Raw genomic sequence first — 56603 nt, 5'->3', positions numbered from 1 at the left:
CGCTGTCATCCTCTGGGGCTGGATCTGGCTGCCGCTGGGCATCCTGTTCATCCTGCTCGCGGTGCTGATCGTGCTCAACCTGCGGTCCAACAAGGCGATGATGAACGCCGCCGAGGGGCAACCCGGCGCGGCGGCGCAGATCATGGAGAACATGCGCGGCGACTGGCGGGTGACCCCGGCGGTCAGCTCGACCACCCAGATGGACATGGTCCACCTGGTGATCGGTCGCCCGGGCGTGATCCTGCTGGCCGAGGGCAACCCGCAGCGGGTGCGCGGCCTGCTCGGCCAGGAGAAGCGGCGGCTGTCGAAGGTGATCGGCTCCGCTCCCCTGCACGACTACGTGATCGGGCAGGAGGAGGGCGAGTTGCCGATCCGCAAGCTGCGGACGACGCTGCTGCGCCTGCCCCGCGCCCTCTCCGGCAAGGACGTCAACTCGCTGGACAAGCGACTCAAGGCGCTCACCGCCCGGCCACAGATGCCCAAGGGCGCGATCCCGAAGAACATGCGGCCGCCAGGCGCCTTCCGCCAGTCGCGGGGCCGCTGACCCCTCAGGTGTACGTATGGAAGGAGCCGGGCCCGCGCGGGCCCGGCTCCTTCTACGCGTACGCCCTCAGGCGCCCACCCCCGACGCGCCGCCCGCCCCAAGCCACCTCTCGTCCCCGCCCCCACCACGCCATGATCGTGCTCGCCCCCACCACGCCATGATCGTGCTCCGCCCACGCCACGCGTGATCGTCCTCGCCCCCACCACGCCATGATCGTGCTCGATCCTGGATGTAGGGGCCTCGCTCGGGGCGGATGCCACTGGATCCTGGATCGAGTGCGATCTTGCGGTTCGCGCGATGCCGGAGGGGTTGGCTCAGCCGCGGGGGGCGTCGACGATGACCGAGCCGGCGACGCGGTCGTGCAGGCCGCGCCGGTGCTCGTCCATGATCAGTGCGGGGACGACGAGGGCCAGCAGCAGGCCACGGATCAGCCCCCGGAGCACGCCGATCCGGCCACCGTCGAGCCAGTTCACACAGCGGATCTTGGTGATGTACATGCCCGGGGTCTGGGCGAACAGGCCCAGGAAGATGCCGTACTCCAGGACGAGCACCAGCACCGGGGCCCAGCCGTCGCGTACCGGGTCGGCGAAGAAGTTGGACACCAGCAGGCAGAGGACCCAGTCGATGATCAACGCCCCGAACCGCCGACCGAGGCTCGGCGCGGCGAAGGTGGGGTCGGTGGCCGGCGCTGCCGGGAGGTGCGGATTGGTCACAGCGGTCAAGGGTATCCGCGCCGGGATGAGAGGTTGCCGGGTGCCGCCGCCGCTGTGTGCCGATTCAGGCCAAAGGCATCAGATGTCATTACACTGGCACAGTCGGTACGGCGTTCCTGGCGGGCCGGAGGCGCGGACCGGGGCGTCGCTGACGCTCCGCGAGGGACGTAACACGGCAGAAACAACGGAGACACGGCCGGGCAACCCCCCGGCCCTAGCGTCGCCAGAAGCCTAGCCACCCCGTGGACGTGCCAGGAGGATGTGTGTTCGCCAACCCCGAGGAACTGCTGCGATACCTCAAGAACGAGGACGTGAAGTTCGTCGACGTTCGTTTCTGCGACCTGCCCGGCGTGATGCAGCACTTCAACCTGCCGGTCGAGTCCGTCAACGACGACCTCTTCACCGACGGCCTCGCGTTCGACGGTTCGTCGATCCGCGGTTTCCAGGCGATCCACGAGTCGGACATGCTCCTGCTCCCGGATGTCGCCACCGCGTTCATCGATCCGTTCCGCGCGCAGAAGACGCTCGCGCTCAACTTCTTCATCCACGACCCGTTCACCCGTGAGGCCTACAGCCGCGACCCGCGCAACGTGGCGAAGAAGGCCGAGGCGTACCTGGCGGCGAGCGGTATCGCCGACACCGCCTACTTCGGGGCCGAGGCGGAGTTCTACATCTTCGACTCGATCCGCCACGAGACCTCGGCGCACCAGTCGTTCTACTACATCGACTCGATCGAGGGCGCCTGGAACACCGGCCGCGAAGAGCCGGGCGGCAACCGCGGCTACAAGACCGCGTACAAGGGCGGCTACTTCCCCGTCCCGCCGGTCGACCACTACGCCGACCTGCGTGACTCGATCGTGCGCCGCCTGGTCGACACCGGCTTCAACGTGGAGCGCTCGCACCACGAGGTGGGCACCGCCGGCCAGTCCGAGATCAACTATCGGTTCTCCACCCTGCTGCACGCCGGTGACCAGCTCCAGCTCTTCAAGTACATCGTGAAGAACGAGGCCTGGGCCAACGGCAAGACCGCGACGTTCATGCCCAAGCCGCTGTTCGGCGACAACGGTTCCGGCATGCACACCCACCAGAGCCTCTGGCTCAACGGTGAGCCGCTGTTCTACGACGAGACCGGCTACGCCGGCCTGTCCGACATGGCCCGCTGGTACATCGGTGGTCTGCTGCACCACGCGCCGTCGCTGTTGGCCTTCACCAACCCGACGATCAACTCGTACCGCCGCCTGGTGCCGGGCTTCGAGGCGCCGGTCAACCTGGTCTACTCGCAGCGCAACCGGTCCGCCTGCACCCGCATCCCGGTGACCGGCGCGAACCCGAAGGCCAAGCGCGTCGAGTTCCGCGTCCCGGACCCGTCGGCCAACGTCTACCTGGCCTTCTCGGCCATGATGATGGCCGGCCTCGACGGCATCAAGAGCAAGATCGAGCCGCCGACGCCGATCGACAAGGACCTCTACGACCTCCCGCCGGAGGAGTGGGGCGACGTCAAGCAGGTGCCGGGCTCGCTGTCGGCGGTGCTCGACTCGCTGGAGGCCGACCACGACTACCTGCTCGACGGCGGCGTCTTCACCCCCGACCTGATCTCCACCTGGGTCGACTGGAAGCGCGCCAACGAGGTCGACCCGGTGCGTCTGCGCCCGACCCCGCACGAGTTCGCCATGTACTACGACTGCTGAGCAGTCGCTAGAACACCGGCCGGGCCGGCTCCGCGATCGCGGAGCCGGCCCGGCCCGTTTCGTAACGCCCCGGGGATACCGCTCTGCCGCCGGCCGTACGCGCCAGCTGGCCCGGCCTTCCACCCTCGGCCCGACCTGGAACACGCACCGCTGACCGCCCACGCCCGGCATGTCACCGGCCCCTGACCTGCTCCCAAGATCGTGCTCGATTCAGGATGTAGTGGCGTCGGCGTCCGGCGATGCCACTACAACCATGTTCGGGCGCGATCTTGAGCATCGGATCGTCGATGTGACGAGCGGTTCGGCCCGTTCTGCCGGACCCGAAGGAGCAGGAACAGGAGCAGGGCGGTCATCGCCACCGCGCCGGGTGCCTTCGTGAAGCGGGCCAGGTTGGTGCCGTCGGGCAGGGCCAGAAAGGTCGCTGCCCCGGCCGGCAGCACGAACCAGGTGGTCCGGGTGGCGGTGAGCGCGAGCAGCGCCAGCGGCCAGGTCGCGTACCAGGGGTGGAAGACCGGGGACAGGACGACGGTGGCGACCAGCGCCAACGCCGCGCCGTGCAGCGCCACCCGGGAGCGCGCCGCCGGAGGACACCCAACCTCAGGACCAGCGAACTCCGAAGACGCGACCAGGGAACTCCCCGCCCCCGAACCCCTCGCCTCGGGAGCCGCGGCCTCGTTCAGCCCGCGCAGCACATGCCAGGCCCGCCACCAGAGCACCAGCAGCACCCCGACGAGCAGCAGCAGCGCCACCGTCCGGACCACCGGCACCGCCTGCGGGTCCCGGCCGAACAGCGCGCCGGCGTAGTCGACCACGAAGCCCACGGCGGTGGGCGGTGACGTCCACTGCTCCGAGTCGCCACTGTGGGTCAGCCCGCCCACCCAGCCGAAGCCGAGGCCGGACAGCGCCGAGGTGATCAGCAGCGCGGCGAGCAGCCCTCCGGCCAGCCAACCACAGTGGCGCAGCAACGCCCGAACGGTGTACCGGCCGTGCACCGCGGCCAACACGGCGAACGGCACCACCACCACGGCGCTGGCCTTCACAGTGACCGCCAGCCCGAGCAGCGCGCCGGCCAGCAGCAGCGCCGCCGGGCGACCTGGTCGACGGACCACGACCAGCAGCCCGCACAGCAGCAGCCCGAGCATCACGGCGTCGTTGTGCGCCCCGCCCACCAGGTGCACGCCGACCAGCGGGCAGGCCAGCAGCAGCCAGACCGCCCGACGGGCCGGCACCCCGGCCGCCCGCGCCAGAGCGGGCACGCAGAGCGCGGCGAGCAGCAGCCCCGCCACGGCGATGATCCGCAGCGTCACGAGCGTGCCGGTGAGCCCGCCGCCGACACTCACCGCGAGCGCCGCGAGCAGGACGAACACCGGCCCGTACGGTGCCGGGGTGTCCCGCCAGATCGGCGCCACAGTGTCCAGCCAGGGGCAGCCCGCCGCCGCCACCCCCACGGCGTACGGGTCGACGCCGTGCGCGTACGTCCAGCCCTGGCAGGCGTACGAGTAGACGTCGCGGCTGCCCAGCGGTGGCGCGACCAGCAGCGGTAGCGCCCACAGCCCGGCGGTGACGTACGCCCAACGGGTCGACGGCGCACCCTCGCGCAGTGACCACCACGCCCCGACCAGCAGCACGGTGCCGATCAGCCAGCAGGTCAGCGTCGCCGGGCCGTCCGGGGTTCGCCAGATCGACGCGGGTGTCACGCCCAGCGGGGCGTCGGGCAGTGCCCCGCCGAGGTATCCGGCCACGGCGAGCAGGACAGCGCCGGCCAGGCCGACGTACCGGGCGACGCGGGCAACCGGTGGGCCAGCGGGCGGGCCGGGAGCGGTCACCGGCGCACCTTCCCTCAGTCGGCGGCGACCGGCTGACGGGCCGCCCGAGCCGACCGTACCAACCGGATGACCAGCACGATCACCAACAGCGTCATCAGCGGCGCCCCGACCGTCTTGGTGTAGCGGGGCAGCCCGGTGCCGTCGGGCAGCACCAGGAACGACGCGACCAGGGCGACCACGATGAACCATCTGGTCCGCTGGGCGGTGGCGGCCAGCACGAACAGCGGCCAGGTCCAGTACCAGGGGTGCACCACGGGGGCGAGCGCGACGGTGAGGGCGAGCGCGAGGCCGGCGTGGTACAGCGGGTCGCGGGTGCGGGCCCGCCACCAGAGCCAGACGAGCAGGACGGCCAGGACGACCACGGCGATCCCGCGGGTGACCGGCAGCGCGTCGATGTGACCACCGAACAGCGCCGCGACGTACCCGGCCGTCTGCCCCACGGCCGTCGACGGGGACGTCCAGGCGATGGCGGCGCCACCCTGGGACAGCCCGCCGATCCAACCGAAGTCCAGCCCACCGACGACTGTCACGCCGACCACGGCGGCGATGGTGCCGCCGACCACCCAGCCGCCGTCGCGGATCAGCGTGCGGATCCGGTACGGCCCTGCGGTGGCCGCCAGTGCGGCGAACGGCACCACCACCACGGCGGTCACCTTGATCGCCACCGCGATGCCGAGGATCAGCCCGCCGACCAGCAGCATGCTGCGCCGGCCCGGGTGCGCTGCCACCACTGCCAGCCCGCCGACGAGCGCGGCGAGCATCAGCACGTCGTTGTGGGGGCCACCGATCAGGTGCGCGGCGACCAGCGGGGAACCCAACGCCAGCCACACCGCCCGCTTGGCCGGCACACCGGCCCGACGCGCCAGCGTCGGCAGGGCCCACGCGGTGAGGACGACGCCGACCAGCGACAGCGCACGGAACAGCACGATGCTGGCGGTCAGCGAACCGGTGGCCTTCACCACGGCGCCCGCGATGAGCACGAACAGCGGCCCGTACGGCGCCGGGGTGTCGCGCCAGATGACCGAGACCGAGTCCAGCCAGGGGCAGGGCAGTGCGGAGACGCCCTGCTCGTACGGGCTGATGCCGCCGACGAAGCTGGCGCCCTGGCAGGCGTACGCGTACACGTCCCGGCTGCCGAAGGGCGGTGCGATCAGCAACGGCAGCAGCCAGAGCCCGACTGTGACAAGCGCCCAGCGCGTCGAGGGTCCTCCGTCACGTAGCGCCCACCAGGCGTACGCCATCAGGCCGGTGCCGACCAACCAGGCGGCGAGGATCAGCGGACCGTCGGGCCCCTGCCAGATGCTGACCGGGGTGCTGCGCAGGGGGCCGCTGGGAAACGCGCCGCCGAGGAAAGCGGCGAGCGCGAGCAGCATCGAGCCGGCCAGGCCGGTCCAGCGCGCGAGGTGGGAAGGCACGCCGGACATGCTGCCAGCCCGTCGCTGGGAGGCCGACGGCAGGCACTGTCAGCAGTGGCGCGCCGGTGCCAACCCACTGGAGATCGAGTAGTCGCCGGCGGCGCGGACCCGCACCTCGGTCCACCCGTCCGCGCCCTGTCGCAGACACCCGTCCGGGCCGTTCAAGGTGAGCCAGCGCGACCAGCGCACCCGGACCAGCACGTCCCCGGGTGTGGCGGTCAGCCGGACCGCGCCGCGGTCGGCGGCGACGAGTTGACCCGGGGCACCGACCAGCGGGCTCGGATCGACCACGGCGTACATCTGCCAGGTGGAGTCACGCCAGACCTCCCGCAGGTACGGCAGGCCGCCGCGGATCAGCGCTGCCTCGTCGCGGCCCCACCTGTCGGCCGGCGCGTCCGGGGCGAGCACCACGTAGCTCACCGCCTCGTGCCGTAACCACTGCTCGTACGTCTGCGCGCTCAGGTTTCCGTCGTAGAACAGCGCGTTGCGGTCGCTGTCGACCTGGCGTTCCCAGCCCCGGGCCAGTGGCACTGTCGGCGGCAGGTACGCGGACTCCCAGTGGTCGCGTAGCGGCACCACCTCGACCCGCCCGGCCGGTTGCCGCCTGTCGAGTTCGGCGACGAGCGGTCGGTAGAAGCTCGCGGCGCTCTCCGGGGCACCGGCCCGGGTCACGTCGCTCACCATCACCGGGGACTGCCACCAGACTGTCGCGGCGAGCAGCGCGGCCAGCCACGGCCCCGGCAACGCGGCGTACCCGGCCAGCACGGGCAGCGCGAACAGCATCGGCAGTCGTAGCGCGTTGGAACCGATCGGGCTGGGCACGTAGTACGCGGCGATCAGGAGCAGCACGGTGAGCGCCGCGCCGACGCGCAGCACCCGGCGGCGACGCGGCAGCACGACCGCCACCAGCACCGCGAGCGCGACGTTGATGCGCATCGACTCGGCGGAGTACGGCTGGGTGCCGCCGTTGCCGAAGACGAACGCCATCGGGGCGAGCGTGACGGCGGGCGCCACGGCCAGGACGAACCCCTCGGCCAGTGGTCGCTCCGCTCGCCAGCCTCCGGGCAGCGGGCGGCCCGGCCCGTCACCGGTGCGCAGGGCGCCCAGCAGCAGCGCCGCGCCGGCCAGCCCGGTGAACAGCCCGGCGACCGGGCTGGCCGCCGTCGCCAGGGCGGCGCAGACGGCGGCGAGCGTCAACCGGAGCCAGCGCGGCGGGCGTTCCGCGCTGACCGCGCAGAGCGCCAGCAGCCCCAACGCCAACCCGACCGCGAAGGTGATCCGCCCGCTCGCCAGGTTGCCGACCAGCACCACAGCGCCGAGAACACCGGCCAGCAGCGGTCGGCGGGCCCGGTTGCGGGTGAACAGCCAACCCAGCGCTGCCGCGCCAACCACGGCGGCGACCGCCCCCAGCGGACGCACCCCGATCAGCGCGCCCAACCGGGCTGTGAAGAGGCTGTAGCCGTACTGGTTGATGCCGCCGTACCAGCCGAAGTCGACCGGCGCGGCCCCGTACCGCTCGGTGAACCCGGCACGGGCCACCTGGGCGGCGAGGTCGGTGCCCATCGGCGGCGCGAGGAGGAACGCGACGGCGAGCAGCACCGCCACAGCGGTCGCCGCCGCCCAACCCGCGACGCTCCGCCCGGTCGGACGCGGCGACGCGTCAGGCATCGAGGACCCGTTCGGCAGCGGCCCGGGAGCGGCGGCCGGTGCGCAGGTACTCGTCCAGGAACTCCCCCGGGTCGTCGCGGCCGAGCAGCCGGGCCACCCCGGCCAACTCCACCCCGTGCCGGGGCAGTTGGTCGCCGGCCCGACCCCGGACCAGCATCAACGCGTTGCGGACCTGCGCGGCCAGGGACCAACCGGCGGCCATCTCCGCGGCGTCCGCCGGGTCGATCAGGCCGGCCCGCTCGGCCGCCGCGAGGGCGTCGAGGGTACGTGTGCCGCGCAGCGCCGGTATCGCGCCGGCGTGCCGGAGCTGAACGAGTTGCACCGCCCACTCCACGTCGGCGAGCCCACCGCGCCCCAACTTGGTGTGGGTGGCCGGGTCGGCGCCACGGGGCAGCCGTTCGGTCTCCACCCGGGCCTTGATTCGCCGGATCTCGACGACCTGCTCGCGGGTCAGCCCGTCGGCCGGGTAGCGCACCGGCTCGATCATCGCCTCGAACTCGGCGCCCAGGTCGGCGTCACCGCAGACGAACCGGGCGCGCAGCAGTGCCTGCGCCTCCCACACCCGCGACCAGCGCGCGTAGTACTGCGCGTACGCGGCGAGGCTGCGTACCAGCGGACCCTGGCGGCCCTCCGGCCGCAGGTCGGCGTCGACGCCCAGCGGCGGGTCGGGGGCGGGTACGCCGAGCAGCCGGCGTAGTTCCTCGGCGACGGCGTGCGCGGCGGCGCTGGCAGCGCTCTCGCTGGTGCCCGGCGGCGGGTCGTAGACGAAGAGCACGTCGGCGTCGGAGAGGTAGTTCGACTCGTACCCGCCGAGCCGGCCCATGCCGATCACCGCGAACCGCAGCCCTTCCGGTGCCGGTTGGCTGGCCTGGGCGGCCCGCAGCGCGGCGGCCAGAGTGGCGTCGGTGACGTCGGCGAGCGCCGTACCGACAGCGGTGATGTCGGACAGCTTGGGGGCCGACCGGTTCGCGCCGTCCGCCCGGGTGGGGCTGGGCGCGAGCGCGCCGGCCCGGCAGAGCACGTCGGCGCAGGCCACCCGGACCAGCTCGCGACGTCGCAGCGCGCGCACCGCGCTGGTGGCCTCGACCGGGTCGGTGTGCCGGGCCGCCGCCGCCAGGAACCCCTCCCGCAGCACCTCGGGCGCGCGTGGCGCCAGCTCGTTCTCCTCGGCCAGCAGCCGCAGCGCCTCCGGGTCGCGGGCGAGCAGGTCGGCGACGTACCGGGACAACGCGAGGACCCGGGCCAGCCGGCGGGCGACCGGGCCGCCGTCGCGCAGCAGCCGCAGGTACCAGGGGGTGCTGCCCAGCTTGTCGGAGACCTTGCGGTAGTTGAGCAGCCCCCGGTCCGGCTCCGGCGCGTCGGCGAACTCGCTGAGCAGCACCGGCAGCAATGTGCGCTGGATGGCCGCCGTGCGGCTCACCCCGCCGGTGAGCGCCTGGAGGTGGCGCAACGCCCCCGCCGGGTCGGCGAAGCCGAGGATCTCCAGGCGGTTCCTGGCCGCCTCCGGGGTGAGCCGCAACCCGTCGGCCGGTACCCGGGCCACCGACTCCAACAGCGGCCGGTAGAGCAGTTTGGCGTGCAGTCGGCGTACCTCGGTGGCGTGCGTGACCCACTCGGCCCGGAAACTCTCCACGGCGCTGCGCCCCGGCGCGGCGGTGAAACCCAGCGCGGCGGCGAGCCAGCGCAGCGCGCCCGGCTCGGCGGGCACCGTGTGCGTACGACGCAGGCCCTGGAGTTGCAGCCGGTGCTCGACGCTGCGCAGGAAACGGTAGCCGCGCAGCAGGGCCTCGCCGTCGGCCCGCCCGACGTAACCGCCGGCGACGAGCGCGCGCAACGCCGGGATGGTGCCGGGCGGACGCAGCGTCTCGTCGCCGCGACCGTGTACGAGTTGCAGCAACTGGACGGCGAACTCGATGTCACGCAGCCCACCGGGACCGCGCTTGATCTCGCGTTCCAGCTCCTTCGGCGGAATGTGGTCGATGATCCGGCGGCGCATGGCGCGGACGTCCTCGACCGCTTCGGGCCGCTCGGCCGCCCGCCAGACCAGCGGCGCGAGCTGATCGATCCACTCCTGGGCCAGCGGCAGGTCACCGGCGGCCGGGCGGGCCTTGAGCAACGCCTGGAACTCCCAGGTGCGCGCCCACCGCCGGTAGTAGGCCAGGTGGCTGGCGAGGGTCCGCACCAGCGGGCCGCGGCTGCCCTCGGGGCGCAGCGCGGCGTCCACCGGCCAGGCGACCAGCCCGCAGATGTAGATCAACCGGGTCGCCACCTGGGTCGCGGCGGACAGGTCGGCGTCCTCGGCGGCCACGAAGATGACGTCCACGTCGGAGACGTAGTTCAACTCACCGCCACCGCACTTGCCCATCGCCACGACCGCCAGGCGGGGCCGCTCGGTCCCCTCCGCCAGCTCCGCGACAGCGATCTCGTACGCCGCGGAGAGCGTCGCGTCGGCCAGCGCGGAGAGCGCTGCCATCGTCTGCTCCAGGCCGCGACCGCCGGTCAGGTCGGCCGCCGCGATCCGCAGCAACGCCAGGCGGTACGCGATCCGCAGCGCCGCCACCGCGTTGCCGCCGTCGGTCGGCTCCAACCGCCCCTCGGCGGTCGGGGCGAGCCCGTCCGGTGCGGTCCGCAGCGCCTGGTAGTGCTCGGGGTGGGCCACCAGGTGATCGCCGAGCGCCGCCGACGCGCCGAGCACAGCGATCAGCCGCCGCCGTAACCCGGGATCGGCGTGCACGTCCGCGAGAAGCGGCGATTCGGTGCCGCCTTCGGTGGCGCGGATTCCGGCGCTGCCGCCCGTGCCGCGGCTTCCGGCGCTGCCGCCCGTGCCGCGGCTTCCGGCGCTGCCGTCCGTGCCGCTGTTGTCCGTGGCGCGGCTTCCGGCGCCGCCGCCCGTGGCGCGGCTCTCGGCCTCCACGATGCGGTGCAGTTGGCGCAGCGCCAGGTCCGGGTCGGCGGCCCGGGACAGCGCGGCGAGCAGCTCCGCGGCGGCCTCGTCGACCGGCTCCTGCTCGGCCGGCTGCCACAGCCGCAGCCCCTCCGGGCCGAGCAGGTCCGCGGCGCGCGCGCCGCCATCGCCTTCGGCGGTGCCGAAGCCGTACCGGGCGAGCCGGCCCGGTGCCCTGGTCGGCCGGCTCATCAGTGCCCGAGCAACGGCAGGCCGCGCCGCGTCGTACTGTCGTCCAGCTCGCCGAGGGCCAGCGCGGCGAACCGGGCGGCGAACGGTTGCCAGACCTCCTCCACGTCGGCCAGCACCGAGGCGCAGGCCGCGACCACAAGCTCCGGGTCGTAGCCCAGCTCGGCGAGTTGGGTCGAGTCGGTGGCCCAGTCGGCGATCATCGCGGCGTCGCACTCGATGTGGAACTGCAACCCCCAGGCCCGGTCACCGAGGCGGAACGCCTGATGCGGGTAGCGGGTGGAGGCGGCCAGCAGAGTCGCGCCCCGAGGCAGCTCCGTGATCTCGTCGGCGTGCCACTGGAGCACGTCCGGGATCAACGGCACGTACCGGAACAACGGGTCGTTCTCCGCGGCGTCGCGCCGGCCGACCACGCCGGGGCCGATCTCCGGCCCGGACGGGCTGCGCTCCACCAGCCCCGCGTGCGCGGTGGCGAGCAACTGCGCGCCCAGGCAGACCGCCAGGGTCGGCACCCGGTACCGGACCGCCTTGCGCAGCAGGCCCTCCACGGCCGGAAACCACTGTGCTCCGGGCGAGCCGTCCGGCAACGGGTACGCCTGTTGGTCGCCGCCGAGCACCACCAGCGCCGCGTACCCCTCCAGGTCGGCGGGGAGTTCGTCGCCGGCGTGCGGGCGTACCACCCACAGCTCCAGCCCAGCCTCGGTCAGCCACTCACCCAGCCGGCGCGCGTCGTCCGTCGGGTCGTTCTCGATCACCAGCGCGGTTGCCACCCGTCGAGGCTAGCCGGTACGCCGCACGGCACCACGCCCCGGCACGGGCTGCGCGGCCTCCCGCCGCCCGTGCACGGGTCCCGACCACGCCGGGGTGATTAGGCTCTGCGGTTGTGATCAGCGAGGACACCGCCGCCGTACGCCCGCCCGTGCTGCGCCCGGGTGACACGGTGCTGCTGGTGTCGCCGTCCGGGCCGACCTCGCCGGAGCGGGTGGCCCGGGGCATGGAACTGCTCACCGGCTGGGGTCTGCGCCCGGTGCCGGCGCCCAACGCGTACGCCCGTCACGGCTACCTCGCCGGCACCGACGACCTGCGCGCCGCCGACCTGAACGCGGCCTTCGCCGACCCGGACGTGCGTGGGGTGATCTGCACCCGTGGTGGTTACGGCGCCCAGCGGATCGTGGACGCCATCGACATGGCCGCCGTCCGCCGCGACCCGAAGGTGGTGGCCGGTTTCTCGGACATCACCGCTTTGCAGTTCGCACTCTGGCGGGGCGCCCGCCTGGCCGGGGTGCACGGCCCCGGGGCGGCCTGGCGCGACGAGCGGACGCCACTGCGTTCCGCCGAATCCCTGCACGCGGCACTGATGACCACCGAACCGGTGTCGATCACCGCGGTCCCCTCCGAGGAGACCTTCGGCGTACGCGTACCGGGTCGCGCCACCGGCACCCTGCTCGGCGGCAACCTGTGCATGATCGCCGCGTCGATCGGCACGCCGGACCTGCCCGACCTGACCGGGGCGGTGCTGTTGATCGAGGACGTACAGGAGCCCCCGTACAAGGTCGACCGAATGCTCACCCACCTGCGCCGGGCCGGCGCACTGGACGGACTGGCCGGGGTGGCGGTCGGGCAGTTCACCGACTGCGGCGACGGCTGGGACACCACAATCGTCGACGTGCTCACCGAACGTCTGGGCGACCTGGACGTACCGGTCCTCGGCGGCCTCCCCATCGGCCACGGCCCCAACCAGCTCACAGTCCCGGTGGGCACCACCGCCACCCTCGACACCACCACCGCCACCCTCACCGCAACCCCCGCAGTCCACTAACCGGGCTCCGCTCCCCCGCCCGCCCCCGGGCGCCCACCTCCGGCACCGTTGATCATGAAGTTGTTGTCACTCGCCACGGCGTGTCGCGGCAATAACTTCATGATCGCCGCCGGGTGGGTGGGTCAGGTGGGCTATGGCGCCGATTTCCAGGGCGGCCCAGATGCCCGTGGGGGTGCGGGTGATGCCGTGGGGTTCGGCGTTCGGGGTGGGTAGGGCGTAGCCCTCGATTCGCCCGGCGGGGTCGAGGTGACCGATCCGGTTGGCACCCCACTCGGTGAACCACACGCCGCCATCCGGGTCGGCCACTATCGCGTGCGGGCGGGCCGCCCGGTCCGGCAGCGGGATCTCGACGATCTCTCCATCCCTGTCGATCCGACCGAGCTGACCGGCGGCGATCTCCACGAACCAGATGACGCCGTCATCGCCCAAGGTGATGCCGACCGGGCCCGCCTTCGCTGTGGGTAACGGGTGCAGCGTGACAGTGCCGTCGAGGTCGATCCGACCGATCGCGTTCGCCTGGTTGAGTGTGAACCAGAGAGCCTGGTCCGCCCCGGCAGTGATCATCGAGGCGAACCCGCCGGTCACCGGCAGCGGGAACGCGGTGTGGGTGCCGTCGGTCTCCACCCGGCCGATGGTGTCGGAGGTCATCCCGGCGTACCAGAGCGCGCCATCAGGCCCAGCCGCGATGCCGCCTGGCCCGGTGCCGGCCGGTAGGGCGACGGTGCGCTGCTCACCGTCGACGGTGATCCGACCGATCCGGTCGTCTCCCGAGCGGGTGAACCAGAGCGCCCCGTCCGGCCCGGCCGTGATGATCAACGGGCGACCGCCGGCCGGATCCAGCGGGTAGGTCCGGACCTCGCCGTCAGGCGACAACCGGGCGATCCCGCCGGCATGGGCCAACGTCAGCCACAGCGCGCCGTCCGGGCCAGGGGTGATGCCGTACGGTCCGGAGCCCGGCTCGACGAGTGGAATCTCCCGAATCTCGACGGTCATGCCGCAGTGTCCTTCCGTCGGTGAATCGTCCACCCTGACCCCCCGGCCAGCGACGACACAACCGATTTCGCCCACCGCCCGGCCCTGATTGTCAGCTCGCTGACAGGGTCGCCACGGCTTCCGCCCAGACTGCCCGGTCACAGTCGGTCACGACAGCGCAGGATGACCGAACCTCTGGAGGACAGCATGTCCCGCACCATCCGCAGGAAGCACCTGCTGGCCGGCCTGGCCACCGCCGGCGTCCTCGGCGTCGGGATCGCGGCCCCGACGATCGCGTTCGCCGCCGACACTCCCACGCCGACACCGAGCGCCAACACCGCCCTCGCGCCCGACGCGGCGCCCGGCGGGGCCCCGGGTGCGAAGGCCGACCGGCAGGGCGAATTCGCCGAGGCGCTCGCCAAGGAGCTGGGCGTTCCCACCGACAAGGTGACCGCCGCACTGGAGAAGGTCCGCGAGCAGCACCGCCCGGCCGACCGACCGCAGCGCCCGTCCGCCGAGGACCGGCAGGCCGCGCTCAAGCAGCGCCTGGACCAGGCGGTCAAGGACGGCAAGCTCACCCAGGAGCAGGCCGACGCCATCACCACCGCCGTTGAGGCCGGCGTCTTCCCCGGCCCCGGCGGCCACCGCGGCCCGGGCGGCCACCACGGCGCTGGTACGCCCGGCAAGTAGTCCGACGAGCCCGGCCCCGGCAGGCGCCAGCAGGCCGGGGCCGACCTCGGTACCCCCAGGACAGGCCCGGTCCGCCCTCGGCACACCCCACAGCAGGCCCGGTCCGACTCCGACACACTCCCCGGGCAGGCCCGGTCCGCCCTCGGCACGCCCCGCAAAAGGCCCGGTCCGCCCTCGACACGCCCCACAGCAGACCCGGGCCACCCCCGACACACCCCCGGGCAGGCCCGGTCGGCCCACGCCCGCAGCAGGCCCGTTCCGACCTGTCGGGCCCGGGCCGGCCCGGGCCTGTACCGGCTTGATCGACTCGGTTTCCGTGAAGTCGCGGTGTCCTGCGCGCTCGGACACCCCGACATCATGAAAACCGAGTCGATCACGCGCGGCCCGGGAAGGAGCGCGGCCCGGGAAGGAGCGCGGCCCGGAAAGGGGTCAGGGCTGCGGGGGCGGGGGCGTGAACACGCCCAGGTGGTTGCCGGCCGGGTCGAGGAGGTGGGCCAACGTGAGACCGCTCGGAGTCGTACGCGCCGGCACCAGCACCCGCCCTCCGGCAGCTTGAGCCTGTCGGCAGGTTTCCGCCACGTCGACGACCTCGGCGTAGAACACCGCGTAGTTGGGCGACGTCCCGTCGGTTGCCCGGATCGCCCCGCCGATCCCGGTGTCGCCGCCGGCCCCGGTCACGCGGTAGGACCCACCGTTGGCCGAGCCCTGCTCCTCGAAGGTCCAGCCGAACAGGTCTCCGTAGAACCGCTCCGCGTCCTCGGGCCGGTCGGTGCCGATCTCGAACCAGGTGATGGGCGTGGTGGACCTGGACATCTCATGCCTCCAGAATTTCCGTGCCGGCCGATCGGCCGTCGTCTGGAGCAGTCTCGGGGTCGTTGGCGACAGCGTCCTGTCGGTGTTTTCGGATCACCCGGCGGGGTTTCCAGCGACGAGACTCACCATGGCCCGCCGCCCCGCCGACAGGTCTCAGACCAGGCCGCCGCGCCGAGCCCCTCTCAGAGCCGAGCCCGTCTCAGACCAGGCTCAGCGGGCGGACCCGCTCGTGCGGAATGTCGAGATCCGTCAGGCGTAGCTCCCGGGCCACCACGTCGGGCAGCGCACGGACGCTCCGGATCCGATCCGTACGGAAGCAGCGCACCTCGTCGCGCAGACGGCACCAGGCGACCAGGTACCAGTGTCGGGAGTTGCCGAGGTAGCCGAGTGGCTCGACGTCACGGGTCGAGTCGGCGCCGGCGCGGTCGGCGTACCGGATGCGCAGCACCCGGCGCGCGGCGACCGCGTCGGCGACGGTGGCCGGGACGGGCGTGGCCGGCCCGTCGCCGATCAGGTGCACCCGGCCGGCGAGGCGGTGTGCCTCGGCGGCGTCGGCGGCCGGCAGCACCGCCACCAGCTTGCGCAGCGCGGTGGCGGCCGGCCCGGCGAACGGGGAGCCGGCGAGCCGGTGCAGCGCCACCGCCATAGCCACCGCCTCGGCGGCGGTCAGGTTGACCGGCGGCAGGGTGCGGGCGCGGTCGAGGACGTAGCCGCCGGTGCGCCCGGGCTCGGCCCAGATCGGCACCCCGGCCTCCTGCAACGCGCCGAGGTCCCGTTCGATGGTCCGGCTGCTCACCTCGAAGCGCGCGGCCAGCCAGCTGGCACTGCGCGGCCGTGGTGACACCGCCCGCAGCTCCTCGACCAGCGCGTAGAGGCGATCGGTGCGGTTCATGCCCGGCACGCTACGGCCGGGGTACGACGCCCGCGGCGACCGCCCACAGACCGCGAGCGCCCCCGCCGGCCAGAGATCTTGGACAGTTTCCGTCAGGAGATAACGGAAACTGTCCAAGATCTACACAGCCGCAGACGCACAGCCGCCAGCCGCCCGCCCGCAGGCGCACACCCACCAGGACGCACGACCGCAGGCGCACACCCGCCAGGACGCACGACCGCAAGCGAACCGCCCGCACGACGGACCGCCCACACAGCGAACCGCCCACACGACGAACCACCCACACGACGAACCGCCCGCACGGCGACGCGGAAAGCCGCCTCAGGCGATGCAGGCGCAGACGATCAGCGCGGCCCCGAAGTGGGTGGCGGCGCTGACCCGGGCGGCCGGGTGCGGCTCGGGTGAGCAGATGACCTCGCCGAGCTTGCCGGGGGTGAGCAGGTCCAGCACCAGGAAGGCCAGCGCCATGATCGCCAACCCGACCAGGCCGAAGACCACTGTGGAGGCGAGCCCCTTGCCGAAGTCGCTGTAGCTGGTCAGGATCGCGGTGAAGACGATCCCGGCGATGCCGAGCTGGTTGGCGGCGAGCAGCAACCCCGCGTTGGCGTTGCGCTCGACCCAGATCAGGTCTCGCAGCCGTCCCGGGGTGAGCAGGTCGACGAGCCCGAAACCGGCGGCCATCAGGCCGACGCCGACGATCCCGAACACGACGCTCTGCCAGGCACCGCTGAACAGATCCTCCAGCACCGACTTGCCTCCCGACTCTCCGCCCGGAGGGGTACCGGCGCGGTGATCGAGACGATAGCGGCAGCGCGCAACGGCGTCAGCCCCTGCGTCTACAGGGCCAGGTAGCGCTGCCGCTCGTACGGGGTGACCTCACGGCGGTACTGCTCCCACTCGGCCCGCTTGTTGCGCAGGAAGAAGTCGAAGACGTGCTCGCCGAGCACCTCGGCGACCAGTTCGGAGCCGGCCATCACGTCGATCGCCTCGGCGAGGTTCTCCGGCAGCGCTTCGTAGCCCATGGCACGCCGCTCAGCGCTGGTCAGCGACCAGACGTCGTCCTCGGCGCCGGGCGGCAGCTCGTACCCCTCCTCGATGCCCTTCAGGCCGGCGCCGAGCAGCACCGCGAAGGCGAGGTACGGGTTGGCCGCCGAGTCCAGCGAGCGGACCTCGACGCGGGCCGAGTTGGGCTTGCCGTACGCGGGAACGCGGACCAGCGCGGACCGGTTGAGGTGACCCCAGCAGACGTACGCCGGGCTCTCGGTGATCCGGTCGGGCAGGTGCTGCGGGAAGAGCCGCTTGTACGAGTTGACCCACTGGTTGGTGACCGCCGTGTACTCCCGGGCGTGCACCAGCAGGCCGGCGATGAACGACTTCGCCACCTTGGACAGCTTCATCGGGTCGCCGCCGTCGTGGAAGGCGTTGCGCTCCCCCTCGAACAGCGACAGGTGGGTGTGCATCCCGCTGCCCGGCTGGTCGGTGAACGGCTTCGGCATGAAGCTGGCCTGCACACCGGTGGAGAGCGCGACCTCCTTGACCACGTGCCGGAAGGTCATGATGTTGTCGGCGGTGGTGAGCGCGTCGGCGTAGCGCAGGTCGATCTCCTGCTGGCCGGGCGCGACCTCGTGGTGGCTGAACTCCACCGAGATGCCGATCCGTTCCAGCGCGAGTACGCCCTGACGGCGGAAGTCCCGGGCCACCGCGTGGGTGGTGTGCTCGAAGTAGCCGCCGGTGTCGACAGGGGTGGGCACCGAGCCGTCCTGCGGACCGTTTTCGAGCAGGAAGAACTCGATCTCGGGGTGGGTGTAGAAGGTGAAGCCCTTCTCGGCTGCCTTGGACAGCGCGCGGCGCAGCACGTGCCGGGGGTCTGCCCAGGACGGCCCGCCGTCGGGCAGCAGGATGTCGCAGAACATCCGGGCGCTCTCGCCGCTGACGCCGCCTTCGAAGGGGAAGACCTGGAAGGTGGTCGGGTCGGGCATGGCCACCATGTCCGATTCGAAGACCCGGGCGAAGCCCTCGATCGCCGAGCCGTCGAAGCCGATGCCTTCCTCGAAGGCCGCCTCGAGCTCGGCGGGTGCCACCGAAACGCTCTTGAGCGTGCCCAGAACGTCGGTGAACCACAGCCGGACGAACCGGATGTCCCGCTCTTCCAGCGTGCGGAGGACGAACTCCTGCTGACGGTCCACTTCCCCAACCCCTCGCGACACTCTTTTGTCCGCCTTGGCCGGGCTGCACCCGACCTGATCGCCCAGTGTTCCCGGGCCTGGTTACGCAGACGTTACGCGAACTGCCGCCGGCCGTCCCTTCGTGTCCCGCCCGGCGAGCGCGTGCCCCCGCCGTACCACGGCGTCCGCCGCCACGACGGCCGAGCTCCTGCCGCTGCGGCGTCGCGGCGGGTGGCGGCAATCTCGTCCGAGGGTACGGATTGTCGCGCGAGGGCTGGGGCAAGATGAAGGCATGCCCACCCTGCGTCTCGCCCTGTCCCAGGTCAACCCGAGCGTCGGCGACCTCGCCGGAAACGCCGACCTGGTCCGCAGCTGGACTCGCCAGGCCTCCGATGCCGGTGCCCAGTTGGTGCTCTTCCCGGAGATGATGCTGACCGGGTACCCGGTCGAGGATCTCGTCTTCCGGCGTTCCTTCGTCGCCGCGTCCCGGGCCGCCGTGGAGCGGTTGGCCGCCGACCTGGCCGCCGATGGTCTCGGCGAGTTGCCGGTCGTGGTCGGCTACCTGGACGCCGACGGCCCGCCGCAGGTCAGCGGGGACGCCGAGCCGGGCCGAGGTGCCCGCAACGCCGCCGCGCTGCTGCACCGGGGCGTCGTGGCCGCCCGCTACTTCAAGCACCACCTGCCCAATTACGGCGTCTTCGACGAGGACCGGTACTTCGTCTCGGGTGACGCGCTGACAGTTGTGCGGATCGGCGGCGTGGACGTCGCGCTGACCATCTGTGAGGACCTGTGGCAGGCCGGCGGTCCGTTCGCCGCCGCCCGGAGGGCCGGCGTCGGCCTGGTCGTCAACATCAACGGCTCGCCGTACGAGCTGAACAAGGACGACATCCGGCTGCCGCTGGTCCGCCGCCGCGCCGCCGAGGCGGGCGCCGCCATCGCGTACGTGAACATGACGGGCGGCCAGGACGAGCTGGTCTTCGAGGGCGACTCGATGATCGTGACCGCCGACGGTGAGCTGCTCACCCGGGCACCGCAGTTCGTCGAGCACCTGCTCGTGCACGACGTCGAGTTGCCGGCCGCCGCCGCCGCGCCGACCACCGAGACGCTGGCCGACGGCATGCGGATCGTGCACAGCACGCTGGACGGCATTCCGTCCACGCCGTCCGGCCCGGCCGCCACCGGCGGGCTGATCGAGCCGGTGGCCGACGAGGCCGAGGTGTGGCAGGCGCTGGTGCTGGGTCTGCGCGACTACGTCAACAAGAACCGGTTCCCGTCGGTGGTGCTCGGTCTCTCCGGGGGCATCGACTCGGCGGTGGTGGCGGCGCTCGCCGTCGACGCGCTCGGGCCGGACCGGGTGGTCGGGGTGTCGCTGCCCAGTCAGCACTCCTCGGAGCACTCCCGGGAGGACGCCGCCGACCTGGCCAAGCGCACCGGCCTGGACTACCGGGTCGAGCCGATCCAGCCGATGGTCGACGGCTTCCTGGCCAACCTGTCGCTGTCCGGCGTGGCAGTGGAGAACCTGCAGGCCCGGGTCCGTGGCGTGATCCTGATGGCGCTGTCGAACCAGGAGGGCCACCTGGTGCTGACCACCGGCAACAAGAGTGAGCTGGCGGTCGGCTACTCCACCCTGTACGGCGACTCGGTGGGCGGTTTCAACCCGGTCAAGGACGTCTGGAAGACGCTGATCTGGCGGCTCGCGAAGTGGCGTAACAGGGACGCGGCGCGGCGCGGTGAGACAGCCCCGATCCCGGAGAACTCGATCGGCAAGCCGCCGAGCGCCGAGCTGAGCCCGGGCCAGCTCGACAGCGACAGCCTGCCCGACTACGACGTCCTGGACCCGATCCTGATCGGCTACGTCGACGGCGACCTCGGCCGCGACGGGCTGGTCGAGTCGGGTCACGACCCGGCGATCGTGGACAAGGTGCTGCGGCTGGTGGATACCGCCGAGTACAAGCGACGGCAGTCGGCGCCGGGCACGAAGATCTCCATGAAGGCGTTCGGCCGCGACCGCCGTCTGCCGATCACCAACCGGTGGCGCGAGCACGGCTGAGCCGTACCCCTGGGGGTGCCGGGTCGGTGGCGCGGCCCGGCGCCGCCGCGCGGTGACCTCACGGCGCGGTCCCGGGTGGCCAGGTGGGGCGGCCCCGCGCTGGTGGAGTGACATCTTGCACTGGGCCCTGCCGTCAGCCCGTCTCGCGGTGCGACGATCGCGACGGAACCCGGGGACCGCGCAGGCGGCCTCGAGGAAGGGAGACAGAGATGGTGGAGTCCACTCCGCACGAGGTGACCGCGTTGTACGGCGGCCCGGCCACCCGACGGGTCCGCACCCGCGACCTGATGGCCGCCAAGGAGCGCGGCGAGCGCTGGCCGATGCTCACCTCGTACGACCAGTACACGGCGTCGATCTTCGACCAGGCCGGCGTTCCGGTGTTGCTGGTCGGCGACTCGGCAGCCAACAACGTGTTCGGCTACGAGACCACCCTGCCGATCACCGCCGACGAGCTGCTTCCGCTGGTCCGGGCAGTGGTGCGGGCGACCCGGCAGGCGCTGGTCGTCGGTGACCTGCCGTTCGGCTCATACGAGGAGGGCCCGGCCCAGGCGCTGCGCACCGCTGTCCGGTTCATGAAGGAGGGTGGCTGTCACGCGGTGAAGTTGGAGGGTGGCCGCCGCAACGCCGCGCAGATCGCCGCGATCGTCGGCGCCGGCATCCCGGTGATGGCGCACATCGGCTTCACCCCGCAGAGCGAGCACACCCTGGGTGGCTACCGCGTGCAGGGTCGCGGCGACGCCGCCGACGAGGTGCTGGCCGACGCGCGGGCGGTGGCGGAGGCGGGCGCGTTCGCCGTGGTGTTGGAGATGGTGCCCGGCGAGGTGGCCAAGCGGATCACCCACGAGCTGCCGATTCCCACTGTGGGCATCGGCGCGGGCCCGGACACGGACGCGCAGGTGCTGGTCTGGCAGGACATGGCCGGGCTGCGGACGGGCAAGGCGCCCCGTTTCGTCAAGCGGTACGCGGATCTGGCCGGCGCTCTCACCGACGCCACCCGCCGTTTCGCCGACGAGGTCCGCGGCGGCGAGTTCCCCGCCGCCGAACACACCTTCTAGGACCGGGCACGGCGTGATCCGCTCGGTCGCGCCGAAAGCGGGGTGTCCCGGGCACCGGGACACCCCGTCTTCGTGAAACCGGAGTGGATCGCGCCGCTCGCGGGTCAGAGGTCGGTGACGCGGATGCCGGCGTGCGCCTTGTAGCGCTTGTTGATGGCGATCAGGTTGGCGGTGAACGCCTCGATCTGGTGGGCGTTGCGCAACCGGCCGGCGTAGATGCCCCGCATGCCGGGGATCCGGGCGGCGAGCGCGCCGACGATGTCGACCAGCTCGCGGTCCTCGGTGCAGATCAGCACGTCCAGGTCGATCCGGTCGACCTCGGGGTCGGCCAGCAGCGGAGCGCTGACGTGGTTGAACGCGGCGCAGACCCGGGAGTCGGGCAGCAGCGCGGCGGCCTGCTGCACGGCGCTGCCCTCGGCGACGGTCAGCGCGTACGGGCCCTGCTTGTCGAAGCCGAGCGGGTTGACGCAGTCGACGACGATCCGGCCGGCGAGCGGCTCGGCGAGGGCGGCGACGGTGGCGGCGTGCCCGTCCCACGGCACCGCGATGATCACCACGTCGCTGCGTCGGGCCACCTCGTCGTTGGCCGCACCGGTGACGCTGCCGCCGGCCGGCACCCCGGGCAGGGCGGCGATCTCGGCCGCGGACTCGGCGGCCCGCTCCGCCGACCGGGACCCGATCAGTACCGTCTGGCCGGCCCGCGCGAACCGGTAGGCGAGGCCCCGCCCCTGGTCGCCGGTGCCGCCGATGATGCCGACAGTAAGCCCGGACACGTCGGGCAGGGTGCTCGCGTCGTATGCCATTCCCTCATCCTCGCAAACCGCTCGGCCGGTCAGCAGCGCCGAGCGCTGTGAGAATCCCCGCTGCCGCGAGCGACAGCGCCGCCGAGGACCGGGCCAAGGCCGGCGACCACGCCCACGGACGACGGGCCGGGCCCGGGCCGGCGGCCCGCTCAGGCCAGCTCGAACAGGACGGTACGGGCCGCCGGGTCGGCGGTGACGAGGCGGACCCGGACCCGTTCGCCGAGCGGCAGTTGGCCGAGGCAGCGGGCGCGTACCGGCGGGGCGTCCAGCGCGACGGTGCCGCCGGGCGGTCGGGGCCGGGACTTGCCGTTGGGCGGGGCGTCGACGTCGAGGACAGCCGCGTCGAAGGTCTCCCCCACCCGGTGCTCCAGCACCGCCGCCTCGGCCAACTCGACGGCGCCACGAGCGGCAGCCGAGGCGACCCGGTCGGTGCTCGCCATCACCTCGGGCAGCCGGGGCAACGCGGCGCGGGCCCAGTCGGGCACCGCCTGGCCCGCGTGCAGGGCCAGGCAGACCTCTGTGGCGTGCCGGTCGGCCAGCCGCCGCAACGGCGCCGTCACGTGGGCGTACGCGGCCGCCACGCCGCCATGTTCCGGCTGCTCCGGCAGCTCCCCGTCGAAGGCGGTGTACGCGGCACCGCGCATCAGCTCGGCCGCCTGGTCGATGAACGCGGCGGCGCGCGGCTGGGCGGCGTCCAGACCGGCGATGACCTGCCCCGGGCCCACGTCGTCCGGCCAGTGCACGCCCAGCGGCGCGGCGGCGGCCCGGAGCCGCTGCACCGCCTCCGGTTTGGGCGCCGGCATCGTCCGCAGCAGACCCACCCGGCCGGCCAGCATGATGTCGGCGGCAGCCATCCCGGTCAGCAGGGAGATCTGCGCGTTGTGTTCTTCCATCGGCACCGGCGCGCGCAGCACCAGCCGCCAGCCCTCACCGTCGGGCTCCAGATCCTGCTCGGGCAGCGGCAGGTTGATGGCGCCCCGGCTCAACCCACGGGCGGTCAGTCGGTCGCCGATCTCCGGCAGCAGCGCGATCGGGTCGGGTAGCCGGCCGGCCTCGGCTGCCGCCTGCACCCCGGTGTAGTCCAGTTTGGCGCGGCTGCGGACCAGTGCGCGTTCCAGCTCGACGGCGACGGTGCCGCCGTCGGCGTCCAGGTCGATGGTCCAGACCACAGCGGCCCGGTCGTCGTCGGGCAGCAGGCTGGCCGCCCCCTCACTGAGGGTGTGCGGGTGCAGCGGCACGTTGCCGTCGGGCAGGTAGATGGTCTGCCCCCGCCGCCAGGTCTCCGCCTCCAACGCCCCACCCGGTGTGACGTGCGCGGCGACGTCGGCGATCGCGTACCGCACCCGGTAGCCCCCACCGGGGCGGCGGCTGAGGTGCATCGCCTGGTCCAGGTCCCGCGAGGTGGCGGGGTCGACAGTGACGAACGGGATGTCGGTGCGGTCGACGGGCGGCTGCGGCGGTGCCGCAGCCGCCTTGTCGGCTTCACGCTGGGCGTCGGCCGGGAACTCCTCGGGCAGGCCGAGCTCGCGGCGCAACGCGCCGAAGTCGATGCGGGGCGCGAGTACGCGTCGAATGACCACGGGTCAATCCTGACAGCGCCACGGGTGATCCGCTTCCGGTGACCGGCCGAAAATCCGCCCGGCGAGGGGATGCTCCGCGTTCAGCCGGTCGCCTTGCGGGCTGCGCTGCGAGCCCCCCTGGGGGCGGTGGCTCGGGCGGCGACCGGGCGGGCCGGAGACTTACGGGCGGTCACCTTGCGGGCCGGCGCCTTGGCCGCGACGGTCTTCTTCGCCGGGGCCTTCTTCGCCGCCGCCTTGCGGGCGGTGGTCGACGAGGTACCCGTCACCTTCGCAGCGGGGGCCTTCTTGGCCGGAGCCTTGCGCGCGCCGCCGCTGGGGCGGGTGGACGCTGTCTTCTTCGCCGCTGCCGTCTTCTTCGTCGCTGTCTTCTTGGCGGCGGACGCCTTGGTCGCCACCTTCCGCGCCGGGGCCTTCGCCGCGCTGGTGGTCTTGCGCGCCGATGCCTTCGCCGCGGTGGTGGTCTTGCGCGCCGGGGCCTTCGCCGCGGCGGTGGTCTTCTTCGCCGCGCTGGCGGTGGTCTTCTTCGCCGCGCTCACCGTCTTCTTCGTCGTACCGGTGGTCTTCTTCGCGGCGGTGGTGGTCCTGCGCGCGGTGGACGCCGGGGCCCGCTTGGCGGCGGCGGTCGTCTTGCGGGTGGTGGTCGAGGCCTTCGCGGGGGCCTTCTTGGCCGCGGCGGTGGTCTTGGTGGTGGCCTTCTTCGCGGGGGCCTTCGTGGCCGCGGTGGTGGTCTTCTTGGCCGGAGCGCGGCCCGCCCCGCCGGCGGCCTTGCGGGCCGGCGCCTTCGCGGCAGCCGCGGTGGACTTGCGCACGGGGGTGGTCCGGCTCGCCGCCGTGTTCCGCTCCGCCGCGGCGGTCTTCTTCGCGGTGGTGCGTCGGGCGGCCGGGCGCTTGGTGGCCTGCTGTGCTTCGGCCATCGTGGTTCCCTCCTCGGGGGACGTGCTCTCGCGTGCGTCCTCGCGGAGCACGGAATACCTCGGCGCGAGCCCGTCCCGCGCCGCCTATCTGTCGTCCCCGGCCCAACGAGCGTCCTCGGCATCCCACGCCTCGTTTCGCTCCTGCACTCGTTGCAGGGCGTTCTCCGCGTCGGCTGCCGAGTCGTACGGGCCGAGAACGTGCTTCGCCGGACACACGTTGGCGTCCGTCTCGACCCGGTGATGCCGGGTGCACCAGTAGAACTGCCCACCACGTTCGCTGTCGCTCATGGGAATCACTGTGCACCGCGAACCGGCCGGCCGCCACCGGATCGCACAAGTCGCCGACGATCTCCACAGTAGATATGCATTGCGTTCGTCGGGCCGAAATGGCGAAACGCGTGGGACTGAAACTCCAGAAGATGCGCAGGTGAGCATCACTGCTGGGCACATCTATGATCGCCGGATGGCGACACCGGACTACATCGTGGGGCTGCGCAAGCACGTCGGCCACGACCTGCTCTGGCTGCCGAGCGTCAGCGCGGTGGTCCGCAACGACGCCGGTGAGCTGCTGCTCGGCCAGCGTGCCGACGACGGGCGCTGGTCGGTGATCAGCGGTTTCGTCGAGCCGGGCGAGCAGCCGGCCACGGCGCTGGTCCGGGAGGTGCGCGAGGAGACGGGCCTTGAGGTGGCGCCGGTGCGGATGTCCAGCGCCGTGTCGCACCCGCACACGTACCCGAACGGGGACCGCTGCGAATACCTCAACCTGGGGTTCCTGTGCCGGTTGGTGGCCGGCACGGCCCGCGTCAACGACGACGAGTCGCTGGCCGTGCGGTGGTTTCCACTGGACCGGCTGCCCGAGCTGGACAAGCACGCCCTGCTGGTCATCGCGTACGCGTTGCGCGAGAACCAGCTGGCCGGTTACCTGGAGCCGGGTACGACGTGGGACGACGTACCCGACTGAGGTTCACACCGGGGTCGGCGCGAGGGCCAGCGGCGCGACGGGCGCCGACCGGGCCGCCCGGATGGCGTACGCGAACGCGTACGGCGTGCAGGCCAGGTAGAACATCGGCTCCAGCAACAACTGGTCGGTGATCAGGAAGATCTCCCACGACGTGGGGCGGGGAAGGCCGAAGTTCCAGTCGGTCCAGCAGACCAGGAGCCACAACGGCGCGGAGATCCGGTCGACGCTGTCCGGTGTCATCGCGTCGGCCGGAACGGTGCCGGGTCCCGGAATGGTCTGGAGTACGAAGAGAATCACGGCCAGGTCGGCCGCGACGAGCGCGCCGACGAGGCCAACCAACCAGGCGACGCCGACCCGACCCCGGGCGACGAGGCTCGCCGCAGCCCAGAGGGCCAGCGTCAGGCCAGCCAACCAGAGCAGCAGACCGGGTACGAAGCTGCCGAAGACATTGCCGTTGATGACGGACATGAGCCCGAGTGCGGCCACACCGACGGGCAGCACCACGCCGAGCGCGATGCGCAGCGGGCCCTTCAGTGCGGTGTGCCGGGCCGACCGTGACGTGTACTTCGCCAACAGCACCGCGAAGCCGACGGTCAGCGTCGACCAGAGCGGCAACTGCGCCGCTGTCGACCAGCTCACTCGCATCGACAGCAAGTTGTAGACCTGACTCATGGCCAGCGCGCTGACGACCACGATCCCGGCGCAGGCGAGCGGGGCCAGCAGCAGGGCGGCGGCGGTACGGCGGGCCCGCCGATGCATCATGCTACGGTCGAGAAGCGGGGCGCCGGCCCGGCTCACGGCCAGGCTCATGGCGAAGCCGACCATCTTCGTCCAGCGACCGCTCTCGGCGAGAACGTGCAGCTCGGCGGCCCATTCGCGGCGCAGGTCGTCGCGGACGTCGGTTGGCCAGCGGCGCGCGGCCCACTCCAGCAACAGCTCGACGATCCGTCGGGTCACCATGCCGGCGCTCCGATTGCTCCCGTTGTCCTCACTCGTTCGCCGCTCGAGGACCCCGATGACGCTTTCCGCTCGCCTTGTATGTCCAGCCCGTGGCGCTGCGCGTCTGGACCAGAGCGACCGGCGCGGTGGGCGCGGACCGGGCCGCCCGGATGGTGTAAGCGAGCGCGTACGGCGTGCAGGCCAGGTAGAGCATGGGCTCTATCAACACCCGGTTGGTGATCAGGAAGATCTCCCACTCGATCGGCCGGGGCAGGCCGAAGTTCCAGTCCGTCCAGCAGGCGAAGAGCCACAACGGCGCGGAGATCGGGTCGACGCGCTCCCGTGCCTCGATCGTCGGCCCAGCGCCGAATCCGGCGGGGTACGCGTCGACGATGACGAGGATCACCGCGAGGTCCGCGGCGACGAGTGCGCCGAGGACGCCCACCCACCAGGCGGCGCGGACGCGACCCCGGGCGGCGAGGCTCGCCGCGGCCCAGAGCGTGAGGGTCAGGCCGGCCAACCAGAGCAGCAGACCGGGTACGGCGTCGGCCAGGCCCTCGGCGTTGACGACGTACCTGAAGTTGACGACGTACACGAACAGGATGACGGCCGCACCGACCGGGAGCACCACGCCGAGCGCGATACGCAGTGGGCCGTCGAGTGCGTTGTGCCGGGCCCAGCGGGCGGCGAACACCGCCAGCACGACCGCCAGCACGATGGTGAACGCCGCCCAGATGGGCCTCTGCGCCCGCTCCACCCAACTTGCCCGCACCAGCAACGAGTCGACGGAGAACAGCGCCAACACACCGAGGGCCACGATCCCGACGCAGGCGATCGGGGACAGCAGTAGCGCGGCGATGGTGCGACCGGTCCGAGCACGCAGCACTGTGCGGTCGACGATCGGGGCGCCGGCGCGACTGACCGCCAGGCTCACCGCGAAGCCGACCATCTTCGTCCGGCGGCCGCTCTCGGCGAGCACGTGCAGCTCGGCGGCCCACTCGCGGCGCAGGTCGTCGCGGACCTCGGCCGGCCAGCGGCGCGCTGCCAACTCCAACAGCAGCTCGACAACCCGGCGGGTCACCACGCCGGTGCTCCGGTGGGCTCGGTGCCGCCCCACGAGCGACGGCCGCCGTCGGGGATCGCGGCCCGCAGGTCGGCGAGCGCCTGCCGGGCCTGCGTCACACCGACGGCGGTCAGTCGGTAGTAGCGGCGGGCCGGCCGGCCGGCCGCGACGGGATCGATCGCCTCCCAGTCGGCGGCCAGCCAGCCGGCCCCCTGCAAGCGGTGCAGCACCGGGTAGAGGGTGCCGCTGGGCAGGCCGGTCATTCGCATCAGGTCGAGCCCGTAGCGCTGCTCGTCGGGCTCGGCGAGCAGCGCCGCGAGCACCTTCGCGACCGGAATGGTCATCCGCATCCGGCCACTGTATCGGAATTCTACATAGGGGTGGGTACCCGTTCGACGGGAATCCACAGCTCGGCGTCCGCCTGGGTGCCGTCCGCCGACACCCGGACCCGGGAGATCTCCGGTCCAGGTCGGCTGCGGTACGGGTTGGACGGAAACCACTGGGTGAACACGTCACGCCACAGGAACTGCACCGCCTGCGGAAACGCACCGGACGTGGTGAACACCGCCCACGACCCCGCCTGCACCGGCAACGCGTCAAGGTCCTCCGGTGGCACGACGCTGGTCACCACCCCGTGCCAGTAGTCCAGCTCGGTGCCCTCCTGCCGACTGTCGGCGAGGTTGTCGCTGACGTTGACGATTCCCTTCGGCTCCTGATCGGAGAGCGCCTCGATCCGCTCTGTCGTCTCCTTGTCGATGCTCCGGATGAACGCGACGATCGCCGGGTTCATCCCCTCGTGCACCAGCGGGACCCGGGCCTTGCGCCCCACCAGCGCGAACGCGTCCTTGTCGACGATCCGGTACTCCATGCTGCCGCTCCCTTCGACTGTGAGTCGGAAGGACATCCGGGGCTGGGCTCGCAGCGCTGCCCCCGTACGCCGAGCTTCTCCGGGGCCCACGCCGTGCACGGCGTGGAACGCCCGGGCGAACGCCTCCGCCGAGCCGTAGCCGTAGTGCACCGCGACGTCGAGCAACGTCCGCTCCCCCGCCAGCACGTCCGCACCGGCGACGGTGAGCCGACGCCGACGGATGTACTCCGACAGCGGCATCCCGGCCAGCGCGGAGAACAGCCGCCGGAAGTGGTACTCCGACGTCAGCGCGATCCGCGCCAGCTCGGCCACCTCGATCTTCTGGTCGAGGTGGCGCTCGATGTACGCCATGGCCTCGTTGAGCCGATCCAGCACCCGGGCCTCCTTCCCTTTCCAGCACCGACGTTAGGTCGCGGGGCCGGTGGCCCACCCGACATCCGATGCCCGCATCGGTCGGGTGCGGCCGCACCGATCGTCATGTCGTAGCTTTGCTTCCCGAGGAGGTCGACGTGGCCGAGTATCCGCAGGACGTCGTGCAGCGCTTCCACGGCACCCCCGAGCAGGTCGACGCCGGCCTGGTCGGCGAGCCGCCACGGACCTGGGCGTCAGTCGTCATCGAGGAGTACGACAGGGCCTGGGCGCAGCGATTCGTCGCCCTCCGCACGTCGATCGTCGAGGCGCTGGGCGACCTGGCCCTCGCTGTGGAACACGTGGGGTCCACGGCGGTGCCGGGGCTGGCGGCCAAGCCGATCATCGACATCGACCTCATCGTCGAGGACACCGCCGAGGAGGCCGCCTACCTCCCCGCGCTGGAGCGGCTCGGGTACCGGCTCGTCCTGCGCGAGCCCTGGTGGCACGGGCATCGGATGCTCGTCAGCCCCGGCGAGGACGTCAACCTGCACGTCTGGCCGCCGGGTGCGCCGGAACCCGTCCGGCACCGGCTCTTCCGCGACTGGCTGCGTTCGCATCCGCACGACCGTGAGCGGTACGCCGCGGCCAAGCGCCGCCTCGCCCGGGACACCGCGCACCAGCCCCGCGACTACAGCCTCGCGAAGAACGACGTCATCGACGAGATCTACGCGCGCATCTTCGCCGCCTGACGCCCCGCGCAGTCGGCGGCAACACGTAGATCTTGGACAGTTTCCGTTATCAGCTAACGGAAACTGTCCAAGATCTGGCCGCGGGCCGCGGGCCGGCGGCCGGCCGGGCAGTCGACATTGTCCGGAAAAGCGCCTTGACCCTGACACGGTGGCGGGCTGGAGACTGGCTCCATGGACCTTGATGACTACCGGGGACACTCCCCCTACAGCGACCCCGGGCGGCACGGCGGGCTCCTCGACGCCGTGGCCTCCGACGTCCCCACAGTCGCCGCGACCGCCCGCAACGTGATCGTCCACTACCGGGCCGGCGGCGTCGACCTGCCTGTCGACCGGCTGGACGAGGTGAACCACCGCTGGGTGGACCGCGTCCTCGACACCGACCAGTCCCGCTTTCCCCTGCCGCTGAGCGCTGAGCGCCCGGCCGTGGACCGGGTGGCCGGCTGCTGCCGGGACCACACGCTGCTATCGATCGCGATCCTCCGTCAGCACGGCATTCCCAGCCGCAGCCGGGTCGGCTTCGCCTCCTACTTCACTCCCGGCTGGCACCACGATCACGTGGTGATGGAGTACTGGAACGGCGAGCGCTGGGTCTGGGCCGACCCGGAGCTCGACCCGGCCGGCGACTGGCGGTTCGACGGCTACGACATCGACCCGGGGGCAGGGCTCTTCGACTCGGCGGCGCGGGTGTGGTCGGCGTACCGGGCCGGGACGATCGATCCCGACGTCTACGGCGTGGCCCCCGGCCTGCCGGTCCACGGCGCCTGGTTCATCTACAACTACGTCCTGCACGAACTGGCCCATCGGCTGAAGGACGAGCTGCTGCTGTGGGACAGCTTCGGCGCGATGACCGACGACCTCGCCGCCGCCGACCTCACGCTCGCCGATGAGATCGCCGCCCTGCTGCTCGAAGCCGACGACGGCGACGAGGCGGCGGAGAAGGCGCTCGCCGCAAGGTACGCGACCGACACTCGCCTGCGTCCCGGCGCTCAAATACGCAGCTTCTCACCGGTCTCCGGCACTGTGAGCACTGTCGATCTGCGTATCAGCCGAAGGTGAAGGCGTACGCCTGGGCGCCCGGCTCGCCGAACGTGATCTCCAGGGTCCGCTCACGGACCGGGCCGTCCTGGCGGACGAGCTGGTAGAGCCGGCCGTCCTGGAGTACGCCGTTGCCGTCCTCGTCGACATCGACGCCGTGTGACGGGCCGGGAGCGTCACCGTCGAGGAGCACCCGGAACGGAATCGACGCTCCCACCCCGGCGGCCAGCACGAGGTGCGCGTCGCGGGCGTGGAACCGGAAGGCGATGCTGCCGCCGGCCCGGTCCAACACGACGTTGTCCGACCCGATCGTCCACTCCCCCGCCAGCGCCCACTGGTTGAGGCCGAGGCTCTCCGGCACCTGGTAGGCGCGGCGTTCGTCGAGCGCCGGACCGTTCGGCGACGCGAAGTGTTCGCCGCGACTGAAGCCGAGGTACGTCTCGGGCGTGCGCAGGTTGTCCCAGTCGGCCTCTGCCTCCGGGCCGATCCCTTTGACGGGTACGGGTTCGCGCTCGATGCCGAGCAGGTGCTGGAGCATCCGCTCGGACTGCTCGTAGCGCCCCTCGCCGAAGTGTTCGTCGCGGATGACGCCGTCGGTGTCGACGAAGTAGAGCGCCGGCCAGTAGTGGTTGTCGAACGCGCTCCAGATCGTGTAGTCGTTGTCGACCGCCACCGGGTAGTCGATCGATCGGTCCGCCACCGCGCGGCGCACCCGGTCGACCTCGTGCTCGAACGGAAACTCCGGCGTGTGCACCCCGATGACGACCAGCCCGTCATCGCTGTAGGCCTGCGACCAGGCCCGCACGTACGGCTCCTGGCGCAACCAGTTGATGCAGGTCAGCGTCCAGAAGTTGACCAGGACGACGCGCCCACCCAGGTCGGCGGGGTCGAGTGGCTCGGAGTTGAGCCACTCGGCCGCCCCGTTCAGCGGGGGCAGGTGCACGCCCATCTAGCGCAGCGACCGGAAGGCGGTGCGAAGCTCTTCGGAGAAGATCTTCGGCTGTTCCCAGGCCGCGAAGTGCCCGCCCACGTCGAGCTTGTTGTAGTAGATGAGGTTGGAGTACGCCTGCTCGGCCCAGCTCTGCGGCGCCTCGTACAGCTCGTCGGGGAAGACGCTCACGGCGACCGGGACCTTCACGCCCTTGGCGGCGAAGAACGAGAGCTTGTTCTCCGCGTACAGCCGGGACGCGGAGATCGCCGTGTTCGTCAACCAGTAGAGCGAGATGTTGTCCAGGATGTCGTCGCGGGTGAGGCCCGCTTTGGCCCCGTCGAAGACCTGCGAGATCAGGGCCAGACTCTTCGCGTCGTGGTCGAGCAGGAACGACGCCAGGCCGACCGGAGAATCCGCCAGCCCGGTCAGCGTCTGCGGACGTGTCGCCATCATGAGGGCGTAGGCGACGTGTTTCCAGACGTAGTTGGCTTCCTCGGCGGCACGCATTTCGTCGTCGGAGAGCCCTGCTGGCAGCGAGCCCATGGCGTTGTTCGCGCCGGTGGTGTCGCCCTGGAACAACAGGTCGATCTCGGGTGGGATCGCACCGGGCATGTTGGTGTGGATGCCCAGCAGTTCCGGGGGCGCCTGAATGCCCATCTGGTCGACGATGACAGCACCCCAGTCGCCGCCCTGCGCGACGAACCTGTTGTAGCCGAGCCGTTTCATCAGCTCGGTCCAGGCGGTCGCGATCTTCTGCGGGTTCCACCCGGACTCGGTCGGCTTGCCGGAGAAGCCGTGGCCGGGCAGCGACGGGATGACCAGGTGGAAGGCGTCCGACGCGCTTCCGCCGTGCGCCGTCGGGTCGGTGAGCGGCTCGATGATCTTCATTTGCTCGATCACCGAGCCCGGCCACCCGTGGGTGACGATGAGCGGCAGCGCTTCCTCGTGCTTCGAGCGCACGTGGATGAAGTGGATGTCCACTCCGTCGATGGTGGTCATGAACTGCGGTACGGCGTTCAGCCGCGCCTCGACCTTGCGCCAGTCGTACTCTTTTTCCCAATAGCGGGCGACGGCCTGAATGGTCGCGAGTGGCACGCCCTGCGACTGGTCGTCCACCGTTTCCTTGTCCGGCCAGCGGGTGGCCTTGATGCGCCTCTTCAGGTCATCGAGGTCGGCCTGCGGAATGTCGACCGAGAAAGGCCGAATCTCCGTGGTGCCCGGACGAGTCTTGGTTGTGACAGCCATGCGTGTTTCCTCTCCGTCTCGGTTTGCGCCTCGCGAGGAGAAATCATGGGTGAAAGGCTCTGCCCGGACTTGTGTGCCAACGATGGGCACGCCGCCGCCATATCTCGGAGCCTAGAACGCCGCACCGGCTGCTCGTGGCGATACGAGCAGCCCTCTCACGTGTCAGCTCCGGGGGCCGCCACGGCGTGTTCGGCGGCGCGACTGACCTGCTCCCAGCTCGCCCAGGTGTCCATCCGTCGACGGGCGATGTCGAACGCCAGGTCGTACACCATGCTGCCGAGCAGGAGCCGCAGCGGCGGCTCGTCGCTGTCGACAAGGCGCAGCAGCGCGTCGGCGGCGAGCCGCGGTTCGCTGTCGATCGAGCCTTCCGCCCACTGGCGCTCCAACTCGGCACGCAGTGGCGCGTAGGCGTCCATCGGGGTGGTGGCGCGCACGCTGGTGTAGAGGTCGGTCCAGTATCCGCCCGGCTGCACGATGCTGACAGTGATGTCGAAGGCCGCCGCCTCCATCGCCAGCGCCTCGCTCATGCCCTCCAGGGCGAACTTGCTCGCGCTGTACAGGCCGGTGCTCGGGAAGCCGGCGAGCGCGGCGATGCTGGAGACCTGCACGATGTGGCCGGAACGTTGGGCGCGCAGGTGCGGCAGCACTGCCTGACTGACCCAGAGCGCGCCGAAGAGGTTGACCTCGAACTGGGCGCGCGCCTCGGCCTCGGTGAACTCTTCGATCATGCCCATGGACAGGGTGCCGGCGTTGTTGATGACGATGTCGAGCCGGCCGAAGTGCTCGACGGCGGTGGTCACGGCGGCGATGACCGCGGCGCGGTCGGTCACGTCGAGGGTCAGGGCCAGCAGCCGGTCGGCGTACTTCTCGTCGAAGTCGGCCTGGTTGATGGTGCGGGCGGCGGCGACCACCCGGTCACCCCGGTCGAGCGCGGCGTCGGCGAAGGCGCGGCCCAGGCCGCGGCTGGCACCGGTGATGAACCAGGTACGCATGTGTTCTCCAAGCGTTTCAAGACGAGACGGTCCGTCTCGTGATGTGCCGAGACTAGGGCCGCCACAGCATCGCCGTCAAGACGAGACGGTTCGTCTCGTCGGCTGTTATTCTTCTGCCCATGACGCCCAACACGGCCCGCCGGAGAGAGACCTCCCGACGCGCCATCCTCACCGCGGCCTTCGACCTGCTTCAGGAAACGGGGTACGCGAAGCTCAGCATCGAGGGCATCGCCGCGCGGGCCGGCGTCGGCAAACAGACCATCTACCGCTGGTGGCCGTCGAAGGGCGCTGTCATCTTCGACGCCTTCCTCATGCTCAGCGAGGCCACCGAGGGTGGTCCGCCGACGCTGCCGGACACCGGCGACCTGGCGGCGGACCTGACAGTGGTGCTGCACGCGACTGTCGAGGAGATGAACGACCCCCGGTACGAGCAACCGATGCGCGCGCTGGCCACCGAGATCGCGCTCGACCCCGTGCTGGCAGCGGCGTATGCCGAACGGTTGGACGGGCCGTTGAAGGAGGCGAAGCGGCAGCGCCTGCGCAGCGCCCAGCGGGCAGGCCAGATCGCCGAGGACGTCGACCTCGCCGTGGCGGTGGACATGATCTGGGGGCCGATACTCAACCGGTGGCTGCACCGCAGCGGCCCGCTCACCGCCGAGTACGCCGACCTCGTCGTCGCCACCGCCCTCAACGGACTGCGCCCCCGCCGGTCCGGCGAGTGACTAGCCCTGCCGACCCTGACGCGCCGTGCAGATCACGTAGCCCTTGGGGTCGCGCCACGGCCCCGCCTCGGCGGTGAACCAGGCGCGCACCTTCGCGCCGATGGCTCGCGTCAACTCCGGGCGCAGGGCCGAGTCGGGCTCGACGCCGTAGAACGACAGTTGGGCCGCCGCGAACGCGATGACCGGCTCCGGACTGTCGAAGACGAGGGCGTTGTCGAATCGGTGTACGGCGACCGCGCCGAAGGTCAACTCGATCATCTCGGGCAGATTGTCGCTGTTGACCCGCGAGTTGGGCACGACCGGGATGTCGATCCCCGCCGACGTGACCAGCTCGGCGACGAGCGCGCACACCCGAGGTGTCGTGCCGGGGCTGTTCACCACGGCCGCGAAGACTCCGTCCGACCTGAGCACCCGCCGGCACTCGGCCAACGCCCGCCGCACATCCGGAACGTGGTAGAGCATGTGGCGCGCTGTGACGACGTCGAAGGCCGCCGCGCCATACGGCAGGTTCATCGCGTTGCCGAGTTGCGCCGACACGCCTGCGGCGTCAGAGAGCGCGTGTACGGCCGCCGGTGAGGTGTCCAGCCCCACGAGCCGGCCGCGATGGCCCCGCTCCGCGAGATTGCGGAGAAAGGCGCCGGTGCCGCAGCCGACATCGAGCAGATCCGCGTCCCTGGACAGCGACACCGCCTGCCGGACCGTACGTTCGACGTCGTCCGGGACTTCGCTGTAGCGCTGATGTGTCTGGATCCGCGTGGTCAGCGGCTCCAGTGAGAGGTACTCCTGCACATCGGAGATGGAGTGCTTCACCTCGTGCCCCTTTCCTCGGTGGTGACCTGGTTCGACTTCTCAGGACATGCCCGCGTGGCGGAGTGGAAGCGGAGGTCGCGGCCGGCGCCAGGCAACGTGGGCCAGGATGGCAGCGGCGGTCAGAGGCACCACCGCGATGACGATGACGAACCTAGTCGCCGCCACCGGCGCTCTCAACGGACTGCGGCCACGCCGATCCGGCGAGTGACGATCGGTGGGACGGCTTTGCGCTGCCACAGCACGGTGCGGCAACATCAGGCGCCGTGACGGCACCAGGCACGGCCCCCGACAACGACATCCCGGCCGGCGACAACGGCACACCTCGGTCGGGTCGGCGGGTCAGGCACTGGGTGGCCGGCGCCGGGGTCACCGCCCTGGCCGCCGTCCTGGGCATCACCCTCGCCGTCCGGGGTGGCGCCGCCCCGGCCTGCGCCGCGCCGCCGACGGGCAACGCCGTCCACAAGGGAAAGGCCAGCTTCTACGACGCGGGCCGCTCGGGCGGCAACTGCTCCTTCCCCGGCCCGCCGGCGGACCGGCTCTACGTGGCTGTCGGCGCATCTCAGTACTCCGGATCGGCGGCCTGCGGCAGTTACCTGGAGGTGAGCGGCCCGAAGGGCAAGGTCCGGGTCATGGTGATGGACCAGTGCGGCGGCTGCGGACCCAGCAAGATCGACCTCTCCACCGAGGCGTTCACCAAAATCGCCGACCGGTCGCAGGGCATCGCGTCAGTGACGTACCGGGCGGTGGTGAACCCACCGCTCGACGGAGGGCTCACCTTCCGCATGAAGGGCGGCGCCTCGAAATACTGGTTCGCGGTGCAGGTCGGCAACCACGGCAACCCACTCCGCTCGGTCGAGGCGCAGGGGGCCGGCGGCGGCTTCCGCAAGGCCGCCCGGCAGAGCGACAACCACTGGACCATCGAGGGCGGGATCGGCCCCGGGCCGTACAGCATCAGGGTCACCGACGTGTACGGACGCCAGGCGACAGCCACCGGCATCCGCCTGGTCACCAAGCAGGTGCAACGCAGCACGGCCACCCTCGCCAGCGCCTCCCCCACGCCCAGCGGCTCACCCTCGGCCCCGCCGAGCCCCACCATCGCGCCCGCACCGACGCCGACGGAGTCGGCCGCACCGACGGCGACAGTCGAAGCGCTCGCGGGTGCCGCCGCTCCGCTCGACCGCCCCCGCTGCTGACCGAGCCGCAGCGGCGACAGGCAGTGACCGTCGGCGACCACCGGGCACAATGCCCGAGTGGATGGCTGGATCGAAGACCTGTGGTTGGTCGCGATCGTCGAAGACGTACCCGACGACGAGGTCAGACGTTGGTGGAACAGCACGGAGACTGAGTTCTTGGACGTCCGCGTGGAGTCCGCACCCGGGTTTCGGCTGGGGACGATCCTGACCACGGTTGACGAGCCACAACTCGGCAGCCCCACCCGTCGGGTCTTCGACCTGATGTTCCTACGCGGCACCTGCCCGGAGGGCTTCCACCCCGACGCCGCGGCACCCTATGTCTTGCCGCTGCTCGACGCTGACCTGCGGTCGGCGTTGCTCGCGGCGTTCTCCCCGCAAGCCGACGATCACCCACTGATGGAGGCTGCCCCGCTCAGTGGACTGACCGGATTTCTCGACGCGCACGAGGGCACGCGGTTGACGACACATTCGCGAACCGAGGCAGTACGCGTGTCACTCCCATCAGGCCCAGTTGAGACGCTGGCTCAGGAGCGAGCGTTGGCTGATTAGCCCCCACCAACCAGACGACCAGCAAGGGGCCCAACCCGACAACCAGCCGAACCTGTCCCCGGGTACGTGTCAACGACGGTGAACGACACCGCAGCGTCGCCCCCGTTTCGGACCCGACACATGCCGTCCGGGGGGAGGCTGACGTCGGCCGCGTAGCGCGCCAGGCAGAGTGAATCTGGGTTGCGTCAGGACCCGTAGCGACCGAGCATCGCCGGGTGGATGCCGTGGTGCAGTGGGTTCGTACCTCGTGGACGAAGCGTTCGCGCGGCGGCGCCGAGGCGACCCGGCGTAACGCCGTACCGGTGTCGTTCGTCCTGCCGGAACGGGCGGCGCCGTTCGTTCAAGAGATCAAGATGTCGGAGGCCGTGGGGTTCGAGCCGCGCGAGGAACTGACACGCCCGCCGTACCGGAGCGACGTGCGCCTCCAACTGGTAGCTGGTCAACTCCAGGTTGAACTGATCGCCGCGGCCTGGGGCGCGCCGCGCCGTCACCGCCGGTCGCCCTCGGTACGACTCGCCCGCGGCGAATGGCTGCGCTGGCACATCAACTACCGCTTCGCCGGGATGAACGGCGGTGCCACGTTCTACCGGTTGGACACCCTCAACCTGGCACATGGCGCAGTCCCGGCCAACACCTTCCTCGGGGAACCGTCTCGGTTCATCGACGAACGCGCGCACATCTGGTAGCTGCCGCCGCCGTGCCCCGTCGTACCATCCGGCGATGATCTCGGAGAGCTTCGATGCGCGTGGTGGGCTGACCTACCGCGCACTCGACGAGCTGGGCTGGGACGCCGAACAGCCCGAGCCCTGGTCCCCGTACGTCTGAGCCGCTGGCAGTACGGGAAAGAGAGAAGCGACACCCTCGGAGGCCCGTTGACATGCGTTTCGAGCGAGTGACAGCGTTGTCATCGACTCATTTCCTCCATTTGAGACGAGGAGCGCATCTTGCTCTATCGGAACTCACCGCGCCGCAGCGCGACAGCAGTCGCCGCAGTCGGCATTCTCATCACGGGACTGGCGCTCGCTCCGTCCGCGCCGGCCCAGGCCAGCCACCACCGGGCGCAAGACGGAGCCGTACGGTCGGGTGACGCACGTTTCGAGGTGCTGTCCCCGACACTGATCCGCACCGAGTACCAGAAGGACGGCAGGTTCACCGACGCCGCCACGTTCAACGCCATCGGGCGCGACGATTTCCCCCGTACGCGTTTCACCAAGCACGTCGACCACGGCTGGCTCACCATCGACACCGGCGCGATGACATTGCGGTACCGGGTCGGCTCGGGTGCGTTCACCGCCGACAACCTCACCGTGCGGCTCACTGCCGGCAAGCAGACGGTTCAGGGCCAACCCTGGGCCGGTCACACCGCCCCGGCCTGCGCGTTCGGCGCGCTCTGCGAGGCCGAATCGCTGCAGTTGAACGGCCCTGGCGTGGCCACCGACCACCAGGGATTCACCGGACGCGGCTTCGCGGCCGGCTTCGCCTCGTCCGGCGACTCGGTCACGTTCGCGCTCGACGCTCCGGAGGGCGGCACGAAGCAGCTCGCCGTCCGCTACGCCAACAGCACCGGCGGCGACGGCCAGAACGTGGACCGCACCCTGACGATTCAGGTCGACGGCGACGCCGGCCACACGCTGACACTGCCGCCCACCGCTAACTGGGACACCTGGGGCCTGGCCAGCGCGCCGGTCGACCTCACCGCCGGCCGGCACGAGATCAGCATCGTGCGGGGTCCCAACGACTCCGGCAACGTGAACGTCGACAGTCTCGCGGTGGTCAACCCGGGTGACTCGTTCCCGGCGCCGACCCCGCCCCAACCGCAGCCTCTGCGGTTCGGCACGCTGGGAGAGGCCGAGACCGGCGCGCTGACCGGCGGCGCGAGGCCCGCGAACGACCACAACGGCGCATCCGGTACGGGATTCCTGGCCGGCCTGGAGAGCACCAGCTCAGCCGACACGCTGACAGTGACGGATGTTCCGTCCGCCGGTGACTACCAGGTGCAGATCCGCTACGCCAACGGCCGGGCCGGCGCCCAGCCGAGCCAGACGCGCACCATGTCGGTCACGGCGGGAACGGCGGCGCCGGTCACGGCGACCCTTCCGCCGACCAGCGGATGGGACTACTGGAACACCGTTTCCGTCCCGGTCCACCTCAACCGAGGCACCAACACAGTGGTCCTGGGCTGCCCCACGGACGCCAGTTGCAACGTCAACGTCGACACTGTCGCCGTCACGAGCAAGAGCTCCCCGCTGCTCGCCCCGCACGCGCCGCTCGGCGGCTACCGCCGGGGCCTGGACGGCGTGACCGGTTCCGCCCTCACCGCTCCGGGCCTGCTCTACCAGGACGGCTGGTACCTGCTCGACGACTCGGCCTCGGCCCTGAGCACCACCAAGCCGCGGCCCGCCGCCGAGCAGGACGGCTACGTCTTCGCGTACGGGCAGGACTTCACCCGCGCTCTGAAGGACCTGTCGACCCTGACCGGGCCCACGAAACTGCTGCCCAAGTGGGCGTACGGGGTGTGGTACTCCGAGTACTACGACCGCACCGCCACCGAGTTCCAGAACCTGGTGACCCGGGCCAAAACCGAGGGCGTGCCGCTGGACGTGTTGGTCCTCGACACCGACGTCAAGGCGCCGGACAAGTGGAACGGCTGGAGCATCGACCCCACCCGCATCCCCGACCCGAAGGCGTTCTTCGACTGGGCGAAGAAGCAGGGCCTGCACACCGGCATCAACATCCACCCCAGCATCCTCGGCTCGGACCCGAAGTTCGCGCAGGCGCAGGCCACCGCGAAGGGCAAGCTCCAGCGCGTCGGCTGCAACGGCGGTCCCGACTGCTACGCCTTCGACTTCGGCGACCCGGACCAGCTCAAGGCATACATGCAGCTGCACGACGGAATGATCCCGAAGGGCAGCAAGGGCCCGGACCTGTGGTGGCTCGACTGGTGCTGCGACAACACGAAGTCGTCGCTCGCCGGCGTGACCGGGGACGCCTGGATCAACAAGCAGTACGCCGACAAGACCGGCTTCGCGTTCTCCCGGGCGTACGGCTCCTTGCAGGCCGGCGGATACAGCAGCCCGACCCCGGTGTCCACCGGACCGTGGGCCGACAAGCGCACCACGTTGCACTTCACCGGCGACACCACCTCCGACTGGTCGACACTGCAGATGGAGGTCGGCTACACGCCGGGCGAGTCGGCGGCGACCGGGCTGGCCGCTGTCAGCCACGACATCGGCGGGCACACCGGCGGCCTCCAGGAGCCGGGCACCGAACCGGGCAGCACCAAGCTGCCCGACGACCTCTACGCCCGGTGGGTGCAGTTCGGCACGTTCCAGCCCATCGACAGGCTGCACTCCAACCACAGCGACCGGCTGCCCTGGCAGTACGGCCCGGAGGCGAACGCGTCGGCCAAGAAGTTCCTGAACCTGCGCAAGGAACTGCAGCCGTACACCTACGCCGCCGCCAAGGAGGCCACTCGCACGGGTACGCCCATCGTCCGCTCGATGTACCTCGCGTACCCGAATGAGCAGGCCGCGTACGCCACCGCCGGTTCCCAGTACCTCTACGGCCCGGACTACCTGGTGGCCCCGGTGACGACGCCAGGCACCACCGCGACCACGTCGGTGTGGTTCCCGCCGGGCAACACCTGGACCGACATCTTCACCGGGAAGACATACCGGGGCGGCACCACGCAGAACATCACCACCACCCTGGACACCATGCCGGCGTTCAAGAAGCACTAGAGCCCGTTTGCGGGGATCCAGACACCGGCCGGGTGGGGCAACCCACCCGGCCGGTTCGTATCTGACGCGGTTAGAACAGACACCTTGCTGGAGTGTTGAGCCGCCTTACATTTCCCTGGCGGGCTGCGCGGGAGGCGGTGGTGTCAGCCGAAGAGGGCGGCGGAGATGTCGGCGTAGAAGAGGGCCGGGTCGCGGGAAAGCGAAGCCTTGACCTTGGCGGTGGGGCTGTCGGCGATCACTTCGAGCTTGCCCGCTTCCAGGCCGTCCAACGCCATGGCGACCACCTCGTGGGGTGGCAGTTTAGGGATGTCGTAGGCGGCCATCATGTCGGTGTCGGCTATCGCCAGGGCCAGCGCGGTGACCTGGGTTTTCTGGTCGGCAAGCTCAAGTCTGATGCCGTTGGTGAGAGACCATTCCGCGGCTTTGGAAGCGGCGTAGCCATTGCTGGCAGGGGCGAAGGTGTACCAGCTCAGCGCTGAGATGACGTTGAGAATGGCACCCCCGCCAAGCCGGGGAGCGAAGGCGCGGACGACGTTCAGGGTGCCCCAGAAGTTGGTGTCGAACTCTCGGCGGATGTTCTCCGTGGAGGGGCCGAGCAGGGGCGCGTCTGTCGAGATGCCAGCGTTGTTGATGAGGATGTCGAGTTCGCCCACCTCGGCCGCCGCGGCCTCGATGGACGTCGGGTCGGTGATGTCCAGTTGGAGAGGGACGACGCCGGGGATGTCGATGCGATCGGGGCGGCGGGCGGTGGCGTAGACGGTGGTGGCACCGCGGGCGACGAGCGCCTCGGCAAAGGCCTTGCCGAGCCCACGGTTGGCACCTGTTACGAGGGCTTTCGTACCGTTGATCTGCATGCCCCCCACGCTAGAACCTCACGTTAACGTCAGAGGCAAATGTTTGCGAGGCGGGTCACTGTGCGGATCGGGGACGCGGCAACCGAGGCACTAGTTACCGACGCCGAGGCTCGACATGAACGCCGCCGGGTAACGGTCACCGCGCGCGGCACCCTTCGGCACGGCCGCCTCGATCTCTTCGAGATCATCGGCCGACAGCTTCACGTCCAGCGCCGGCAACGCCTCGGCCAGCCGCTGCCGGGTACGCGCACCGACCAGCGGAACGATGGACAGGTCCTGCGCCGCCACCCACGCGATCGCCAACTGCGCCACCGTGCACCCCTTCGCGTCGGCGACCCGGCGCAACGCCTCCACCAGGGCGAGGTTGTGCGACGCGTTCTCGGCGGAGAAGCGGGGACTGTGGTTACGCGGATCGTCCGCCCGCCCCGGCACCCAGTTCCCCGAGAGCAGGCCACGGCCCAGCACCCCGTACGCGGTCAGCCCGATGCCCAGCTCCCGCAGCGTGGGCAGCACGTCGGCCTCGACCGCCCGCGACAGCAGCGAATACTCAATCTGAAGATCAGCGATCGGATGTACGGCGTGCGCCCGCCGGACGGTCTCCGCGTCAACCTCGGAGAGCCCCACGTACCGCACGTAACCGGCGTCGATCATCTCCTTGATCGCGCCGATCGTGTCCTCGATCGGCACCGACCGGTCGAGCCGGGCCGGCCGGTAGATGTCCACGTGGTCGACGCCGAGCCGGGTCAGCGAGTAGCTCAGGAAGTTCCGCACCGAAGCCGGACGGGAGTCCTGACCGGCGAACCGCATGCCCGGCCCCACCTGCTGCCCGAACTTCACACTCAGCAGATAGCTGTCCCGGTCGCGTCCCCGCAACGCCTCTGACAGCAGCAGCTCGTTGTGCCCCATGCCATAGAAGTCACCGGTGTCGACCAGCGTGACCCCCGCGTCCAGCGCGGCCCGCACGGTGGCGATGCTCTCCTCGCGATCGGCCGGGCCGTAGGTGCCCGACATGCTCATCGCCCCCAACCCCACCGCGGAAACCTTGGGGCCCTTGTCGCCCAGAGTGCGTGTCTGCATCGAAACTCTCCCTCATCGGTCGATCTCGGCTCCACCCTGCGCCGCTTTCCGGTCCGCCGGCAGTGGAGCGCTTATCGTGGGAGCGCCGCTCCCTGGCTCGGTGCCCAGTCCCGGGGCAGCATGGAGGCATGCAGCGTGAGCAGCTCGCCGACTTCCTGCGGCGCCGACGCGAGGCCATCCGCCCCGCCGAGGTCGGCATCGCCGACGGCCCCCGCCGCCGCACCGCCGGCCTGCGCCGCGAGGAGGTCGCCATGCTCGCCGGCATGTCCGTCGACTACGTCATCCGACTTGAGCAGGGCCGCAGCAGCCAGCCGTCAACCCAGTTGCTCGGTGCCCTGGCCCGGGCCCTGCGGCTGACCGACGACGAGCGAAGCCACCTGTTCCACCTGGCCGGCCACCAGCCGCCGCCCGCCGACGGCATGGCCCGCCTGGCCCGGGCCGGCCTCGTCCGCCTGCTCGACCTGGTGGGCGACACCCCCGCCATGGTCCTGTCCGACCTCGGCGAGGTCCTGGCGCAGAACCGCATGTCGATCCTGCTCACCGGCGACCACACCGGGCTGACCGGCGACCGCCGCTACGTCGCCTACCGCTACTTCACCGACCCGGTCATCCGCGACCTCCACGGCCCCGACGAATGGCAACGGCACGCCCGCCAACAGGTCGCCGACCTGCGCGCGGTGGCCGGCCGGCGGCCCGGCGACCCGGCCGTGACCGGCCTGATCGAACGGTTGCGGGCTGCGAGCGACGACTTCCGGCGGCTGTGGGCCGAGCACGAGGTGGCAGTGCGCCGGGCCGACCGCAAGACGTTCATGCACCCGCGCGTGGGCCGCATCACGATGGACTGCGAAACCCTGGTCACCCCCGACCTCGGCCAGCAGCTGCTGGTGCTGACCCCGGCCGATGCCGAGGCCCGGGAGAAGCTTGAGCTGCTGCGCGTGCTGGGAGTCGAGGAGTTCCCGGCCGGTGTGCCTCACTGACCCCTTGTCGCAAACTGCCACCGAGCTACGCGGCCATGCGCTAGTGCCTAGCCATAAATCCGGGTGCACGGCGTCCCAGGCGGCACGGCGGGCGACGGACGACTCGACCTGCACACCGGAGGGCGTCAGGGCGACTCGGCGTCCGTCAGCGGGCAGTCGATGGCGCGCCTGATGCGGGTCTCACACGGGACAGCGGACCTCAGTCGTCAAACTCGAAGCCGTTCGCCTCGGCCGCCGTGACCAGCACGACACCGGCCCGTTGGGTGCGAGCCCAGAGCTCGACGACGGGATTCCTAACACGGAGCAGGCACCCGCCATCCGCTTTGAGGTAGAAGACCCCTTGGGTAGCGCTATGCCGCAAGGGAGCTTTTCGAGCATTTCGGCGAGCGCGACTTGTCAGCACGACCTGGCCCGCCATCGTGGCTCGAATCATCGGCAGCCCGAGGACGCGGAGCACGGCAATGGGGTCAGACTGTGCTGCCCCTTCGCTAGCCTCTAGGCAGGAATGGGATGCCGTCCCTGCTAGGAGCGATGGACCATCCTCGCCTCGAAGGTTGCATCTCTACGAACCCCCAATTAGGCTGCCAGCCTAGCCAGGCTGCGGAGGGCCTTGTGGACGGGTTCGATGTTGGTCGACTCACAGACTTCGATTTTGAACTGGTCTGCCGAGACTTATTCGAGGACCTTCTCGAAGTCCGGATTGAGATCTTCGCTCAAGGGCGTGACGGGGGCGTAGATCTCAGGCACATCGGCCCCTTGAACGACAGTCAGATCATCATTCAATGCAAGCATTGGTTTAACTCTTCGCGTGCCAAGCTAGTGCAACACATGAAGAGCAAAGAAGCGTTGAAAATTCGGCGACTCAAGCCTCAGCGCTACATACTCGCAACTTCAGTCAGCCTGACGGTAGGGGCGAAGCACGAACTCGCTGAGGCGCTTAAACCGTACCTGGTCGAGTGCGATATTTATGGCCTTGACGAAATTGTTGCTTTACTCAAGGCTAGGCCGGAAATTGTGAAGCGGCATATCCGCCTCTGGCTTGCCAGTACCTCAATCCTGCAAAGCCTCCTCGCGAGTGATGTGTTGACCCGGTCACGAGATCTCATCGAGTCTTTGCCGGAGACGCTGCTCAAATTCTCGCCGAATCCCAGCCTTGACAGAGCGCGCCAAATTCTGGAAGAGCACAAGGCATGCATGATTGTTGGAAACCCTGGGATCGGGAAGTCGACTCTAGCCCGGGTGCTTTGCTCGAACTATGTGGCTGCAGGTTATCAGCTCTACGAAATTTCGGCCGACATTGACGAAGCCAACAAGGTGTGGAGCGACTCTGCTCCTCAAGTATTCTATTATGACGACTTCCTGGGGCAAACCACCTTGGAGGGAAAGCTCCCCAAGAACGAAGACAGACGCCTCGTGTCTCTACTGCGCCGGGTCAATAAGCTGACCAACAAACGCGTCATCATGACGACTCGTGAATACATACTTGAGCAAGCGCGACGCACCTATGAGCAGCTTGCTAGGGAAGACTTCGATCCGATGCAGTGTGTTCTTGATCTGAGCGACTACAAAGAGCGAGTCCGGGCAGGCATTCTCTACAACCATGTCTACTTTTCAAATGTTTCGTCAGCCGTAAAAGCTAGCTTCGCCACACCCGCTGCATACCGACCAATCATTGAACACCGCAGCTTCAACCCTCGAACAATCGAGGATACCCTTCGGAACATATCGCGCGAGACTTACTTTTCTCCGCAAGATGCACCAATCATGCTGCTGAACAACCTTAACGACCCCGATCGAGTGTGGGGGCCTATATATTATGACCAACTCGACGCTCCCGCCAGAGACCTCATGGAGGCATTGTTTCTCCTTCGCAGGGAAGTTCGCTACCTCGACCTATTCGGCGCCTGGGCAAGCCTGCGCGCCACCCGGGAATCGGATGCCAGCCAACGCACATTCCAGCAAGCGGTGCGCCTGCTGCGCGGGACGATGATCATTACCATTGGACAGCAATATCCGACGACTTTTCAAAATCCGTCTGTTGCGGACTTTATGCGCCACCATCTCAGCAACAACCCCGCTAAGGTATTGGAAATAATCGAAAGCGCCACCCACTTCGAGCAGCTAGAGAAACTGTGGGAGCTGGCGTCCAAGCACCCAGATCGACTCCTTTTAAGCACTCTCCAGAGCAACTGCGACAAGTTCGCGCAGTCACTTACCTGGACTCTCTTCCTGCCTGAGCAGCAGGTCCCGGCCGACCGGTACCGCTGCGACTTGACGCATAGAGTGAGCGTATGTCTTCAAATAGCGAACGAGTTGGAACTCCGCGGACTCGCCGAATACGTAGCAGATGTTATCGGCGATGGCGACTTTATCGAAGCCGCAGCAAGTTTGGCAGACGCCGTCGAAGTAATCTCTCAATGCCGCGCGTCGCAATTCAGCGAGCTGCAGAGGTTGGCACCCCCTCTTGCGACCGAAACTGTCGAGGCGATAATGCTCGACTTGACCGAGTGGCGTCGCACGGACTTAGCCGTCGAACTTCTAGAGCGTTTGGGTGACCTAGCCCCGCCAGAAGCGCTCGAAGAGGCCGCAGGCGCACGCCACACGATTGCACAGAGCGTTATCCGCGAGTTCCTGGAAAGCGGCATGGGAGCAACACCTGCGGAGGGTCCAGATGTGTTTTATGAAGTCCTTGACTACGCTCACTCGCATGAAGAGTCGGTCTCAACACAGCTAGACGAAGTTCACGAGTCTCTTATGTTGACGGAAATGCTATCTGAGCAAGAGCTGTCGGGGCAATTGTCCCCAGAATACATAGAGGTAGATGAGGTCAGCATCGGCGACATGTTCGCTCTGCTAGCCGAACAGATTACCGAATAGGTCTTTCATTGCTCAAGCACCGCGCTCCGCGCGGTGCGGCCGCAAGGCCGGCGGTGAGCCACCGACAGTTGCCGGGGCAACGCCCCACAGTCGGATCTCAGGTCAGCGCGATCTGGTCCGGGAAGCGCTCATGAAGCGAGGCGACGGCATGCCGCAGGCAGTACTCAAGACTGTGGCCGTCGACCCTGATCACGGCACCATCGAGCCGCTGGCCTGAGATCACCACGGTCCAGGGCTTACGCTCCCGCTCCCCGTCAATCTTGACCAGCCCGACCAGACCCATCTCCCCCAGATGCTCCAGCAGCTCCGGCACGCACTCGTCCCACCTCATCCACAAATGGGACCACCAAGACCGCTGCGGAAGCCAGCGGGTCGGTCTGGTCGTGCGTCGGGGCTTCCGGCTGCCGCGCCGGTCCAACCCCGGGACTGGCTTGCCACCGGGTCGCGGCACCAGCTCCACCGCCAGGACGTGACCCTCCCCCATAGCGGCCGGCCCGGTCCAGAACCACCGAGCCCCGGCCCGGAGAGGCCCCAAAACGGCACAGCCCGCGCGATCCGAGAAGAGACCCGACTGATCCAGCACTCAGGCCGTCTCCAGGCCGTCTCAGGCCGTGGCCAGGCCGTCAAACGCCACCCAACGATGACCAAGGTCAACCGGCACCTAATACACGGCTAGCTCAGAGCCTTGATCAGGTCTCTGAGCTGGTGGGCGACGGACGAGTCGACCTGTACGCCGGATTCTGTGCGCGGCGCGTACCCCGAGGGGTTTGCGCCGGCGGCGGCCATCCATCTCGGCCTGCCGTTGCCGGCAGGCTCCAGCGGCCTACCCGCAGACATCGGGCGGGCAGCCCTCAAGCGTCTGCGCCGGGTCGTCATCTTGCGGTGACGGCCCTTGCTTGGCCTTGCTCCGGGTGGGGTTTACCGAGCCACCCCGGTCACCCGGGGTGCTGGTGGGCTCTTACCCCACCGTTTCACCCTTACCGTCCCGTTGGGGTCGGCGGTCTGTTTTCTGTGGCACTGTCCCGCGGGTCGCCCCGGGTTGCCGTTAACAACCACCCTGCCCTGTGGAGTCCGGACGTTCCTCGGCGGCGGGCCGAAGCCCGCCGACGCGGCCGCCCGGTCGACTCGTCCGTCGCGCTCTCATCCTAACGACGAGCGTGCTGCCGGTATTGCCGCCCCGCCTGGGCAAGATCGCGCAGCTCACGAACGGTCCGGCGAATCCGTCCCGTGAGGCGGCGGCTAGCCTCGTGGGGCTATGGATCTCTCCCACGCCGCGCTGCTGCTCGCCGCCGGTCTCGCCGCTGGCACTGTCAACGCGGTGGCCGGTGGCGGTTCGTTGATCACCTTTCCGGCGATGATCGCGATCGGGTTGCCTCCGGTGCCGGCGAATGTCAGCAACTCCGTCGCCGTCTTCCCCGGGTACCTGGCCAGCGTGGCGGGCAGCCGGCAGGATCTGCCGCGTCCCCGCGCGCTGGCCACGCTGGTGCCTACCACCATTGTGGGCACGATCCTCGGGGCGTTGCTGCTGTTGGCCACTCCGGCCCGCGCGTTCGAGCTGGTCGTACCGTTTCTGGTCCTCGGCGCGACAGCGGTCCTGGCCTTCCAGGACCCGCTGCGCCGCCTGGTCGGTCACCCCCGGGACCTCACGCCACGCCGGCGGACGGTAACGGTTCAGACGATGGTTGCGCTCGGTGCGGTGTACGGCGGTTACTTCGGTGCGGCCCTCGGGGTGATGCTGGTGGCCGGGCTGGCCCTGGTGCTGGACGCGACACTGGCCCGGGTGAGCGCGATCAAGAATCTGCTCTCCGCGGTGGTGGGGTGCACCACGCTGGTGGTGTTCGCAGTGTTCGGCCCGTTGAACTGGGCGGCCGTCGCGGTGGTCGCGCCGGCCACCCTGATTGGGGGGTACGCGGGCGCCCGGCTCGTCCGCCGGCTGCCGCCGGTGGTGCTCAAGACGCTGATCGTGGTGTTCGGCACGACGATCGGCCTCTACCTGCTCTGGCGCGCCCTGAACTGACCCGGTCGACCGACGGTCAGTACGTCTCGCCGACAGGCTCGTGCTCGGTGTCGGCGGCGGCGCGGTTCCAGCGGGACCAGAGCACCCGCTCGCCGTAGCCGGCGGCCATCAGGTGAGCGAAGGCCAGGTAGACGAGCACGCCGACGGCGAGCACCCCGAAGCCGACCCAGAACGGCAGCGACAGCGACTGCTCGGCGAGCTTGCCGGAGATGATCGGGGCCGGCGCGGCGGCACCCCAGCGGACCAGGTTGAACGCTCCGGTGGCGACGCGCCGGTCGCTGGAGCCGAGGCCGAGCGCCAGGTCGGTGAGGTTGGCGTTGGCCAGCCCCATGCAGAGTCCGGCGAGCACCAGCACCACGAGCGCCTCGGCGGTGCTGGTGGAGGTGGCGAAGAGGACCATGCAGACCAGCAGCCCGGCGATGGCCACGCCGACGGTCTGCACCGCGCCGATGCGGTGGGCCAGCCGGTGACCGATCACCATGATGCCGGCGGCCAGGCCGAGACCCCAGCCGGTGAACGCGAGCCCCAGCGGGATGACGTCCAGGCCGAGGAAGAGCGGCGTGTAGCCGAGCACCACGAAGAACACGAAGTTGTACGCGGCGGTGACCACGCAGAGGGCGATGAACGCCGGTCGGCGGTAGGTGGCGAAGATCTGGCCGACGCGTACCGGGGCCTGCCGGTTGGTGGGCTCGCGGAGTTTGCGGGAGGCCACGCCGAGGGCGAGGACCATGAAGACACCGCAGACGAAGAACGGCAGCCGCCAGCTGACCTGGCCGAGCAGGCCGCCGATGAGCGGTCCGACGGCGAAGCCGAGACCGAGGGCGGTTTCGAAGAGGCCCACCACCCATTCCCGGTCGACGGCCAGGTTGACAAGCACCACCATTGCGGTGGCGAAGAACATCGCGTTGCCCAGCCCCCAGACGCCGCGCAGCACGGAGAGCTGCACGATGTTGTCGCTGAACGAGGCGAGGATCGCGGCGAGGCCGACAACTGAGACGCCGGTGATGAGCACCGGCTTGAAGCCGAACCGGCCGCTGGCCAGCGTCGCCGGGATCATGCCGAGGGCCATGACCGCGATGTACGCGGTGAACAGCAGCTCGACCTGCCAGGCGGTGACCCCGATCGCGTCGCCGATGGCGGGCAGGATCGGGTCGACGACGGCGATGCCGGCGATGGCGAGGAAGGCCACCAGTGTGGTGGCGTAGATGGCACTGCGGTTCGGTTCGGAACGCCGATCCACTCCGACTCCTCAGATAGCTGTATCCTACAGGTATTTATTCTGTATCATACAGCTATGAGCGACGACAGTGACGAGAGCACCCTCGGCCAGATCGAGACCGAGGTGGCCCTGCTGATGCGCTTCGGCGAGGCCACCCGACGGGCCACCGGCACGGCCGAGCACCGGGTGCTGGACCGCGCGGCGTACGTCATCCTGCGCCACCTGGCCGACGCCGGCCCGCAGAACGTCTCGGCGCTCGCCGCCCGACTCAACCTGGACGGCTCGACAGTCACCCGGCAGGTCTCCGCGCTTCAGCGCGACGGCCTGATCACCCGCACCCCGGACCCGTCCGACGGCCGCGGCACCGTCATCTCCCCCACCCCTGCCGGTCTCCAGCGGATGGCCGCCGTCCAGGCCGCCCGCACCCGGCTCTACGGCGACATGCTGGCCGACTGGAGCCCCGAGGACCGGACCACGCTGGCAGCCCTACTAAGCCGCCTGAACCAGGCCCTGGTGAACCGCAACCGCTCCCGCTGACCCCGCGTCGGGGTGTCGTGGTCTGGCTCACCGCGCCGTCCAGTCGCGCGAAGAAGCCCTTCCACCGCCAAGATCGCGCAAGATCCTGGTTGTAGTGGCAACCCGCGCGGTCCGACACCACTACAACCACGATCGAGCACGATCTTGCGGCGAACCCGCCGGGATTCAGGACAACGTTCGCCGCGCCCAGGTGCGGAAGTCGGTGGTCGGTAGGCCGAGGGCGCGGGTCATCTCCGGACGGGCGGGGCTTCCGTTCTCGTTGATCTGCTCGACCGCCTTGACCATGGCGGGCAGCAGGCCGCGCTCGACGGCCTCCTGGGGGGTGAGCACGGGCGCGGTGATCGCCCGACCGGTGACCTCACTCAGGATGGCCGCGACCTCGGTCATGGTGAGCAGGTCGCCGGCGAGTTCGACGTCCAGGCCGTCGAGCTTCCCCGGGTTCGTGATCGCGATCGCCGCCGCTTCGCCGATGTCGTCGACGGCGACCCACGGCATGCGCGTGTCTTCGGCGAAGCCGGTGATGATCGTGCCACTGGACCAGTCGCCGAAGAGGTAGGACCACCCGACCAGGTTCTCCATGAAGGTCGAAGGCTTCAGGACCGTCCAGTGCGCGAAGCCACCCGAGCGCACCAGCTCGTCGATTGCCGCCTTGCTCTCCCAGTAGTGCCTGTCCCACCGACCTTCGGCCCAGCCGGGCTGGTTGCGGTGAAAGTCGCCGGCACCCGAGACGCTGCTGTGCACGAACTGCGACACGCCGGCCCGGCGCGCCGCCTCGACGACGTTGCGGCCGCGGATCACTTCGGCGTCGCCCTGCATGTCCGTCACATCGGGATACGGGATGGAGAAGACGCCGTCCATCCCGTCCGCCGCGGCGAGCAGCGAGTCGGCGTCGTCCAGGTTGCCAGTGACCAGTTCGGCGCCCCGCTCCCGCAGAGCCTGGGCGCTGTCAGTGCCGGGATCGCGGACCAGGGCGCGGACCGGGACGCCACGGTCGAGCAGCGCTCGGGCCGTTGCCCCGCCCTGCTTACCCGTCGCGCCGATGACGAGAACAGCCACGATGCCTCCTGAGAAACAAATGGGGTGGCCCCCCACTTCTCGTCGGCTACGATACGGGGGACCACCCCATTTCTGCAAGGCGGGCCATGAGAGCGGACGCGCAGCGCAACTACGACCTCATCGTCACGGCGGCGTCCGAGGCGATCGCCCGCGACGGCGCGTACGCCTCGCTGGAGGAGATCGCCCGATCCGCCGGGGTCGGCTCGGCGACCCTGCACCGACACTTCCCCACCCGGTGGTCGCTGCTCCAGGCGGTCTTCGGCGGATGTGTCCGCAACCTGGCGGCGCGCGCCGGAGATCTACTCGCCGCGCCGGACGCGCTCGACGCGCTGACGACCTGGCTGCACGAGGTGACCGCGTACGCCACGACAACCCGCGGCCTCGCGGACTCGCTCCTGAACGAGCCCGCCCAGGAGTCCGACACCTGCGGCGCGACGCTCGTCGCCGCCGGTGAACCACTGCTACGCCGAGCCGTCGACGAGGGTTCGGTACGGCCCGACATCACCATGGCCGACCTGATGATCCTCGCCAACGGCATCTCACTCGCGGCGCAACCGATGGGCGCCGCCAAGGCGGAACAACTGCTGACCCTCGCCCTCCAGGGGATCGGGTCAGCGGACCGGCGCGAGTCGGTCCACAAGGGCTCGTGAAGCCCAGGCTTGGTCGATCATGGAGTTGTGGTGGGGCACGACTGCCGTGAACAGCCATCAACCAGGCACCACAACTCCATGATCGACGCGAAAACCCGCGCGGGTCTTCAGGTCAGGCGACCGGTTCGCGGGCCGGGTCGGCTTCGCGGTCGGGGCCCGGGGTGATCCGGGGGTCGCCCTCGTCGGCGAAGTAGTCGTCCGGCTCGGTGCCGTCGACTCCTTCCTCGACCTTCGCGGCCCGCAGCGCGAGCGTCACCAGAGCCGCCACGGCCAGGTTGACCGCCACCGCCACGATGCCGACGTAGATCGTCTTGGTGGTGTCGAACCCGAACTCCGACAGCGGGAACGCCGAGCCGCCGAAGTGCTTCCGGGTCGGGCTGGCCACCTGGTAGAGCATCCACATGCCCAACCCCATGCCGGCCACCCAGCCGACGATCAGGCCCGTGCGGTGGAACCAGCGGGTGTAGAGGCCCAGCGCCACCGCTGGCAGCGTCTGAAGGATGATCACGCCACCGATCAGCTGGAGATCGATGGAGAACTGCGGGTCGAGGAAGACGATGCAGGCCACCGCGCCGACCTTCACCACCAGCGAGGTGATCTTCGAGACGTTCGCCTCCTGGGCCGGGGAGGCGTCCCGCTTCAGGTACTCCTTGTAGATGTTGCGGGTGAACAGGTTCGCCGCCGCGATCGACATGATCGCCGCGGGCACCAACGCGCCGATGCCGATCGCCGCGTACGCGACACCGGCGAACCAGTCCGGGAACTGCTGGTCGAACAGCAGCGGCACGACGGTGTTGTTGTCCACACTGCCGGCCGAAGCACCGGGCAGCGGCTTCACGCCGGCCGCGATGGCCATGTAGCCGAGCAGCGCGATCAACCCGAGCAGCAGGCTGTACGCGGGCAGCGCCGACATGTTCCGCTTGATCACGTCGCGGTTCCGGCTGGCCAGCACACCGGTGATGCTGTGCGGGTAGAGGAACAGCGCCAACGCCGAGCCGAGCGCCAGCGTCACGTACTGAAGCTGGTTGTTGCCGTTGAGCAGGATGCCGTCGTTCGGATTGGGTGAGGCGTCGAACTTCGCGTCGGCGGCGGCGAAGATGTCACCCCAGCCGCCCAGCTTGTACGGCAGGTAGACGACCGCCACCAGGATCACGATGTAGATCAGGCTGTCCTTGACGAACGCGATCAGCGCGGGCGCGCGCAACCCCGACTGGTACGTGTAGGCGGCCAGGATGGCGAACGCGATGATGATCGGCAGGTGTCGGGCCAGCGCGTTGTCGCCGGTGACGCCCATCGTCTTGAGCACCGCTTCGATGCCGACCAGCTGCAACGCGATGTACGGCATGGTGGCGACGATGCCGGTGATCGCGATCAGCAGCGCCAGGACCGGCGAGTCGAACCGGTTGCGGACGAAGTCGGCCGGCGTGACGAACCCGTGCCGGTGCGACACCGACCAGAGCCGCACCAGCACCAGGAAGACCAGCGGGTAGATGACGATGGTGTACGGCACGGCGAAGAACCCGGCCGCGCCGGCACCGAACATCAACGCCGGAACCGCCACGAAGGTGTACGCGGTGTAGAGGTCACCGCCGACCAGGAACCAGGTGATCCAGCCGCCGAAGCTGCGCCCGCCCAGCCCCCACTCGTCCAGGTGCGCCATGTCCTTCGGCGCCCGCCACCGGGCGGCCACGAAGCCCATCACGCTGACCAGGAGGAACAGCACGGAAAAGACGATGATCTCGGTGAGATGGTCGCGCCACATCAGCGGCCTCCCCGCTTCTTCGTCATCTGGTAGACCAATGTGGTGGTGCCGACGCCGAGCAGGATGAAGGCCAGTTGCAGCCAGTAGAAGCGCGGGAAGCCGAAGACCCGGGGCGAGTCGCCATTGAAGAACGCCGGGATCAGCGGCACCACGATGGGGATGAAGAGCAACCAGTTCCAGGGGCTGTGGTCCTTCGCCCTGGTCGGCACCGTGGGCGGCGCCTCCGGTTCGGGTGCAGCCATCTGACACACCTCCGGGGAGTCGTGGCTTCCGATGTAACGGCCGGAGGCTACGACTCTGTGACGGCGGTCACCTGACCCGTCCGGAGGGTGCTGCGCCGAACGGCCGGTCGGCTGCGCCGAACGGCGCGGCCGACCGGCCGGGAGTAAATCGGCTCAGAGAGTGGCGAGGTGGGCGGTGTCGTTGACGGTGCGCACTGCCACGCCGCCGTCCGACCACATGTCGAGCACCGAGATGCCTGCCGCGTCCAGGAAGAGCCGGTGCAGGAAGCCGTCGCCGGCCGCGAGGGCGTCGCGCAGCACCAGCTTGATCGGCGAGACGTGCGAGACGGCCACCACTGTCTCACCGGGGTACGCGGTCAGCAGCCCGCTGATGACGCGGTGCGCGCGTTCGGCGACCTGGGTGAACGACTCCCCGCCCGGCGGCGCGATCCGGGGTGAGGCGAGCCAGGCGTCCATCTCCCCCGGCCACTGCTCGCGCACCTCGGCGAAGGTGTGCCCCTCCCACTGGCCGAAGTCGCACTCGATCAGGTCGTCCTCGGTGCGGACCGGCACGTCACCGAGCGCCCCGGCGATCGACGCCGCGGTGGCCGTACACCGGGACAACGGTGAGCTGAGCACTGCCGCGACGGACGGGGCCAGCTCGGCCACCCGGACGCCGGTGGCGCGGGCCTGGGCCCGGCCGCGCTCGGAGAGCGGAACGTCGCCGCGCCCGGAGTAGCGCCGCTGCTCGGTGTACGCGGTCTCGCCGTGGCGGACCAGGATCAGCCGGGTGGCGGTGAAGGTCGGCCGTGGCTCCCAGGAGGCCGGCGCGGTCGCCGGATCGCTGCCGACGATCGGGGTGGCGGGCGTCGTCGGGGGCTGGACGCCGGCCGGCGTTGGCGCCGGGCGGCCGGGGGCCGCTGTCGCCGACGGCCGACCCGCGGCGGCGTCCATGGCGGCGTTGGCGAGGGCGTCGGCGTGCCTGTTCTGCTCGCGCGGAATCCAACTGAACCGGACCGCTGCGAACCGGCCCACCAGCGCGGCGGCCTGGGCGGCGAGGGGCCGCAGGCCGGGGTGCTTGATCTGCCACCGGCCGCACATCTGCTCGACCACCAGCTTGGAGTCCATCCGGACGTCCACCTCGGCGGCGCCCAGCTCGGCGGCGGCGGTCAACCCGGCGATCAGGCCCTGGTACTCGGCGACGTTGTTGGTGGCCGTGCCGAGCGACTCGGAGCGCTCGGCGAGCACCTCGCCGGTCTCCGGGTCGCGGACCACCGCGCCGTAGCCGGCGGGGCCGGGGTTGCCCCGGGACCCACCGTCGGCCTCCATGGAGACCACGCGCGGCGCCACGACCTACAGACCCGACTCGTTGGTGCGGACCATGATCCGTCGGCAGTCCTCGCAGCGGACCACGTCGTCGGGGGCGGCCTTGCGGATCCGGGCCAGGTCGGCGCCGGACAGGTCCAGGCGGCACCCGCCGCAGCGACCCCCGGTGAGCAGCGCGGCACCCAACCCGGTGTCCTCGCGGATCTTGTCGTAGAGGTTGACCAGATCGCTGGGGAGGTCGGCGGCGAGCGGCTGACGGGCGCCCCGCTTGAACTCCTCATCCTTGGCGATCTCGGCCAGCGCTTCGTCGCGGCGCTGCTCGGTCGCGGCCCGCTTGTCCCGGGTCTCGGCCAGCCGCTGCTCCACGCCGTCCAGTACGCCCTGCGCGGTTTCCCGCTGCTCCATCAGCTCCAGCTCGGCGTCCTCCAGATCGCCCTGGCGGCGCTTGAGCGAGACCAGCTCGTGCTGGAGCGCCTCCAACTCACGCGCCGGGCCGGTGCCGGCGGCCAGCCGGTTCTCGTCCTTCTCCTTGCGGGCCCGGACCTGCTCGACGTCCTTCTCCAACCGGGCGATGTCCCGGTCCAGGTCGTCCACCGCCACCTGGGCGCGGACCCGCTCGTCCTCCATCGACGACAGCTCCCGGGCCAGCGACTCCAGCTCGGCCCGCTCCGGAAGCGAACGCCTGCGGTGGGCGAGTTGGGCGAGGTTGGTGTCGATCGCCTGGAGGTCGAGCAGGCGGCGCTGCACCTGAGGGTCAGCCTTCACGGTCGGGCTCCTTGTCGTCCACAGCGGGTGCGGCGGGTGCGGCGGCGTGCACGGTCCACGGGTCGGTGTCCAGGTCGGACACCAGCGTCTCGACGTCCAGCGCCTCCCGGAGGAAAGCGGCCAGGTCGTCCAGCCACGGTCGTTCGGTCGCCCAGTGGGCGGCGTCGATCAGGGCGGGACCATCGGCGGCGAGGTGCTCGCCGGCCGGGTGGTGCCGCAGGTCGGCGGTGAGGAACGCGTCCACCCCGGCGGCGGTCGCGGCGCCGAGGAAGCTGTCCCCCGACCCGCCGCTGACGGCGAGGGTACGAACCATACGCCCGGGATCCCCCGCCGCGCGAACTCCCCAGGACGTGACGGGGAGCACCGCCGCCGCGTGC

General features: G+C 70.4%; 52 protein-coding genes and 1 other RNA gene (2 of these 53 running past the window's edge). 19 read left to right on the top strand and 34 right to left on the bottom strand.

The window, feature by feature from the left end; all coding sequences use genetic code 11:
• Window positions 1-544: the 3' portion of a DUF4191 domain-containing protein gene (locus AB0K35_RS19620; protein ID WP_145779624.1), read on the top strand. 143 nt of this gene lie to the left of the window's left edge; the window shows 544 of its 687 coding nt (coding positions 144-687); its start codon lies beyond the left edge, outside the window; the stop codon is at window positions 542-544.
• Window positions 545-858: 314 nt separating this feature from the next.
• Here AB0K35_RS19620 and AB0K35_RS19615 read toward each other — a convergent pair whose 3' ends face one another.
• A complete protein-coding gene (locus AB0K35_RS19615; protein WP_357289810.1) occupies window positions 859-1257 on the bottom strand; it encodes an RDD family protein in 399 nt (132 codons plus the stop codon).
• Window positions 1258-1520: 263 nt separating this feature from the next.
• Here AB0K35_RS19615 and glnA (AB0K35_RS19610) point away from each other — a divergent pair, with 263 nt between their 5' ends.
• The gene (gene glnA, locus AB0K35_RS19610; RefSeq protein ID WP_112671701.1) at window positions 1521-2945 is read left to right on the top strand and encodes a type I glutamate--ammonia ligase; all 1425 of its coding nucleotides are present in this window, start codon (window positions 1521-1523) and stop codon (window positions 2943-2945) included.
• 245 nt (window positions 2946-3190) lie between these two features.
• Here glnA (AB0K35_RS19610) and mptB (AB0K35_RS19605) read toward each other — a convergent pair whose 3' ends face one another.
• Genes mptB (AB0K35_RS19605) through AB0K35_RS19585 form a run of 5 tightly spaced genes read right to left on the bottom strand, consistent with a single transcriptional unit; the run spans window position 3191 to window position 11757 of the window.
• A complete protein-coding gene (gene mptB, locus AB0K35_RS19605) occupies window positions 3191-4771 on the bottom strand; it encodes a polyprenol phosphomannose-dependent alpha 1,6 mannosyltransferase MptB (protein ID WP_363886692.1) in 1581 nt (526 codons plus the stop codon).
• A gap of 14 nt (window positions 4772-4785) precedes the next feature.
• Window positions 4786-6186 (bottom strand): polyprenol phosphomannose-dependent alpha 1,6 mannosyltransferase MptB, encoded by a 1401-nt coding sequence (mptB, locus tag AB0K35_RS19600; RefSeq protein ID WP_363886689.1) that lies wholly within the window; start codon window positions 6184-6186, stop codon window positions 4786-4788.
• A 48-nt stretch (window positions 6187-6234) separates the two neighbouring features.
• Window positions 6235-7854 carry a hypothetical protein gene (locus AB0K35_RS19595; RefSeq protein ID WP_363886687.1) on the bottom strand — a complete coding sequence of 540 codons (1620 nt, stop codon included), beginning with the start codon at window positions 7852-7854 and terminating at the stop codon, window positions 6235-6237.
• A complete protein-coding gene (locus tag AB0K35_RS19590) occupies window positions 7847-10990 on the bottom strand; it encodes a bifunctional [glutamine synthetase] adenylyltransferase/[glutamine synthetase]-adenylyl-L-tyrosine phosphorylase (RefSeq protein ID WP_363886685.1) in 3144 nt (1047 codons plus the stop codon). Before AB0K35_RS19590 ends, AB0K35_RS19595 begins: the two co-directional genes overlap by 8 nt.
• A complete protein-coding gene (locus tag AB0K35_RS19585; protein ID WP_357281371.1) occupies window positions 10990-11757 on the bottom strand; it encodes a type 1 glutamine amidotransferase in 768 nt (255 codons plus the stop codon). The genes AB0K35_RS19590 and AB0K35_RS19585 overlap by 1 nt, the downstream gene beginning before the upstream one ends.
• Window positions 11758-11870: 113 nt before the next feature.
• Here AB0K35_RS19585 and AB0K35_RS19580 point away from each other — a divergent pair, with 113 nt between their 5' ends.
• Complete coding sequence (locus AB0K35_RS19580; protein WP_363886682.1) at window positions 11871-12806, top strand: LD-carboxypeptidase; 936 nt, start codon at window positions 11871-11873, stop codon at window positions 12804-12806.
• Between the two features lie 66 nt (window positions 12807-12872).
• Here the strand turns inward: AB0K35_RS19580 and AB0K35_RS19575 are convergent, their stop codons facing one another.
• The gene (locus tag AB0K35_RS19575) at window positions 12873-13799 is read right to left on the bottom strand and encodes a virginiamycin B lyase (RefSeq protein ID WP_363886680.1); all 927 of its coding nucleotides are present in this window, start codon (window positions 13797-13799) and stop codon (window positions 12873-12875) included.
• Between the two features lie 186 nt (window positions 13800-13985).
• Between AB0K35_RS19575 and AB0K35_RS19570 the strand changes: the two genes are divergently transcribed.
• Window positions 13986-14468, top strand: coding sequence for a hypothetical protein (locus AB0K35_RS19570; RefSeq protein WP_363886933.1), 483 nt, complete (start codon window positions 13986-13988; stop codon window positions 14466-14468).
• Between the two features lie 429 nt (window positions 14469-14897).
• Here AB0K35_RS19570 and AB0K35_RS19565 read toward each other — a convergent pair whose 3' ends face one another.
• The 4 genes from AB0K35_RS19565 to glnA (AB0K35_RS19550) form a co-directional block, all read right to left on the bottom strand.
• A complete protein-coding gene (locus AB0K35_RS19565; RefSeq protein ID WP_363886677.1) occupies window positions 14898-15281 on the bottom strand; it encodes a VOC family protein in 384 nt (127 codons plus the stop codon).
• Window positions 15282-15480: 199 nt separating this feature from the next.
• Window positions 15481-16173, bottom strand: coding sequence for a WYL domain-containing protein (locus AB0K35_RS19560; protein WP_238671428.1), 693 nt, complete (start codon window positions 16171-16173; stop codon window positions 15481-15483).
• A gap of 321 nt (window positions 16174-16494) precedes the next feature.
• Complete coding sequence (locus tag AB0K35_RS19555) at window positions 16495-16920, bottom strand: DUF350 domain-containing protein (RefSeq protein WP_238671429.1); 426 nt, start codon at window positions 16918-16920, stop codon at window positions 16495-16497.
• 89 nt (window positions 16921-17009) lie between these two features.
• Window positions 17010-18359, bottom strand: a complete 1350-nt coding sequence (glnA, locus tag AB0K35_RS19550; RefSeq protein WP_124855802.1) for a type I glutamate--ammonia ligase — start codon at window positions 18357-18359, stop codon at window positions 17010-17012.
• Window positions 18360-18630: 271 nt separating this feature from the next.
• Between glnA (AB0K35_RS19550) and AB0K35_RS19545 the strand changes: the two genes are divergently transcribed.
• Window positions 18631-20388, top strand: coding sequence for an NAD+ synthase (locus tag AB0K35_RS19545; protein WP_238671430.1), 1758 nt, complete (start codon window positions 18631-18633; stop codon window positions 20386-20388).
• A gap of 209 nt (window positions 20389-20597) precedes the next feature.
• Window positions 20598-21443 (top strand): 3-methyl-2-oxobutanoate hydroxymethyltransferase, encoded by an 846-nt coding sequence (panB, locus tag AB0K35_RS19540; protein WP_124855798.1) that lies wholly within the window; start codon window positions 20598-20600, stop codon window positions 21441-21443.
• A gap of 104 nt (window positions 21444-21547) precedes the next feature.
• On the opposite strand, the gene npdG is transcribed toward panB, so the two are convergent.
• The 4 genes from npdG to AB0K35_RS19520 all read right to left on the bottom strand — a co-directional run bounded on the left by npdG (window position 21548) and on the right by AB0K35_RS19520 (window position 25028).
• On the bottom strand, window positions 21548-22246 hold the full coding sequence (npdG, locus tag AB0K35_RS19535) for an NADPH-dependent F420 reductase (RefSeq protein ID WP_091409546.1): 699 nt from the start codon (window positions 22244-22246) through the stop codon (window positions 21548-21550).
• A 149-nt stretch (window positions 22247-22395) separates the two neighbouring features.
• The gene (locus AB0K35_RS19530) at window positions 22396-23826 is read right to left on the bottom strand and encodes an RNB domain-containing ribonuclease (protein WP_363886673.1); all 1431 of its coding nucleotides are present in this window, start codon (window positions 23824-23826) and stop codon (window positions 22396-22398) included.
• 80 nt (window positions 23827-23906) lie between these two features.
• On the bottom strand, window positions 23907-24740 hold the full coding sequence (locus AB0K35_RS19525) for a histone (RefSeq protein ID WP_363886670.1): 834 nt from the start codon (window positions 24738-24740) through the stop codon (window positions 23907-23909).
• Window positions 24741-24824: 84 nt separating this feature from the next.
• The gene (locus tag AB0K35_RS19520) at window positions 24825-25028 is read right to left on the bottom strand and encodes a hypothetical protein (RefSeq protein WP_030330129.1); all 204 of its coding nucleotides are present in this window, start codon (window positions 25026-25028) and stop codon (window positions 24825-24827) included.
• A 175-nt stretch (window positions 25029-25203) separates the two neighbouring features.
• Between AB0K35_RS19520 and AB0K35_RS19515 the strand changes: the two genes are divergently transcribed.
• On the top strand, window positions 25204-25701 hold the full coding sequence (locus AB0K35_RS19515) for an NUDIX domain-containing protein (RefSeq protein WP_363886667.1): 498 nt from the start codon (window positions 25204-25206) through the stop codon (window positions 25699-25701).
• A 3-nt stretch (window positions 25702-25704) separates the two neighbouring features.
• Here AB0K35_RS19515 and AB0K35_RS19510 read toward each other — a convergent pair whose 3' ends face one another.
• The 4 genes from AB0K35_RS19510 to AB0K35_RS19495 are packed head-to-tail and all read right to left on the bottom strand — an operon-like array spanning window position 25705 to window position 28946.
• Entirely contained in the window at window positions 25705-26661 is a 957-nt protein-coding gene (locus AB0K35_RS19510; RefSeq protein WP_363886665.1) for a hypothetical protein, read from the bottom strand.
• A gap of 28 nt (window positions 26662-26689) precedes the next feature.
• A complete protein-coding gene (locus tag AB0K35_RS19505) occupies window positions 26690-27721 on the bottom strand; it encodes a hypothetical protein (RefSeq protein ID WP_363886663.1) in 1032 nt (343 codons plus the stop codon).
• On the bottom strand, window positions 27718-28053 hold the full coding sequence (locus AB0K35_RS19500; protein WP_112680179.1) for a helix-turn-helix transcriptional regulator: 336 nt from the start codon (window positions 28051-28053) through the stop codon (window positions 27718-27720). Before AB0K35_RS19500 ends, AB0K35_RS19505 begins: the two co-directional genes overlap by 4 nt.
• Before the next feature lie 20 nt (window positions 28054-28073).
• Entirely contained in the window at window positions 28074-28946 is an 873-nt protein-coding gene (locus AB0K35_RS19495) for a GyrI-like domain-containing protein (RefSeq protein ID WP_363886661.1), read from the bottom strand.
• A 134-nt stretch (window positions 28947-29080) separates the two neighbouring features.
• Here AB0K35_RS19495 and AB0K35_RS19490 point away from each other — a divergent pair, with 134 nt between their 5' ends.
• Window positions 29081-29671 (top strand): GrpB family protein, encoded by a 591-nt coding sequence (locus AB0K35_RS19490; protein ID WP_238671438.1) that lies wholly within the window; start codon window positions 29081-29083, stop codon window positions 29669-29671.
• Window positions 29672-29842: 171 nt separating this feature from the next.
• Window positions 29843-30727, top strand: coding sequence for a transglutaminase domain-containing protein (locus AB0K35_RS19485; protein ID WP_363886658.1), 885 nt, complete (start codon window positions 29843-29845; stop codon window positions 30725-30727).
• Here the strand turns inward: AB0K35_RS19485 and AB0K35_RS19480 are convergent.
• The 3 genes from AB0K35_RS19480 to AB0K35_RS19470 form a co-directional block, all read right to left on the bottom strand.
• The gene (locus tag AB0K35_RS19480; protein ID WP_363886656.1) at window positions 30714-31655 is read right to left on the bottom strand and encodes a redoxin family protein; all 942 of its coding nucleotides are present in this window, start codon (window positions 31653-31655) and stop codon (window positions 30714-30716) included. The two genes, AB0K35_RS19485 and AB0K35_RS19480, sit on opposite strands and share 14 nt — an antisense overlap.
• Entirely contained in the window at window positions 31656-32882 is a 1227-nt protein-coding gene (locus tag AB0K35_RS19475) for an epoxide hydrolase family protein (protein ID WP_238671441.1), read from the bottom strand.
• 155 nt (window positions 32883-33037) lie between these two features.
• Window positions 33038-33874 carry an SDR family oxidoreductase gene (locus tag AB0K35_RS19470; protein WP_238671442.1) on the bottom strand — a complete coding sequence of 279 codons (837 nt, stop codon included), beginning with the start codon at window positions 33872-33874 and terminating at the stop codon, window positions 33038-33040.
• Window positions 33875-33993: 119 nt separating this feature from the next.
• Between AB0K35_RS19470 and AB0K35_RS19465 the strand changes: the two genes are divergently transcribed.
• A complete protein-coding gene (locus AB0K35_RS19465; RefSeq protein ID WP_363886654.1) occupies window positions 33994-34596 on the top strand; it encodes a TetR/AcrR family transcriptional regulator in 603 nt (200 codons plus the stop codon).
• On the opposite strand, the gene AB0K35_RS19460 is transcribed toward AB0K35_RS19465, so the two are convergent.
• Window positions 34597-35406 carry a class I SAM-dependent methyltransferase gene (locus tag AB0K35_RS19460; protein ID WP_363886651.1) on the bottom strand — a complete coding sequence of 270 codons (810 nt, stop codon included), beginning with the start codon at window positions 35404-35406 and terminating at the stop codon, window positions 34597-34599. It abuts the gene before it with no gap.
• Between the two features lie 263 nt (window positions 35407-35669).
• Here AB0K35_RS19460 and AB0K35_RS19455 point away from each other — a divergent pair, with 263 nt between their 5' ends.
• The 4 genes from AB0K35_RS19455 to AB0K35_RS19440 all read left to right on the top strand — a co-directional run bounded on the left by AB0K35_RS19455 (window position 35670) and on the right by AB0K35_RS19440 (window position 40888).
• Window positions 35670-36599: an expansin EXLX1 family cellulose-binding protein gene (locus AB0K35_RS19455; protein ID WP_363886648.1), complete on the top strand. Its 930-nt coding sequence runs from the start codon at window positions 35670-35672 to the stop codon at window positions 36597-36599.
• Window positions 36600-36656: 57 nt separating this feature from the next.
• Complete coding sequence (locus tag AB0K35_RS19450; RefSeq protein WP_363886646.1) at window positions 36657-37148, top strand: hypothetical protein; 492 nt, start codon at window positions 36657-36659, stop codon at window positions 37146-37148.
• A 215-nt stretch (window positions 37149-37363) separates the two neighbouring features.
• Window positions 37364-37834, top strand: coding sequence for a hypothetical protein (locus AB0K35_RS19445; RefSeq protein ID WP_238671446.1), 471 nt, complete (start codon window positions 37364-37366; stop codon window positions 37832-37834).
• A 414-nt stretch (window positions 37835-38248) separates the two neighbouring features.
• Complete coding sequence (locus tag AB0K35_RS19440; RefSeq protein WP_363886643.1) at window positions 38249-40888, top strand: TIM-barrel domain-containing protein; 2640 nt, start codon at window positions 38249-38251, stop codon at window positions 40886-40888.
• A gap of 143 nt (window positions 40889-41031) precedes the next feature.
• Here AB0K35_RS19440 and AB0K35_RS19435 read toward each other — a convergent pair whose 3' ends face one another.
• Window positions 41032-41742, bottom strand: a complete 711-nt coding sequence (locus tag AB0K35_RS19435; RefSeq protein ID WP_238671451.1) for an SDR family oxidoreductase — start codon at window positions 41740-41742, stop codon at window positions 41032-41034.
• 90 nt (window positions 41743-41832) lie between these two features.
• Window positions 41833-42819, bottom strand: a complete 987-nt coding sequence (locus tag AB0K35_RS19430; protein WP_363886640.1) for an aldo/keto reductase — start codon at window positions 42817-42819, stop codon at window positions 41833-41835.
• Between the two features lie 128 nt (window positions 42820-42947).
• Here AB0K35_RS19430 and AB0K35_RS19425 point away from each other — a divergent pair, with 128 nt between their 5' ends.
• The gene (locus AB0K35_RS19425) at window positions 42948-43796 is read left to right on the top strand and encodes a helix-turn-helix transcriptional regulator (RefSeq protein WP_363886638.1); all 849 of its coding nucleotides are present in this window, start codon (window positions 42948-42950) and stop codon (window positions 43794-43796) included.
• A 612-nt stretch (window positions 43797-44408) separates the two neighbouring features.
• Window positions 44409-46673: a restriction endonuclease gene (locus AB0K35_RS19420; protein ID WP_238671454.1), complete on the top strand. Its 2265-nt coding sequence runs from the start codon at window positions 44409-44411 to the stop codon at window positions 46671-46673.
• A gap of 97 nt (window positions 46674-46770) precedes the next feature.
• On the opposite strand, the gene AB0K35_RS19415 is transcribed toward AB0K35_RS19420, so the two are convergent.
• Both AB0K35_RS19415 and rnpB read right to left on the bottom strand, forming a co-directional pair.
• Window positions 46771-46986 (bottom strand): hypothetical protein, encoded by a 216-nt coding sequence (locus tag AB0K35_RS19415; RefSeq protein ID WP_363886636.1) that lies wholly within the window; start codon window positions 46984-46986, stop codon window positions 46771-46773.
• Window positions 46987-47386: 400 nt separating this feature from the next.
• Window positions 47387-47801, bottom strand: an RNA gene (gene rnpB, locus AB0K35_RS19410) — RNase P RNA component class A.
• Between the two features lie 127 nt (window positions 47802-47928).
• On the opposite strand from rnpB, the gene AB0K35_RS19405 reads away from it, so the two are divergent.
• On the top strand, window positions 47929-48690 hold the full coding sequence (locus AB0K35_RS19405) for a sulfite exporter TauE/SafE family protein (protein WP_363886635.1): 762 nt from the start codon (window positions 47929-47931) through the stop codon (window positions 48688-48690).
• Window positions 48691-48706: 16 nt separating this feature from the next.
• On the opposite strand, the gene AB0K35_RS19400 is transcribed toward AB0K35_RS19405, so the two are convergent.
• Window positions 48707-49930, bottom strand: a complete 1224-nt coding sequence (locus tag AB0K35_RS19400) for an MFS transporter (RefSeq protein ID WP_363886633.1) — start codon at window positions 49928-49930, stop codon at window positions 48707-48709.
• A 54-nt stretch (window positions 49931-49984) separates the two neighbouring features.
• On the opposite strand from AB0K35_RS19400, the gene AB0K35_RS19395 reads away from it, so the two are divergent.
• Entirely contained in the window at window positions 49985-50446 is a 462-nt protein-coding gene (locus AB0K35_RS19395; RefSeq protein WP_363886631.1) for a MarR family transcriptional regulator, read from the top strand.
• A 165-nt stretch (window positions 50447-50611) separates the two neighbouring features.
• On the opposite strand, the gene AB0K35_RS19390 is transcribed toward AB0K35_RS19395, so the two are convergent.
• Window positions 50612-51502 (bottom strand): NmrA/HSCARG family protein, encoded by an 891-nt coding sequence (locus tag AB0K35_RS19390; protein WP_363886629.1) that lies wholly within the window; start codon window positions 51500-51502, stop codon window positions 50612-50614.
• A gap of 86 nt (window positions 51503-51588) precedes the next feature.
• On the opposite strand from AB0K35_RS19390, the gene AB0K35_RS19385 reads away from it, so the two are divergent.
• Window positions 51589-52152: a helix-turn-helix domain-containing protein gene (locus AB0K35_RS19385; protein ID WP_363886627.1), complete on the top strand. Its 564-nt coding sequence runs from the start codon at window positions 51589-51591 to the stop codon at window positions 52150-52152.
• Window positions 52153-52264: 112 nt separating this feature from the next.
• Here AB0K35_RS19385 and mctP read toward each other — a convergent pair whose 3' ends face one another.
• From mctP to AB0K35_RS19360, 5 genes are all read right to left on the bottom strand, one after another.
• Window positions 52265-53914: a monocarboxylate uptake permease MctP gene (gene mctP, locus AB0K35_RS19380; RefSeq protein WP_363886624.1), complete on the bottom strand. Its 1650-nt coding sequence runs from the start codon at window positions 53912-53914 to the stop codon at window positions 52265-52267.
• Entirely contained in the window at window positions 53914-54156 is a 243-nt protein-coding gene (locus AB0K35_RS19375; protein WP_238671462.1) for a DUF3311 domain-containing protein, read from the bottom strand. The genes mctP and AB0K35_RS19375 overlap by 1 nt, the downstream gene beginning before the upstream one ends.
• A gap of 153 nt (window positions 54157-54309) precedes the next feature.
• A complete protein-coding gene (locus tag AB0K35_RS19370; protein WP_363886621.1) occupies window positions 54310-55485 on the bottom strand; it encodes a bifunctional RNase H/acid phosphatase in 1176 nt (391 codons plus the stop codon).
• A gap of 3 nt (window positions 55486-55488) precedes the next feature.
• Window positions 55489-56226, bottom strand: coding sequence for a C4-type zinc ribbon domain-containing protein (locus AB0K35_RS19365; RefSeq protein WP_238671464.1), 738 nt, complete (start codon window positions 56224-56226; stop codon window positions 55489-55491).
• Window positions 56216-56603: the end of a Nif3-like dinuclear metal center hexameric protein gene (locus AB0K35_RS19360; RefSeq protein ID WP_363886619.1), read on the bottom strand. Its footprint extends 494 nt past the window's final position; only the last 388 of its 882 coding nucleotides appear in the window; the start codon falls outside the window, past its right edge — the gene reads right to left on this strand; it ends in the stop codon at window positions 56216-56218. Before AB0K35_RS19360 ends, AB0K35_RS19365 begins: the two co-directional genes overlap by 11 nt.

It is taken from the genome of Micromonospora sp. NPDC053740, from assembly GCF_040677775.1.
Lineage (GTDB): Bacteria > Actinomycetota > Actinomycetes > Mycobacteriales > Micromonosporaceae > Micromonospora > Micromonospora alfalfae.
The sequence above is the reverse complement of the archived record's forward strand: the minus strand, read 5'-3'. Positions and strand labels throughout refer to the sequence as shown.

Excerpts from the sequence above, each read along its gene's own strand:
- AB0K35_RS19590 (WP_363886685.1), bottom strand. The coding sequence starts at position 10,990 with ATGAGCCGGCCGACCAGGGCACCGGGCCGGCTCGCCCGGTACGGCTTC.
- AB0K35_RS19570 (WP_363886933.1), top strand. The coding sequence starts at position 13,986 with ATGTCCCGCACCATCCGCAGGAAGCACCTGCTGGCCGGCCTGGCCACC.
- AB0K35_RS19545 (WP_238671430.1), top strand. The coding sequence starts at position 18,631 with ATGCCCACCCTGCGTCTCGCCCTGTCCCAGGTCAACCCGAGCGTCGGC.
- AB0K35_RS19485 (WP_363886658.1), top strand. The coding sequence starts at position 29,843 with ATGGACCTTGATGACTACCGGGGACACTCCCCCTACAGCGACCCCGGG.
- AB0K35_RS19565 (WP_363886677.1), bottom strand. The coding sequence starts at position 15,281 with ATGTCCAGGTCCACCACGCCCATCACCTGGTTCGAGATCGGCACCGAC.
- AB0K35_RS19480 (WP_363886656.1), bottom strand. The coding sequence starts at position 31,655 with ATGGGCGTGCACCTGCCCCCGCTGAACGGGGCGGCCGAGTGGCTCAAC.
- AB0K35_RS19395 (WP_363886631.1), top strand. The coding sequence starts at position 49,985 with ATGAGCGACGACAGTGACGAGAGCACCCTCGGCCAGATCGAGACCGAG.
- AB0K35_RS19575 (WP_363886680.1), bottom strand. The coding sequence starts at position 13,799 with ATGACCGTCGAGATTCGGGAGATTCCACTCGTCGAGCCGGGCTCCGGA.
- AB0K35_RS19425 (WP_363886638.1), top strand. The coding sequence starts at position 42,948 with ATGCAGCGTGAGCAGCTCGCCGACTTCCTGCGGCGCCGACGCGAGGCC.
- AB0K35_RS19470 (WP_238671442.1), bottom strand. The coding sequence starts at position 33,874 with ATGCGTACCTGGTTCATCACCGGTGCCAGCCGCGGCCTGGGCCGCGCC.
- AB0K35_RS19405 (WP_363886635.1), top strand. The coding sequence starts at position 47,929 with ATGGATCTCTCCCACGCCGCGCTGCTGCTCGCCGCCGGTCTCGCCGCT.
- AB0K35_RS19525 (WP_363886670.1), bottom strand. The coding sequence starts at position 24,740 with ATGGCCGAAGCACAGCAGGCCACCAAGCGCCCGGCCGCCCGACGCACC.
- AB0K35_RS19520 (WP_030330129.1), bottom strand. The coding sequence starts at position 25,028 with ATGAGCGACAGCGAACGTGGTGGGCAGTTCTACTGGTGCACCCGGCAT.
- AB0K35_RS19515 (WP_363886667.1), top strand. The coding sequence starts at position 25,204 with ATGGCGACACCGGACTACATCGTGGGGCTGCGCAAGCACGTCGGCCAC.
- AB0K35_RS19595 (WP_363886687.1), bottom strand. The coding sequence starts at position 7,854 with ATGCCTGACGCGTCGCCGCGTCCGACCGGGCGGAGCGTCGCGGGTTGG.
- mctP (WP_363886624.1), bottom strand. The coding sequence starts at position 53,914 with ATGTGGCGCGACCATCTCACCGAGATCATCGTCTTTTCCGTGCTGTTC.
- AB0K35_RS19500 (WP_112680179.1), bottom strand. The coding sequence starts at position 28,053 with ATGCGGATGACCATTCCGGTCGCGAAGGTGCTCGCGGCGCTGCTCGCC.
- AB0K35_RS19430 (WP_363886640.1), bottom strand. The coding sequence starts at position 42,819 with ATGCAGACACGCACTCTGGGCGACAAGGGCCCCAAGGTTTCCGCGGTG.
- npdG (WP_091409546.1), bottom strand. The coding sequence starts at position 22,246 with ATGGCATACGACGCGAGCACCCTGCCCGACGTGTCCGGGCTTACTGTC.
- AB0K35_RS19435 (WP_238671451.1), bottom strand. The coding sequence starts at position 41,742 with ATGCAGATCAACGGTACGAAAGCCCTCGTAACAGGTGCCAACCGTGGG.
- AB0K35_RS19385 (WP_363886627.1), top strand. The coding sequence starts at position 51,589 with ATGAGAGCGGACGCGCAGCGCAACTACGACCTCATCGTCACGGCGGCG.
- AB0K35_RS19560 (WP_238671428.1), bottom strand. The coding sequence starts at position 16,173 with ATGAACCGCACCGATCGCCTCTACGCGCTGGTCGAGGAGCTGCGGGCG.
- AB0K35_RS19465 (WP_363886654.1), top strand. The coding sequence starts at position 33,994 with ATGACGCCCAACACGGCCCGCCGGAGAGAGACCTCCCGACGCGCCATC.
- AB0K35_RS19510 (WP_363886665.1), bottom strand. The coding sequence starts at position 26,661 with ATGGTGACCCGACGGATCGTCGAGCTGTTGCTGGAGTGGGCCGCGCGC.
- AB0K35_RS19475 (WP_238671441.1), bottom strand. The coding sequence starts at position 32,882 with ATGGCTGTCACAACCAAGACTCGTCCGGGCACCACGGAGATTCGGCCT.
- AB0K35_RS19375 (WP_238671462.1), bottom strand. The coding sequence starts at position 54,156 with ATGGCTGCACCCGAACCGGAGGCGCCGCCCACGGTGCCGACCAGGGCG.
- panB (WP_124855798.1), top strand. The coding sequence starts at position 20,598 with ATGGTGGAGTCCACTCCGCACGAGGTGACCGCGTTGTACGGCGGCCCG.